Annotated in this window: 51 protein-coding genes and 1 pseudogene (1 of these 52 running past the window's edge); 33 read left to right on the top strand and 19 right to left on the bottom strand. The window is 57.9% G+C overall.

Translation table 11 applies throughout. The annotated features are described in order from the left end of the window. A protein-coding gene (locus D8U18_RS04890; RefSeq protein WP_131107154.1) for a carbon starvation CstA family protein crosses the window boundary here: on the top strand, positions 1-1,154 show its 3' portion. Its footprint begins 904 nt before the window's first position; only the last 1,154 of its 2,058 coding nucleotides appear in the window; its start codon lies off the left edge, out of view; its stop codon occupies positions 1,152-1,154. Positions 1,155-1,156: 2 nt separating this feature from the next. After that, positions 1,157-1,354, top strand: a complete 198-nt coding sequence (locus D8U18_RS04885) for a YbdD/YjiX family protein (protein WP_131107153.1) — start codon at positions 1,157-1,159, stop codon at positions 1,352-1,354. Positions 1,355-1,418: 64 nt separating this feature from the next. Here the strand turns inward: D8U18_RS04885 and D8U18_RS04880 are convergent, their stop codons facing one another. Beyond that, positions 1,419-1,619 carry a hypothetical protein gene (locus D8U18_RS04880; protein WP_056856654.1) on the bottom strand — a complete coding sequence of 67 codons (201 nt, stop codon included), beginning with the start codon at positions 1,617-1,619 and terminating at the stop codon, positions 1,419-1,421. A 242-nt stretch (positions 1,620-1,861) separates the two neighbouring features. Between D8U18_RS04880 and D8U18_RS04875 the strand changes: the two genes are divergently transcribed. Next, positions 1,862-2,920 (top strand): diguanylate cyclase, encoded by a 1,059-nt coding sequence (locus D8U18_RS04875; RefSeq protein ID WP_177336607.1) that lies wholly within the window; start codon positions 1,862-1,864, stop codon positions 2,918-2,920. Positions 2,921-2,950: 30 nt separating this feature from the next. Here D8U18_RS04875 and D8U18_RS04870 read toward each other — a convergent pair whose 3' ends face one another. Together D8U18_RS04870 and D8U18_RS04865 are read right to left on the bottom strand one after the other, a co-directional pair. Next, positions 2,951-4,516: an aldehyde dehydrogenase (NADP(+)) gene (locus D8U18_RS04870; protein ID WP_131107152.1), complete on the bottom strand. Its 1,566-nt coding sequence runs from the start codon at positions 4,514-4,516 to the stop codon at positions 2,951-2,953. Positions 4,517-4,523: 7 nt separating this feature from the next. Beyond that, on the bottom strand, positions 4,524-5,147 hold the full coding sequence (locus D8U18_RS04865; RefSeq protein ID WP_056856651.1) for an isochorismatase family cysteine hydrolase: 624 nt from the start codon (positions 5,145-5,147) through the stop codon (positions 4,524-4,526). A gap of 99 nt (positions 5,148-5,246) precedes the next feature. Between D8U18_RS04865 and D8U18_RS04860 the strand changes: the two genes are divergently transcribed. Continuing rightward, positions 5,247-5,774 (top strand): helix-turn-helix domain-containing protein, encoded by a 528-nt coding sequence (locus D8U18_RS04860; protein WP_056856650.1) that lies wholly within the window; start codon positions 5,247-5,249, stop codon positions 5,772-5,774. Positions 5,775-5,910: 136 nt separating this feature from the next. Next, a complete protein-coding gene (locus tag D8U18_RS04855) occupies positions 5,911-6,237 on the top strand; it encodes a hypothetical protein (protein WP_056856908.1) in 327 nt (108 codons plus the stop codon). 32 nt (positions 6,238-6,269) lie between these two features. Here the strand turns inward: D8U18_RS04855 and D8U18_RS04850 are convergent, their stop codons facing one another. Beyond that, the gene (locus D8U18_RS04850; RefSeq protein ID WP_131107151.1) at positions 6,270-7,268 is read right to left on the bottom strand and encodes a LacI family DNA-binding transcriptional regulator; all 999 of its coding nucleotides are present in this window, start codon (positions 7,266-7,268) and stop codon (positions 6,270-6,272) included. 177 nt (positions 7,269-7,445) lie between these two features. On the opposite strand from D8U18_RS04850, the gene D8U18_RS04845 reads away from it, so the two are divergent. The 4 genes from D8U18_RS04845 (at position 7,446) to D8U18_RS04830 (ending at position 13,366) form a co-directional block, all read left to right on the top strand. Then, complete coding sequence (locus tag D8U18_RS04845) at positions 7,446-8,612, top strand: Gfo/Idh/MocA family oxidoreductase (protein ID WP_131107150.1); 1,167 nt, start codon at positions 7,446-7,448, stop codon at positions 8,610-8,612. Between the two features lie 14 nt (positions 8,613-8,626). Next, entirely contained in the window at positions 8,627-9,709 is a 1,083-nt protein-coding gene (locus D8U18_RS04840; protein ID WP_241664289.1) for a sugar phosphate isomerase/epimerase family protein, read from the top strand. A 46-nt stretch (positions 9,710-9,755) separates the two neighbouring features. Beyond that, the gene (locus D8U18_RS04835; RefSeq protein ID WP_131107149.1) at positions 9,756-10,991 is read left to right on the top strand and encodes a nucleoside permease; all 1,236 of its coding nucleotides are present in this window, start codon (positions 9,756-9,758) and stop codon (positions 10,989-10,991) included. Between the two features lie 170 nt (positions 10,992-11,161). Continuing rightward, positions 11,162-13,366, top strand: coding sequence for an OsmC domain/YcaO domain-containing protein (locus tag D8U18_RS04830; protein ID WP_056856645.1), 2,205 nt, complete (start codon positions 11,162-11,164; stop codon positions 13,364-13,366). Between the two features lie 438 nt (positions 13,367-13,804). Here the strand turns inward: D8U18_RS04830 and D8U18_RS04825 are convergent, their stop codons facing one another. Then, positions 13,805-14,734: a LysR family transcriptional regulator gene (locus D8U18_RS04825; RefSeq protein WP_130904568.1), complete on the bottom strand. Its 930-nt coding sequence runs from the start codon at positions 14,732-14,734 to the stop codon at positions 13,805-13,807. 107 nt (positions 14,735-14,841) lie between these two features. Here D8U18_RS04825 and D8U18_RS04820 point away from each other — a divergent pair, with 107 nt between their 5' ends. From D8U18_RS04820 to D8U18_RS04795, 6 genes are all read left to right on the top strand, one after another. Continuing rightward, positions 14,842-15,594, top strand: coding sequence for a 3-oxoacyl-ACP reductase family protein (locus tag D8U18_RS04820; protein WP_130930221.1), 753 nt, complete (start codon positions 14,842-14,844; stop codon positions 15,592-15,594). A gap of 376 nt (positions 15,595-15,970) precedes the next feature. After that, a complete protein-coding gene (locus D8U18_RS04815; protein ID WP_130904566.1) occupies positions 15,971-17,221 on the top strand; it encodes an OprD family outer membrane porin in 1,251 nt (416 codons plus the stop codon). A gap of 160 nt (positions 17,222-17,381) precedes the next feature. Further along, positions 17,382-18,737, top strand: a complete 1,356-nt coding sequence (locus D8U18_RS04810; protein ID WP_131107148.1) for an MFS transporter — start codon at positions 17,382-17,384, stop codon at positions 18,735-18,737. Between the two features lie 85 nt (positions 18,738-18,822). Further along, positions 18,823-19,797, top strand: a complete 975-nt coding sequence (locus D8U18_RS04805) for an AraC family transcriptional regulator (protein WP_131107147.1) — start codon at positions 18,823-18,825, stop codon at positions 19,795-19,797. Between the two features lie 95 nt (positions 19,798-19,892). Continuing rightward, on the top strand, positions 19,893-20,999 hold the full coding sequence (locus D8U18_RS04800; RefSeq protein ID WP_131107146.1) for an NAD/NADP-dependent octopine/nopaline dehydrogenase family protein: 1,107 nt from the start codon (positions 19,893-19,895) through the stop codon (positions 20,997-20,999). Then, the gene (locus D8U18_RS04795; RefSeq protein WP_131107145.1) at positions 20,999-21,997 is read left to right on the top strand and encodes a 3-hydroxybutyryl-CoA dehydrogenase; all 999 of its coding nucleotides are present in this window, start codon (positions 20,999-21,001) and stop codon (positions 21,995-21,997) included. The genes D8U18_RS04800 and D8U18_RS04795 overlap by 1 nt, the downstream gene beginning before the upstream one ends. 29 nt (positions 21,998-22,026) lie before the next feature. Here the strand turns inward: D8U18_RS04795 and D8U18_RS04790 are convergent, their stop codons facing one another. The 5 genes from D8U18_RS04790 to D8U18_RS04770 all read right to left on the bottom strand — a co-directional run bounded on the left by D8U18_RS04790 (position 22,027) and on the right by D8U18_RS04770 (position 29,552). Then, positions 22,027-22,470, bottom strand: a complete 444-nt coding sequence (locus D8U18_RS04790; protein ID WP_056856637.1) for a DUF6130 family protein — start codon at positions 22,468-22,470, stop codon at positions 22,027-22,029. Between the two features lie 30 nt (positions 22,471-22,500). Then, a complete protein-coding gene (locus D8U18_RS04785) occupies positions 22,501-26,943 on the bottom strand; it encodes a response regulator (protein ID WP_131107144.1) in 4,443 nt (1,480 codons plus the stop codon). A 38-nt stretch (positions 26,944-26,981) separates the two neighbouring features. Next, the gene (locus D8U18_RS04780) at positions 26,982-28,136 is read right to left on the bottom strand and encodes a two-component system response regulator (protein WP_130930225.1); all 1,155 of its coding nucleotides are present in this window, start codon (positions 28,134-28,136) and stop codon (positions 26,982-26,984) included. A gap of 114 nt (positions 28,137-28,250) precedes the next feature. Further along, positions 28,251-28,925: a MarC family NAAT transporter gene (locus D8U18_RS04775; RefSeq protein ID WP_130930226.1), complete on the bottom strand. Its 675-nt coding sequence runs from the start codon at positions 28,923-28,925 to the stop codon at positions 28,251-28,253. Positions 28,926-28,973: 48 nt separating this feature from the next. Further along, the gene (locus D8U18_RS04770) at positions 28,974-29,552 is read right to left on the bottom strand and encodes a hypothetical protein (RefSeq protein WP_131107143.1); all 579 of its coding nucleotides are present in this window, start codon (positions 29,550-29,552) and stop codon (positions 28,974-28,976) included. Positions 29,553-29,956: 404 nt separating this feature from the next. Here D8U18_RS04770 and D8U18_RS04765 point away from each other — a divergent pair, with 404 nt between their 5' ends. The 3 genes from D8U18_RS04765 (at position 29,957) to D8U18_RS04755 (ending at position 31,707) form a co-directional block, all read left to right on the top strand. Next, the gene (locus D8U18_RS04765; protein WP_056856632.1) at positions 29,957-30,259 is read left to right on the top strand and encodes a metalloregulator ArsR/SmtB family transcription factor; all 303 of its coding nucleotides are present in this window, start codon (positions 29,957-29,959) and stop codon (positions 30,257-30,259) included. A gap of 62 nt (positions 30,260-30,321) precedes the next feature. Beyond that, on the top strand, positions 30,322-31,296 hold the full coding sequence (locus D8U18_RS04760) for a zinc-dependent alcohol dehydrogenase family protein (protein WP_131107142.1): 975 nt from the start codon (positions 30,322-30,324) through the stop codon (positions 31,294-31,296). A 42-nt stretch (positions 31,297-31,338) separates the two neighbouring features. Beyond that, positions 31,339-31,707 carry an antibiotic biosynthesis monooxygenase gene (locus tag D8U18_RS04755; RefSeq protein WP_131107141.1) on the top strand — a complete coding sequence of 123 codons (369 nt, stop codon included), beginning with the start codon at positions 31,339-31,341 and terminating at the stop codon, positions 31,705-31,707. A 231-nt stretch (positions 31,708-31,938) separates the two neighbouring features. Here the strand turns inward: D8U18_RS04755 and D8U18_RS04750 are convergent, their stop codons facing one another. After that, entirely contained in the window at positions 31,939-33,072 is a 1,134-nt protein-coding gene (locus tag D8U18_RS04750; protein WP_131107140.1) for an aminotransferase class V-fold PLP-dependent enzyme, read from the bottom strand. A 175-nt stretch (positions 33,073-33,247) separates the two neighbouring features. Next, positions 33,248-33,703, bottom strand: coding sequence for a GFA family protein (locus D8U18_RS04745; RefSeq protein ID WP_131107139.1), 456 nt, complete (start codon positions 33,701-33,703; stop codon positions 33,248-33,250). A 104-nt stretch (positions 33,704-33,807) separates the two neighbouring features. Here D8U18_RS04745 and D8U18_RS04740 point away from each other — a divergent pair, with 104 nt between their 5' ends. From D8U18_RS04740 to D8U18_RS04725, 4 genes are all read left to right on the top strand, one after another. Then, positions 33,808-34,695: a LysR family transcriptional regulator gene (locus tag D8U18_RS04740; RefSeq protein ID WP_131107138.1), complete on the top strand. Its 888-nt coding sequence runs from the start codon at positions 33,808-33,810 to the stop codon at positions 34,693-34,695. 426 nt (positions 34,696-35,121) lie between these two features. Next, entirely contained in the window at positions 35,122-36,291 is a 1,170-nt protein-coding gene (locus D8U18_RS04735) for a nucleoid-associated protein (protein WP_241664291.1), read from the top strand. Positions 36,292-36,331: 40 nt separating this feature from the next. Continuing rightward, complete coding sequence (locus tag D8U18_RS04730) at positions 36,332-38,008, top strand: AAA family ATPase (RefSeq protein WP_131107136.1); 1,677 nt, start codon at positions 36,332-36,334, stop codon at positions 38,006-38,008. Next, a complete protein-coding gene (locus tag D8U18_RS04725) occupies positions 38,001-39,161 on the top strand; it encodes a hypothetical protein (RefSeq protein WP_131107135.1) in 1,161 nt (386 codons plus the stop codon). Before D8U18_RS04730 ends, D8U18_RS04725 begins: the two co-directional genes overlap by 8 nt. Positions 39,162-39,675: 514 nt before the next feature. On the opposite strand, the pseudogene D8U18_RS04720 reads toward D8U18_RS04725, so the two are convergent. Next, positions 39,676-41,106 (bottom strand): annotated as a pseudogene (locus D8U18_RS04720) (IS1182 family transposase). 156 nt (positions 41,107-41,262) lie between these two features. Between D8U18_RS04720 and D8U18_RS04715 the strand changes: the two are divergent. Then, complete coding sequence (locus D8U18_RS04715) at positions 41,263-41,817, top strand: GNAT family N-acetyltransferase (RefSeq protein WP_056856626.1); 555 nt, start codon at positions 41,263-41,265, stop codon at positions 41,815-41,817. Positions 41,818-42,113: 296 nt separating this feature from the next. On the opposite strand, the gene D8U18_RS04710 is transcribed toward D8U18_RS04715, so the two are convergent. From D8U18_RS04710 to D8U18_RS04700, 3 genes are all read right to left on the bottom strand, one after another. Beyond that, complete coding sequence (locus D8U18_RS04710; protein ID WP_131107134.1) at positions 42,114-42,524, bottom strand: DUF5329 domain-containing protein; 411 nt, start codon at positions 42,522-42,524, stop codon at positions 42,114-42,116. Between the two features lie 25 nt (positions 42,525-42,549). Further along, positions 42,550-44,124: a phospholipase D family protein gene (locus D8U18_RS04705; protein ID WP_131107133.1), complete on the bottom strand. Its 1,575-nt coding sequence runs from the start codon at positions 44,122-44,124 to the stop codon at positions 42,550-42,552. A 322-nt stretch (positions 44,125-44,446) separates the two neighbouring features. After that, positions 44,447-45,268 carry an AraC family transcriptional regulator gene (locus D8U18_RS04700; protein WP_131107132.1) on the bottom strand — a complete coding sequence of 274 codons (822 nt, stop codon included), beginning with the start codon at positions 45,266-45,268 and terminating at the stop codon, positions 44,447-44,449. A 95-nt stretch (positions 45,269-45,363) separates the two neighbouring features. On the opposite strand from D8U18_RS04700, the gene D8U18_RS04695 reads away from it, so the two are divergent. After that, positions 45,364-46,320 (top strand): threonine dehydratase, encoded by a 957-nt coding sequence (locus D8U18_RS04695; RefSeq protein ID WP_131107131.1) that lies wholly within the window; start codon positions 45,364-45,366, stop codon positions 46,318-46,320. 214 nt (positions 46,321-46,534) lie between these two features. Beyond that, a complete protein-coding gene (locus tag D8U18_RS04690; RefSeq protein WP_130930233.1) occupies positions 46,535-46,996 on the top strand; it encodes a hypothetical protein in 462 nt (153 codons plus the stop codon). A 77-nt stretch (positions 46,997-47,073) separates the two neighbouring features. On the opposite strand, the gene D8U18_RS04685 is transcribed toward D8U18_RS04690, so the two are convergent. Further along, complete coding sequence (locus D8U18_RS04685; protein WP_131107130.1) at positions 47,074-48,102, bottom strand: D-cysteine desulfhydrase family protein; 1,029 nt, start codon at positions 48,100-48,102, stop codon at positions 47,074-47,076. A 226-nt stretch (positions 48,103-48,328) separates the two neighbouring features. Between D8U18_RS04685 and D8U18_RS04680 the strand changes: the two genes are divergently transcribed. Continuing rightward, positions 48,329-49,549, top strand: coding sequence for a YbfB/YjiJ family MFS transporter (locus tag D8U18_RS04680; RefSeq protein ID WP_130907079.1), 1,221 nt, complete (start codon positions 48,329-48,331; stop codon positions 49,547-49,549). Beyond that, complete coding sequence (locus tag D8U18_RS04675) at positions 49,546-50,781, top strand: MFS transporter (RefSeq protein WP_177434988.1); 1,236 nt, start codon at positions 49,546-49,548, stop codon at positions 50,779-50,781. Before D8U18_RS04680 ends, D8U18_RS04675 begins: the two co-directional genes overlap by 4 nt. On the opposite strand, the gene D8U18_RS04670 is transcribed toward D8U18_RS04675, so the two are convergent. After that, entirely contained in the window at positions 50,765-51,646 is an 882-nt protein-coding gene (locus tag D8U18_RS04670) for a LysR family transcriptional regulator (RefSeq protein WP_131107128.1), read from the bottom strand. The genes D8U18_RS04675 and D8U18_RS04670 overlap by 17 nt on opposite strands. A gap of 260 nt (positions 51,647-51,906) precedes the next feature. On the opposite strand from D8U18_RS04670, the gene D8U18_RS04665 reads away from it, so the two are divergent. Genes D8U18_RS04665 through D8U18_RS04650 form a run of 4 tightly spaced genes read left to right on the top strand, consistent with a single transcriptional unit; the run spans position 51,907 to position 55,526 of the window. Further along, entirely contained in the window at positions 51,907-52,221 is a 315-nt protein-coding gene (locus D8U18_RS04665; protein ID WP_056856618.1) for a DUF485 domain-containing protein, read from the top strand. Beyond that, positions 52,218-53,891 (top strand): cation acetate symporter, encoded by a 1,674-nt coding sequence (locus tag D8U18_RS04660; RefSeq protein WP_131107127.1) that lies wholly within the window; start codon positions 52,218-52,220, stop codon positions 53,889-53,891. Before D8U18_RS04665 ends, D8U18_RS04660 begins: the two co-directional genes overlap by 4 nt. 57 nt (positions 53,892-53,948) lie before the next feature. Beyond that, positions 53,949-54,503: a cytochrome b/b6 domain-containing protein gene (locus D8U18_RS04655; RefSeq protein WP_130904539.1), complete on the top strand. Its 555-nt coding sequence runs from the start codon at positions 53,949-53,951 to the stop codon at positions 54,501-54,503. A 3-nt stretch (positions 54,504-54,506) separates the two neighbouring features. Beyond that, positions 54,507-55,526 carry a nitronate monooxygenase gene (locus D8U18_RS04650; protein WP_131107126.1) on the top strand — a complete coding sequence of 340 codons (1,020 nt, stop codon included), beginning with the start codon at positions 54,507-54,509 and terminating at the stop codon, positions 55,524-55,526. Between the two features lie 202 nt (positions 55,527-55,728). On the opposite strand, the gene D8U18_RS04645 is transcribed toward D8U18_RS04650, so the two are convergent. Next, the gene (locus tag D8U18_RS04645) at positions 55,729-56,616 is read right to left on the bottom strand and encodes a LysR family transcriptional regulator (RefSeq protein ID WP_056856614.1); all 888 of its coding nucleotides are present in this window, start codon (positions 56,614-56,616) and stop codon (positions 55,729-55,731) included. A 115-nt stretch (positions 56,617-56,731) separates the two neighbouring features. Here D8U18_RS04645 and D8U18_RS04640 point away from each other — a divergent pair, with 115 nt between their 5' ends. Beyond that, a complete protein-coding gene (locus D8U18_RS04640) occupies positions 56,732-57,400 on the top strand; it encodes an MOSC domain-containing protein (RefSeq protein ID WP_131107125.1) in 669 nt (222 codons plus the stop codon). After that, complete coding sequence (locus D8U18_RS28695) at positions 57,400-57,558, top strand: hypothetical protein (RefSeq protein ID WP_177434987.1); 159 nt, start codon at positions 57,400-57,402, stop codon at positions 57,556-57,558. The genes D8U18_RS04640 and D8U18_RS28695 overlap by 1 nt, the downstream gene beginning before the upstream one ends. Positions 57,559-57,671 lie beyond the last annotated feature (113 nt).

The following is a 57,671-nucleotide window of genomic DNA, read 5'->3' as shown; positions in this document are numbered from 1 at the left end:
TGCCGGAGCTGAGAATGCCGGCGCTGACCCAGTTCGTCGACGGTACCGGTCCAGTGTGGAAGGGCGGTCTGTTCCCGTTCCTGTTCATCACCATTGCCTGCGGTGCGGTATCCGGCTTCCACTCGTTGATTGCTTCCGGCACCACGCCGAAGCTGCTGGCCAGTGAAGGTCATGCCCGCTACATCGGCTACGGCGGCATGCTGATGGAGTCCTTCGTGGCAATCATGGCCATGGTCGCCGCTTCGGTGATCGATCCGGGTGTGTACTTCGCGATGAACAGCCCGGCCGCCGTCGTCGGCGCCGATGCTGTAACCGTCGCGCAAACCATCAGCAGTTGGGGCTTTGCAATCACCCCGGAAGCGCTGCAAGCGGTTGCCCATGACATCGGTGAAACCACCATCCTGGCCCGTGCCGGCGGTGCACCAACCCTGGCCGTCGGTATCGCGCAGATCCTGCACAGCGTGCTGCCGGGCGAAAACACCATGGCGTTCTGGTACCACTTCGCGATCCTGTTCGAGGCGCTGTTCATCCTCACGGCGGTAGACGCCGGTACCCGTGCCGGTCGTTTCATGCTGCAAGACTTGCTCGGCTCGTTCGTTCCGGCCCTCAAACGTACCGAATCCTGGACCGCCAACCTGATCGCCACTGCCGGTTGCGTGGCGATGTGGGGTTATCTGCTGTATCAAGGCGTGATCGACCCGCTGGGTGGCATCAACACATTGTGGCCGTTGTTCGGTATTTCCAACCAGATGCTGGCCGGTATTGCGCTGATGCTCGGCACCGTGGTGCTGATCAAGATGAAGCGCCAGCGTTACGTCTGGGTCACGTTGCTGCCAGCCGTTTGGCTGCTGATCTGCACCACGACGGCGGGCTTCATCAAGTTGTTCGACGCTAACCCGGCAGTCGGCTTCCTGGCCTTGGCCAAGAAGTACAGCGATGCCTTGGCCAACGGTCAGGTATTGGCGCCAGCGAAAAGCATCGACCAGATGCAGCACGTGATCTTCAACGCCTACACCAATGCAACGCTGACCGCGCTGTTCCTGTTCGTGGTGTTCAGCATCCTGTTCTTTGCGCTCAAGGTCGGCGTTGCCGCCTGGGGTACCAAAGAGCGCACGGATAAAGAAGCGCCGTATCAAGCGCTGCCGGATGCCTGATCATGTTCAATGACCTGAGTCGTCTCGGCAAATACCTCGGTCAGGCCGCGCGCCTGATGGTGGGCATGCCCGACTACGATAACTACGTCGAGCACATGCAAACCAAACACCCGGACCTGCCGTTGATGGACTACGAGGCGTTCTTCCGCGAACGCCAGGAGGCCCGTTACGGGAGCAAGGCTGGACCGAAGTGTTGTTGAGTGAATAAAAAAACCGGCCTGAACAGGCCGGTTTTTTTATGCGCAATTCTGTAACGCCAGCGGATCACGCCGCCAGGCGAGCCGAGGCATGGTCACTGTGTGTAACCTGAACCTCGGTATTTCGTTCGCGGGGCGCCAAGTCCCGCCGTTGTTGTGCCTGCATTGCCCGATCAGCCAGTTTGGCCTTGTGGATCAGGCGACAGAATACGAAGGCGGTGGCGATTGACAGCAATGGCCAGTAGATGAACAGCGCTTTCATGGACATGGCGTTTCCTCATGCTGCCGATGTTTTTGGTGACTACCGAGTGTGTATGGCAGTGGTGTAATGTCATTGTGACATCTTTTCATGAAAAAGACTGTTCATTTCTTGTGTATCGGCATGAATAGTCGCTAGGAATGGCCATTTCAAAGTCACTTCCAAACCAAAGCGGGATAGCCGTTTGCCAGGGGTATCGGTATGCTCTGCGCGTCGTCTGAATGCCATCGATTAATAACTACAGTGATGCCATGAGCCAATCAGAATCGCGTGCGAATGTTCTAGCGCTTTATCCGGAAGACTCCCGCGAGGCCGCTGCGTTGCTCAAGCAAGCCGTGCCCCTGATGGTTCGCCACAACATTCCGCCCAATCCTGTGCATTACGCGCTCTGGTACACCTATAGCAAGGGGCTGGATCCGGAGCTCAACCGGCACCTGGACCGGGTTGTGCGGGACTTCGACGGTTGCCCGCCAGAATCCGCCACCCGGCTGTTTCGCGAATACATCATTCGTGACGAGCTGGAAGACGCCCGCGCCGAGCAGCACCAGGTCATCAGTCTGGTCGACGGGATGGAGCGCGACATTTCGCGTAGCGTGCAGGGCAGTCAGAACTTCCAGAACCGCTTGGGGCAGTGCCTTGAAATGCTCGACGAACCGGTCAGCGATCGCTTGCCGGGCATTCTCAATGAGCTGCAGCAGAGCACCCGCGTGATGCAAAGCCAGCAGGAGCACTTCCTCGGCCAGTTGCAATCTGCGCAAAACGAAATCAAGACCCTGCGCGACAAACTGGAGCGCGCCCAACGGGCCGCCACCGTCGATGGCCTGACCGAACTGCTCAATCGCACGGCGTTTACCCGTTTGCTGCAGCAGGCACTGGGCAAGGCCTCCCGGGCGGTGGCGCTGGTCATGCTCGACATCGACCATTTCAAGCAATTCAACGATCAGTACGGTCACCCATTGGGCGACCGCGTGTTGCAGCATGTCGGGCAAGTGTTGCGCGGCGCGCTGCCCGCCAATGCATTCGCAGGACGTTACGGCGGCGAGGAGTTCTGTGTCGTGCTCGAGGGCTGCGCCGATCTGGCCGCCGCTCATGCCTTCGCCGAACACCTGCGCCTGAAAGTGCAATCCCTGCGGATCAAGGCGCGTGGCACCGATACTGTGCTGGACACGATCACCGCGTCTTTCGGTGTCGCCTTCGCACAGCCCGACGACAATCTTGAAAGCCTGGTGACCCGCGCTGATGACGGACTGTATGAAGCCAAGCGCAACGGTCGCAATCAGGTGCATGCCTTGCAGAAAAGCCCGGCATAGTCTTGCGGTTGCGTCGCGCCGGATTTCTGTTTACTGACCGTCCACGCTGCGCGGCACGCCGAAGGGGTTGCTGTCACGCAAGACCTCGGGCAGTAGCGCGTCAGGGAAGCCCTGATAGGACAACGGACGCAAAAAACGCTCGATCGAGGTCATGCCCACCGAGGTGAAGCGGCTGTCTGACGATGCCGGAAACGGTCCGCCGTGAATGGTGGCGTACGACACCTCCTGCGGATGGGCGAAAGCGTTGACCACGATTCGCCCGGTACGACGCTCGAGGATCGGCAGCAATCGGCGGGCCAGTTCAAAGTCTTCTTCCTCCAAATGCATTGCCGCGCTGAGTTGGCCGCGCAGTGCACGCGCTACCGCGAGCATTTGCGCCTGATCCTTGACCTTCACCAACAGCGCTGCCGGACCGAACACTTCGTGTGCCAGGGCCGATTCGCTGAGGAAGCGATCGCCGTCCACTTCAAGCAAGGCCGACTGGCCATCCAGGTCTGCCACCGCCGCCGTGCCTTCAGCGACAGGTTGAGCGCCAGCGTTTTGCAGGTGGTCCAGACCGCGGAGGTAGGACGCGTGAATGCCCGGCGTCAGCATCGGACGCGCTGGTGCGTCAGCCACACGTTTGATCATGGCGGCACGCATGGCTTCGAACCCGGCGCCTTCGATGGCAATCAGGATCGCCGGCTTGAGGCAGGCTTGCCCGACGTTGACCAGCATGCGCTCGACAAATCCGTCACCGATCTGCGCGCCGCGCACGGCCAAGGCCTGGGGCAGGATGAACGTCGGGTTGACGCTGGTCATCTCGGTGAACACCGGGATGGGCTCGGCGCGAAGCTGTGCGCGGCGGTACAGCGCCATGCCACCCTGTTCCGAACCGGTGAAGGTCACGGCCTTGATCAATGGATGGTCGACCAGCGCCTCGCCGATGGCATTGCCGCCGCCACGCACCATGGAGAACACGCCTTCGGGCAAACCGCTGTCCTGCACGGCTTTGCGAATGGCCAACGCTTGAATCTCCGAGGCACCAGGATGCGCGTTGTGCGCCTTGACGATCACCGTCGCGCCGGCCGCCAGCGCTGAAGCAGTATCGCCACCGGCTACCGAGTAGCTGATGGGAAAGTTGCTCGCACCAAAAATGGCCACGGGGCCGATGGCGATTTTCTGCAGGCGATGATCCATGCGCGGCCGTGGCTGGCGATCAGGCTGCGCCGGATCGATGGCCAGTTGCAGGAAGCGACCTTTGCGCACCACTTCGGCGAACTGACGGAACTGGGTGGCAGCCTTCGCCGCTTCGCCCCGGAGTTGCGCCTCGGGCAGGCCGGTTTCCAGTGCGGCCCGCGCCGCCAAGGGCTGGGCGAGCGCATCGAGGTTAGCGGCGATGCGCTCGAGGAACGCCGCGCGTTCAGTCAGTGAAGTATGGCTGTAGTGGTCGAACGCTTCGTCGGCAAGATTGGCCGCCATGTCCACTTCGTTGACGCCACCGAAGGCGAAGTCCGGCTCGATGAGCAGATTGGTCGCTGGGTTGAGCGCTTTCATGGTCCCGGCACTGGCGGGGACTTCGCTGGCGCCGATCAACAGGTTTCCGGTCAGTTTCATGTTTGGCTCACGGCTTGAGGGTGGCGATCAGTTGCTCGGTCGTCACAATCGAATGGGCATACGTCGGGCCATTCAGTTCATGGGCGGCGTGCATCATTTCCGGTTTGAACGCGGCGGTGGCGTCGCGTACCAGGGTGACGTGATAGCCGAGTTCCTGGGCGTAACGGGCAGTGGCCTCAATGCAGGTGTTGGCGAGGAGGCCGACGATGATCACGTGAGTGATGCCTTTCTGTTTGAGCCGAAAATCCAGGTCGGTATTGGCAAAACCGCTGGAACCCCAATGCTCCTGGACGATGATGTCGCCTTCCTGCGGCGCGAAATCGGGATGCCATTCGCCACCCCATTCGCCACGTGCGAAGTGATGCATGTGCTGGATCTTGCATTGAGTGGGGCTGGGGTGATCCCAGTTTTCGTAGTCGCCGTGTTCCCAGCGACGGTGCGGTACGATGACCACCGGAATGTCGAGGGCGCGGACGGTGCGGTCGAGGCTGCGCAGGTTATCGAGCAAGCCGACCTGCTTGGCGATGGGCTCGAGCAAGGGGAAGATCTTGCCGCCTTCGGACAGGAAATCATTGTAGGGGTCGACCAGCAGGTAAGCGGTCCGATCAAGCGGGTAGGCTGCGTTGGACATGACGGATACTCCAGGAATTTAGACTGACCCATGCCATGGGATTGCCTTGGCATGTTGTTAGTATGATAATCATAGTAACTAGGAAAGAGGCAAGCCCGTATGGCGGTAAAGAAGAATAGTCCTGAAACGTTGTGCCCGATTGCACGGGCCGAGGACATCGTCGGCGATCGCTGGACCGTGCTGGTTTTGCGCGAGTTGTTCATGCGCAATCATCGTTATGACGAGATTCAAGTGCAGACGGGCGGCACGCCGCAGATGGTCGCGGCGCGTCTTAAAAGCCTGGAGGCAGACGGGATGGTTGAGCGCCGCGCCTACAGCGAGCGGCCGCCGCGCTACGAGTACCACCTCACTGCCAAGGGCGAGGCGTTTTACTCGGTGGTCCTGGCGTTGCGTGCCTGGGGCGAGACCTGGTGCAAATCCCCGGACGAGGGGCTGGCCGTGCGTCATATCCACCGGGTCTGCGGCCAGCCTGCGGGACTCGGGCCGTTGTGTGCCCATTGCGGCGAGTTGCTGAGTCGTGAAACGCTGATCAGCGAGCCCGCGCCAGCCTACATCGAAGAACGCGCTGCACGGCGCGACGCTTTCAAGGGCAAGCGCGGGACGGTGGTCGATAAACTCGAACAGTGAGGCGCAGGTGGCATGAGGCCGCTAACGCCGACTATTCGTTCGAGTAATAGTGACCATCATTGATCACAAGTTCTGTTGCCTGCAGCAAACAGTGAAAATTGCGCCCAACTCAAACGCTTTTAACGGAACCGGCGCGATGAAGATTTTAACTCCACTGGCCCTTGTCGCATTTGTGCTGTTGTCGGGTTGTGCCTCCACGCCAAACGACCCGACGCTGACATTGCAGACGAAAAAAGCACCTGAAGAATACGCAGAGTGCGTTCTGCCAAAACTGCATGAAGGTGCACTGCACACCACCGTCTCGGAAACTCAGCGCAGTTACCGGATCGTGGTCTCGAGCAAGGTGGCTGCCGACGACGTTCTCGAGGCCTACAAAGGCAAAGTGTTCCTGTACGAGCGCGCTTTGCTGGCGTCGACGTTCGGTCCTTCCCGGCTTGAACGCGCTGCCCAGGAATGTCTGTGAGGCACCGCTAGCAGGTACGCTCCCGCCGGGGATCAGGTTCGCGCCGCTGTGCTGCTGCGCAACGTCAACTCAAATGGCAACACCACATGCCGCTGTGCCAGCGGTTTTTTCTCGATCAGCGCGATCAACATTTCGACAGCTGTCTGGCCGAACATTTCCGCCGGTTGGGCGATGGTCGTCAGCGGCGGGTCGCAGTAAGCCGCGAAAGGGATATCGTCGAACCCCACCAACGAAACATCCTCTGGCACGCGCAGGCCTTGTTGCTTGATGTGCTTGAGCGCACCGATGGCCATCTCGTCGTTTTCGCAAAACAACGCCGTGGGACGTTCGGCCAGTTTCAACATCGTTGCCGCGCCGTCATAGCCGGCTTTGAGGCTGAAATCACCGTGGCAGATCAAGGCAGGATCGGAGGCAATGCCCGCCTGATCCAAGGCAGCCTGATAACCCGCCACGCGATCGCGGGTCAGCGGGCTGCTTTTCGGGCCTTTGATCAGGCCGATGCGGCGGTGGCCGAGTGCGATCAAATGTTCAGTCATGGCTTTGGCGGCGGCGCGGTTGTCGAGGCTGATCGTTGGATGGCGACCGCCCTGGATGACTTCGCAGGCGTTGACGATGGGCGGCAGTTCGGCGTTGGGGAAGGGCGCCTCGAACGGGTCGTAGGCACGCAGCTGGATCACGCCATCGGCCTGGTGGTTGTACACCAGTTCGGCGAATTCCCGTTCGATTTCCTCCCGCCCCTGGGTGTCGCACAGCAGCAAACGATAGTTTGCGGCCTGAGCAGCCTGTTGCGCACCGCTGATGACCCGGGCGAAGAATGTGTTGGCGATGGCCGGCACCAGAATCACCAGATTGCCGGTCTTGCGCGAACGAAACTGCACCGCCATCAGGTTCGGACGGTAACCGGCCTGTTCCACGGCGGCATTGACCTTGTCGCGGGTTTCGGGGAGCACGCGCTCGGGCGACTTCAGTGTGCGGGACACGGTGGCCACCGAGACACCGGCCAACCGGGCTACTTCGCGGATATTGGACAAGACCACCTCGTTTTCAAACAGCGCGGCCGGCGAGCTTACCGCAGGTCGGTCATGGGCTGAAATGTTCGTCAAGTTTTAACCGGGGTTTGACAGGTCACTGAACTGAGCCTAAATTTCCGCCACGATGTAACCGGTTACATCATGGCCGGTTTCCAGTCCAGATAGAGAAAAAATGCAATGAACGCTGTGGTGCCAAAAATAAGAATGGGATTTGTCGGCGGTGGCGAAGGTGCCTTCATCGCCAAGGCCCACCGTCAGGCCGCCGGGCTCGATGGGCGCTTTGAACTGGTGTGTGGCGCGTTCAGCCGCGACGCCGAAAACAATCAAGGCACCGGCGCAGCGCTGGGCTTGGCGGCGTCACGCTGCTACAGCGACTGGCGCCAAATGCTCGAAGCCGAACGTGCCTTGCCAATGGAACAACGCATGGAACTGGTGGTGATCGTCACCCCCAATCATCTGCACGCGCCGGTTGCCAGCGAGGCGCTGAGCGCGGGGTTTCATGTATTCAGTGAAAAACCCGCAGCGTTGAATCTGGCCGAACTGCTCACCCTCAAAACGGTGGTCGAGCGCAGCGATCGTTTGTACGGCCTGGCCCACACTTATCTGGGTTATCCCATGGTCTGGCAAGCGCGGGACATGGTGCGCAGTGGTGTGATCGGCGCCGTGCGGAAAGTGATTGTCGAGTATCCCCAAGGCTGGCTGAGCCAGGACGTCGCCGGGCAGGGCAACAAGCAGGCCGCCTGGCGTGATCTGCCTGAGCAGTCCGGTTTGGGTGGATGCATCGGTGATATCGGCACCCACGCGTTTTCCCTGGCCGAATTTGTCGCGGATCAACCCATTGAGCAGCTGTGCGCAATGCTGGGTATCCATATTGACGGCCGACAGCTGGACGATGATGCCTCGATGCTGTTCAAGATGGCCGATGGCGCCAGTGGCGTGCTGATTGCCAGCCAGGTCTGCGCGGGCGAAGAGAACCCGTTGAAGATCCGTGTCTACGGCGACAAGGGCGGGTTGGAGTGGCGGCAGGAGGAACCGGCCAGCCTGATCCACCGAGCACTCGATCAGCCGTTGCGCATCCTGCGTTCCGGGGTCGGCCAGGCGTGGTTGTGCGAAGCCGCCAGCCAGCGCATGCGCCTGCCCGCTGGCCATCCCGAAGGCTATCTCGAAGCCATGGCCAATCTGTACAGCGATTTTGCCAATGCGATTCGAGGTGAGGTTGCCGGGCATGACGCGCCGGGCGTGCCCGGTATCGACGTCGGCCTGCGTGGCATGGCGTTCATTGAAACCGTCATCGCCAACCATCGCGGCGATGCCAAGTGGACCGAACTGGTCTGTACCCCATGACGCTGGAGACCTCCATGACCGACTTTTCTCAATCTTCATCCGGCATGCGCGGCCCGGGGATTTTCCTTGCGCAGTTCATGTCCGCCGAGGCCCCGTTCGATACCTTGGCCAACATCGCCCGATGGGCGGCCTCCCAGGGTTACAAAGGTATTCAGTTGCCGACGCTGGGGACGCAGTTCATCGACCTCGCACGCGCTGCCGAAAGCCAGAGCTACTGCGACGAATTGAAAGCCGTGTGCGCCGACGCGGGTGTCGAAATCAGCGAGCTGTCGACCCATCTGCAGGGGCAACTGGTGGCAGTGCATCCGGCGTTCGATACGCTGTTCGATGATTTCGCGCCACAGCATTTGCGTGGGCAGCCCGAGGCGCGCACTGCATGGGCCATCGACCAGTTGAAACTGGCCGCGCGCGCCAGTCAACGTCTGGGCTTGAAGGCTCACGCGACGTTTTCCGGTGCGTTGCTGTGGCCATACATGTACCCGTGGCCACAGCGTCCGGCCGGTTTGGTCGAGCAAGGTTTCGCCGAACTGGCCAAGCGCTGGCTGCCGATCCTCGACTGCTTCGAAGCCGCCGGGGTCGACCTGTGCTACGAAATCCACCCCGGCGAAGACCTGCATGACGGCGCTTCGTTCGAGCGTTTTCTCGAGGCGGTCGATCACCATCCCCGCGCCGCCATCCTCTACGACCCGAGCCATCTGTTGCTGCAGCAAATGGATTACCTGGGGTTCATCGACCGCTACCACGAGCGCATCCGCATGTTCCACGTCAAGGACGCCGAGTTCCGCCCCGATGCCCGTTCGGGTGTCTATGGCGGTTATCAAGGCTGGGTCGAGCGGCCGGGGCGCTTCCGCTCGTTGGGCGACGGCCAGATCGATTTCAGATCGATCTTCAGCAAATTGACCCAATACGACTTCGACGGTTGGGCCGTGCTGGAGTGGGAATGCTGCCTGAAGGATTCCGCGCAGGGTGCCGCTGAAGGTGCAGCGTTCATCGAGCGACACATGATCACCAGGACGCGCAAAGCCTTCGACGACTTCGCCGGGGTGTCTGCTGATGAGCGTTTCAATCGGCGTTTGCTGGGGTTGCCCGACGCCTGATGCAGGTCCCTTGCTGGTAAAAAACAACAATAAGACGGTGACTGTTATGACGTTGATGACCGCGCGACTGAGCGCAATGATGTTCCTGCAGTTCTTTATCTGGGGTGGCTGGTTCGTCACCCTCGGTACATTCCTTGCCAGCAATCTGGGCGCCAGTGGCGGGCAGATCGGCATGGCGTTTTCGACCCAGTCCTGGGGCGCGATCATCGCGCCTTTTGTGATCGGCCTGATTGCCGACCGGTTCTTCAATGCCGAGCGCATCCTCGCGGTGTTGCACCTGGTCGGCGCGGTATTGCTCTATCAGCTGTATCAAGCGCCTGACTTCAGCACGTTCTACCCGTTTGTGCTGGCCTACATGATGATTTACATGCCGACCCTGGCGCTGGTGAACTCGGTGGCTTTCCGCCAGATGAGCGACCCGGCCCTGGAGTTTTCGCGCATTCGCGTGTGGGGCACGATCGGCTGGATCGTCGCCGGTGTGGTGATCAGTTTTGTGTTCGCCTGGGACTCGCAAGCGGCGATTTCTTCTGGCGGGTTGCGCAATACGTTTCTGATGTCGGCCATCGCTTCGCTGCTGTTGGGGCTCTACAGCTTCTCCTTGCCGCGTACCGCGCCATTGCAGCCAGAAGCGGGGCGTGTCGGCCTCAAGCAAATGCTCGGGCTGGACGCGCTGGGTTTGCTCAAGGATCGCAGCTACCTGGTATTTTTCATCGCCTCGATCCTGATCTGCATTCCACTGGCGTTTTACTACCAGAACGCCAACCCGTTCCTGGCGGAAATCGGCGTGACCAATCCCACGGCGAAAATGGCCATCGGGCAAGTCTCCGAAGTGCTGTTCATGCTGCTTCTGCCGCTGTTCATCCATCGCTTCGGGATCAAGCTCGCGCTGTTGGTGGGCATGCTGGCGTGGGCCTTGCGCTATCTGCTGTTTGCCTACGGCAATAACGGCGACCTGGCCTTCATGCTGTTCACCGGCATCGCTTTGCACGGCATCTGTTACGACTTCTTCTTCGTTTCGGGGCAGATCTACACCGACGCCAAGGCCTCGGAACGTTTCAGGAGTTCGGCCCAAGGCTTGATTACGTTGGCGACTTACGGTCTGGGCATGCTGATCGGTTTCTGGGTGGCGGGGCAGGTGACCGATCACTACGCCACGACAGCGGGCGGCCATGACTGGAAGCACATCTGGTTGTTCCCGGCAGGTTTTGCATTGGTGATCTTTTTCTTCTTCTCCCTGGCGTTCAAAGGCCGGGAGGCTGTGGAGGTGCAAACTTCGGTTTGATGATCACCTGCCAGCGCACATTCGCCGTCCGCCTGCGCGCGGGCGGTGTCGGCAACGAATTCGCCAGCGGTCTCTCCCGCTCAGCGGCCATGACTGAAAAGCACAAGACTTGCAGCTGAAAAGCCGGATAATGGCCGCCATTCGTTTAGCTCGTATTCTGGTAATCCCGCATGGAAATCAAGGTCAACTTTCTCGACAACCTTCGACTTGAAGCCAAGTTCGATGACTTCACCGTGGTTGCCGACCAACCCATCCGCTACAAGGGCGATGGTTCGGCACCGGGCCCATTCGATTACTTCCTGGCTTCATCGGCGTTGTGTGCGGCTTACTTCGTAAAGTTGTACTGCCAGACCCGCAACATTCCCACCGACAATATCCGTCTGTCCCAGAACAATATTGTCGACCCGGAAAACCGCTACAACCAGATCTTCAAGATTCAAGTCGAGTTGCCGGCAGATATCTCCGACAAGGACCGCCAGGGCATTTTGCGCTCCATCGACCGCTGCACGGTGAAGAAGGTGGTGCAAGCCGGGCCTGAGTTCGTGATTGAAGAAGTGGAGAACCTGGACGCCGATGCCCAGGCGTTGTTGATGCCTGCTTCCATGTCGGAGGCGGGCACCTACATCGTCGGCAAGGACCTGCCGCTGGAACAAACCATCGCCAACATGTCGGGCATCCTGGCCGGCCTGGGGATGAAGATCGAAATCGCTTCGTGGCGCAATATCGTGCCCAATGTTTGGTCGCTGCACATCCGCGATGCGCACTCACCGATGTGCTTTACCAACGGCAAGGGCGCGACCAAGGAAGGCGCATTGGCGTCGGCGTTGGGCGAATTCATCGAGCGCTTGAACTGCAATTTTTTCTACAACGACCAGTTCTGGGGAGAAGAACTCGCCAACGCGGCGTTTGTGCATTACCCGGACGAGCGCTGGTTTCAGCCTGGCCCTAAAGATGAACTGCCGAGCGAAATCCTCGATGATTATTGCCTGAAGATTTACAACCGCGATGGCGAGTTGCGTGGTTCGCACCTGTACGACACCAACTCGGGCAATGAAGAACGTGGCATCGTTTCGCTGCCGTTTGTACGTCAGTCGGATGGCGAGGTGGTGTATTTCCCGTCCAACCTGATTGAAAACCTGTACCTGAGCAACGGCATGAGTGCCGGCAATACCCTGGCCGAAGCGCAGGTGCAGTGCCTGTCGGAAATCTTCGAGCGCGCGGTGAAACGCGAAATCATCGAAGGCGAATTTGCTCTGCCCGATGTACCGGCCGAGGTGTTGGCGAAGTACCCGGGGATCCTCGCTGGCATTCAGGCGCTGGAAGAGCAGGGCTTCCCTGTGCTGGTGAAGGATGCGTCACTGGGTGGCGAATTCCCGGTGATGTGCGTCACCCTGATGAACCCGCGCACCGGCGGCGTGTTCGCTTCGTTCGGCGCGCACCCGAGCCTGGAAGTGGCGCTGGAACGCAGCCTGACGGAACTGCTGCAGGGCCGCAGCTTCGAAGGCCTGAACGATTTGCCCCAGCCGACGTTTGAAGGCCATGCGGTGACGGAGCCGAACAACTTTGTCGAGCACTTCATCGATTCCAGCGGTGTGGTGTCGTGGCGCTTCTTCAGTGCCCAATCGGACTACGAATTCGTAGAGTGGGACTTCTCGGGCCAAGGTGAAAACTCCAATGCCGAGGAGGCCGCAACACTGTTCGGCATTCTCGAAAACATGGGCAAGCAAGCGTATATGGCGGTGTATGAGCACATCGGTGCAACTGCCTGCCGCATTCTGGTACCGGACTACTCGGAAATTTATCCGCTCGACGATCTGATTTGGGACAACACCAACAAAGCCCTGTTCTTCCGTGCCGACATTCTGAACCTGCACAGCCTCGACAAGGCCGGCCTGAAATCACTGGTCAAACGTCTGGAAGACAGCGAACTGGATGACTACACCGACATCACCACGTTGATCGGTATCGAGTTCGACGACAACACCGCTTGGGGCCAGCTGACGATCCTGGAGTTGAAGCTGCTGATTTATCTCGCTCTGCAGAAATACGAAGAAGCGAAAGAAGCGGTGGAAATGTTCCTGCAATACAACGACAACACGGTCGAGCGCGGCTTGTTCTACCAGGCCGTGAACGTGGTGCTGGAGATGAAGCTGGACGAAGACCTGGAACTGGAAGACTACGAAGCCAACTTCCGCCGCATGTTCGGCAACGAGCGGATGGACGCAGCCATCGGTTCGGTGGAGAGCACCGTGCGCTTCTATGGCTTGACGCCGACGAGCATGAAACTCGAAGGCCTCGACCGGCACCAGCGGCTGATCGACAGCTATAAAAAACTGCACGCGGCGCGGGCCAATATGACGGCTTTGTCCAACTGACAAAAAGCAGGACTGCTGCGCCAATCCTTGTAGGAGCCAGCCTGCTGGCGATGGGCCTGAAGACAGCGCGTTCATTCAGGCAGAGCGCGTCATCGTTGACGACCATCGCGGGCAAGCCCGCTCCCACAGGGGATCCACTGTGGGAGCTGGCTTGCCAGCGATGGCGCCGGCACATTCAGCACTTCTGTGACTGATACCCTGCTTTCGTCGGAACGCCGCCAGGAGCGAGCCCGCTCTCACAAGGCTTGGGAGCCGATCACAAAATCTTCCGCCAGCCCCAAAACCTGTAGGAGCATGGCTTGCCCGCGATGGCTGCCTGGCTGCCAGCCCATCTCTGCCAGATGTTCCCAAATCCTCGCGATCTTCCAAACGAGGCGCGTCTTCGTTGATGCCCATCGCGAGCAGGCTCGCTCCTACAGCAGCATCGGCTTTTTACATTCAGCCCTCGCTTGCTGAAAACATTCGCGCCAGCTGTCGCTGTTCGAACACCTCACTGACGAAGTCGATGAACACTCTTGTCTTGGCTGGCATCAGGGCGCGAGTGGCGAAGTACATCGAAATGGTTCCCGCGTCGGCGTACCAATCCGGTAGCAGTCGCACCAGGTCGCCGCGCTCGATCCAGCTCAGCACATCCGGGACTGCGAGGAAGCAGACGCCCAACCCCAGCAATGCGGCCTCGCGCATCGCCGCCGGGTCGTTGACGACAATGGTCTCCTTGAGACGGGCGGTCATTTCTGCGCCTTGCTTGTCGCGCAGGGTCCAATGCCTGACACGACCGGTGCGGCCGGAGCGCATTACGATTCCATTCAAGTCTTCGAGTGCGCCTGGATGGGGGGGTGAGGTTTTTCCACGCATGTATTGCGGTGATGCAACCGCGATGACATGAGCCGCAGAAAGTCGGCGCGAGATGACGCCTTGAGCCAGTTCAAAGCCTGCACCAATGGCCACGTCAAACCCCTCGGCGATCAGGTCTACCTGCCTGTTCTCGAAATGCCATTCCGGGCGAACCAACGGATACCGGGCCAAAAACTCTGGTAGCAGTGGCAGAACGTGGCTGATGCCAAAGGTGGGGGGCATGCTCACTTTCAACAGCCCGGCGGGCTCACCGTGGTCCGCGGCAATCGAGCTGATGGCGTTTTGCAACGCGTCCAGGTTGCCGCCAATGCTTGTCAGAAAATGCTCTCCGGCTTCGGTCAGCGTCAGCTTGCGTGTCGAACGATGAAACAATCTCACGCCGATGTTTCGCTCGAGCATCGCCACATTGCGACTGACGGCGGCGGGGGTCAGCGCGAGTTGGCGCGCGGTAGCGGAGAAGCTGCCGGACTCTGCACTACGGACGAAACATTCGAGATTGGCCAGGGTTTCCATGGGTCACCTGATACTAATACTTGAAAATGATGCTAATCATTGCACGCTAATCAATTCATTTTCAGCAAGCCATGATGATTTCACCCTAACTCAAGAGTGAAATGTTCATGACGACCCAAACACTCCCGCTTGCTGGAAAAGTCGCCTTGGTGACCGGTGGTTCCCGTTCGATTGGCGCTGCGATTGCCAAGCGTCTTGCCGCTGACGGCGCACGGGTTGCGCTAACCTACAGTGCCTCGCCTGCCAAGGCTGAAGAAGTCGTAAAGGCCATTAACGCTGATGGTGGACGCGCCATTGCCATTTTCGCTGATGCCGGCGAGCCCGCTGCCGTGCGTGCAGCCGTTGCGCAAACCGTAGAAGCATTGGGTGGTATCGACATTCTGGTGAACAACGCCGGCCTTGCGCTCGGTGGTCCGATCGAGGACATCGAGTTTGAAACCTACCAGCGCATGATCGCCGTCAATGTCACTGGCGTTTTTATCGCCACTCAGGAAGCAGTTCGCTACATGAAAGACGGCGGCCGGATTATCCACATCGGCTCATCCATGACCCGTTATGCCGCGTTCCCTACGGCGTCCCTCTACACCCTGACCAAAGGCGCCATCACCGGTTTCAATCGCAGCCTGGTGCGTGACCTGGGACCTAAAGGCATCACGGTCAACACCGTTCACCCCGGCCCGACCGATACCGACATGAACCCGGATGGCGGCCCGGTGAGCGACATCGTGAAACCTGGTATCGCGGTGGGCCGTTACGGTCAGTCCCACGAAATTGCCAGTGTTGTCGCATTTCTCGCGGGGCCTGAAGCCTCCTTCGTCACTGGCGCAGACATCGTCGCGGACGGTGGTTTCACGGCCTGATCCAGCTCTTCATTGAACAGCCGCAATCCAATCGTGCGCAGGATCTGCGGCTGCTTTTGTAAGGGAAATCTTTACCCGGGTTGGAGATTTCCCCCCTTCGGATGCTGTTCGTCTTAATACCGCTGCGGTGACGACTGACTTACCTTGCACAGACAAGAGGCGTGTCGTCGCAGCGGACCTTTCCATGAGTCCGCCTGGCGTTTTACCCATAACAACAAGAGGCCTGGCAATGCTCGATTCAAACGTCCCGTACATCTCCCCTGCAATCCGCCGGTATGTGACAGGCATCTGCCGGTAACTGCTTCTGGCGACTTTTAGTTTGACACTGCTCCTATAAATACAGTGCCCCGAGCACATACAGATGTGGAGATGTTAGATGCATCAGGTAAAGCAATCTTGCCGCGGGCTCGGTATGGCCGGCGTGCTGGGGATGATCTGTGCGCCTTTGGCGGCACAGGCCGATGTCATTGATGACAGTCATTTCAAAGTGGATACCCGTAACTTCTACTTGCACCGTAACTACACCAATCACAATGCCGCGGATTCCGAAGTGCACAGTTGGTCGCAGGGCTTCGATGCGCAATTCACTTCCGGTTACACCGACACGGCGCTGGCCATCGGCCTCGATGTGGATGCGCAATACGCCCTGCGCCTGGATTCGTCTGGCAACGACGGTTCGCTGCCCTACAGTGTGAGCGACCAGCAGACGGCCGATGACTACAGTCGCGCCGGTGCAACCTTGAAAATGCGCTACAGCAAGACCGAGTTGAAGGTGGGGGATCTTCGCCCGCAATTGCCGGTGGCGTTCGATGACCCCAGTCGGCAGTTGGACACCATCTATCAAGGGGCCGTGGTTGAGTCCAGGGAAATCGACAAGTTGACGCTGACCGGAGGCCGTTTCTGGTCTGCGGTGACACGTGAGTCATCCAACCACGAGAAACTGTACAAGTACGGCTCCACCGATAACCTCGACAGTGACGGCCTGGATTTCGGCGGCGCCACTTACGACATCAGCAAAAACCTGCAAGCCAGTTACTTCTATGGCGTGTTGCACGATATTTATCAGCAACACTACTTCGGCCTGATGCATATGGCTGATCTGGGCAACGGCTACAAACTGAAAACCGACTTGCGCTACTTCAATAACAATGAAGATGGCAGTGCGCTGAACGGTGAAATCGACAACCGTTCCTATGGTGCACTGTTCAGTTTGCTCAAGGGCGCGCACATGTTTGGCGTCAGTTACCAGCGCATGCTCGGTGACAGCGTGTTCCCGACGATGAACGGCTATATCCCGCAACCCTACCTCGTGCACTGGTCGTCGCTGGGCTTTGTGCGTCCGGACGAAAAGTCCTGGTCGGCGCGCTACAGCTATGACTTTGCCGGGATGGGCATGCCGGGCTTGAAGTTCTTCACCCGCTACACCAAAGGCACCAACTGGGACCGTGGTGGCAACCTCAGCGACAACGAAGAAAGCGAGCGTTTCCTGGGACTCAACTATGTGGTGCAGAGCGGCGCGCTGCAAGGCCTGGCACTGGACTTGCGTAACATCGATGTGAAGCAGAAATACGGCTACGACTACAACGAATTCCGAGTCGCCACGACCTACACCTGGAAGTTCTGGTAAACCCGGTTCACCCAGAGATTGACCCTATAACAATAAGAGGACTGACCATGATCGAACCCCTCATCCTTTACATCTGCCCCGCAACTTCCCAGTCGCTGCGCCGTGCAGCGTCACCCGGTGCGCTGCGCGCATGAGCGGATTCCAAAAGGAGCAAACACTAGTGAATATCCAGGTCGATAACGCGGTCCTGCAGCAGAAGAAGACTTACCTTTACGAGTGGTACGTGGTCGGCTTGTGCATGATCGCCTACATCTTTTCATTTGTGGATCGGCAGATCCTGGCGTTGATGATCGAACCGATCAAAGCCGATCTGCAAATCAGCGACACCCAGTTCAGTTTGTTGCACGGGCTGGCGTTTTCATTGTTCTACGCGTTCATGGGCATGCCCATTGCTTATCTGGCTGACCGCTTCTCCCGGCCGAAAATTATCGCCATTGGCGTGGTGTTCTGGAGCCTGGCGACGGCCGCCTGCGGCCTGAGCAAGAATTTTCTGCACATGTTTCTCGCGCGTATCGGCGTGGGTGTCGGCGAAGCTGCGCTATCGCCTTCGGCATACTCGATGTTCAGCGACATGTTCCCCAAGGAGAAGCTCGGCCGCGCAGTGGGTATCTACTCGATCGGCTCGTTCGTTGGTGGCGGCCTGGCCTTCCTGGTCGGCGGCTATGTGATCGCGATGCTCAAGGACATGAACACCATCGAAGTGGCCTTTCTCGGCGCGATGAAAGCCTGGCAGTTGGCGTTCTTCATTGTCGGTCTGCCCGGCATCCTGGTCGGCCTGCTGATCTGGCTCACCGTGCGCGACCCGGCGCGCAAAGGCCTGCAGGTCGATGCGCAGGGGCGGGCAAAGAAGGTCGCGCTGAGCGATGGCTTGCGTTTCCTCGGGCGCCACCGTGCAACGTTCACCTGCCATTACCTGGGCTTTTCGTTCTACGCCATGGTGCTGTTCTGCATGATGAGCTGGAGCCCGGCGTTGTACATCCGCAAGTTCGGTCTGTCGCCCATGGAGGCGGGCTACATGCTCGGCACCGTACTGTTGCTGGCCAACACCGCCGGCGTGCTGTTCGGTGGATGGCTCACCGACTATCTGGCCAAGAAGGGGCACCAGGACGCCGCCATGCGCACCGGCGTCATCGGCGCCCTCGGCATGGCGGTACCGGCCGTGCTGTTCCCGCAAGTCGATCAACTATGGCTGTCGGTCGCGCTGTTGGTGCCGGCGATGTTCTTCGCCTCGTTCCCGATGCCGGCGTCCACGGCGGCCATGCAGATCCTCGCGCCGAATCAGGTGCGGGCACAGGTCTCGGCGGTTTTCCTGCTGATCAGCAATCTGTTGGGGTTGGGTTTGGGCACTACGCTGGTGGCCCTGTTGACCGACCGCTACTTCGGTTCGCCGGCGGCGGTGGGTTCGTCGATGTCCTTGGTGATCGCCGGCGCGTCGGCGTTGACCGCGCTTCTGCTGTGGCGTGGTTGCCGTCGATTTCGTGAAAGCTATGCCCGGGAATATCCGGCTCACGCGTGATCGGTCATAGTCCATGATCGGCGCCTCGGCCTCGCTCCTTTCGACGGGAGCGGGGCCTTGGCGCTCCAGGTCAGGAGGATCCTCGATGTTGAATGACGTACACCTGCTGGAACGGCACAGCCTGCTCAGCTCGGCCGATTATCGTGAGATCAAGGACAAGGTCAGCCACTACCTGTGCCCGCACAGTTTCAACGTGCTGCGTGACGCGCCGATCCAGACCCGGCTCAACGGCGTGTTCTTCGGTGATTCGGCGCTGCTCGACTTGCGCTATGGCGCGCCGGTGGAAATCACCATCGGCGACATTGCCGATCAATACCTGTTTCGCATTACCTTGCAGGGCCATTGCGAAGTGGCCCACGGCCGGCGCAGCGCGGCGATGCAGTCGGGCTACCTGAGCGTGTCCTCGCCGTTCGCGCAAAGCCGCATCGTCACCGATGGGCAATGCCGCAACCTGATCCTGCGCATCGACCGGGATGCCCTGGAGACCCAACTGCAACGCTTGCTTGGCCGCAGCCTGCGGCAGTCGGTGATCTTCGATGTCAGTGTCGACCCGCTGGGCGCCGGCGTTGTCAGTCTCTACCACACGCTGGATTACATCTGCCGGCTCTACGGCGATGGCGTGGACGGTTCGCGCCTCGCCAGCGGGCTGTCCGAATACCTGATGCAATTGCTGCTGACACAGTTACCGCACAACTACTCCGCGGACCTTTTGCTCGACCAGCGTGCGCCGCTGCCGCATCACGTGAAGAAGGCCCGGGACTACATCGAGGCGCACCTCGATGCACCGATCAGCCTGGCCACCCTGAGCGAGCTGTGTGGCGTTTCGGTGCGCACCTTGCAGAACGGCTTCAAGCAGTTTCTGCAGCAAGCGCCGGTGGAGTACATCCGTGACCGGCGCCTGGCGGTGATCCATGAATCGCTGAAGCAGGGCCGGGACGGTGAAACCGTCACCGATATCCTGTTGCGCCACGGCATCAACAGTTTCGGGCACTTTTCCACGGCCTATCGGCATCGCTACGGCTGCTTGCCGTCGGACACCCTGCGGCGATGCAAGCATTGAGACTTCTGCGCAATCCGTAACGCGGCTGCGCAATCGGGTAAGTGCGCGGCAGCCCGGCTCGATAGCATCGAGTCACTGACAAGAGGAGTGACTCGATGAATATTACGGTGCTGGGTGGTGGACATGGCTGTTACGCCGCTGCTGTTGAAATGGCTGAAAAGGGACATCAAACCCGCCTGTGGCGTCGTGACAGCGCCGCGCTCAAGGATTTGCAGGGCATTGGCAGCCTGACCATCAAGGACTATCGGGGCACTCGACAGTTATCCGTCGGCAAGCAGGGCGACAAGCTGTCGTTGACCGACGACCTGGCCGAAGCCTTGGGCGATGCGCAACTGGTCATCATCCCGTTGCCGTCGACCTCCCACGAAGACCTCGCCAGACACGTGGCCCCGCACCTGCACGACGGTCAAGTGGTGTTCCTGCCGCCGGGCACGTTCGGCAGCTACGTGTTCGCCAAGGCCATGGCCGAAGCGGGCAACCAAAGCAAAGTCGCCTTCGCCGAAACCGGTACGCTGCCGTACCTGGTGCGCAAGCATGGCGCCAGTGACCTGGTGATCAGTGGCTACGCCACGCGCCTGCCGACCGGCGTGTTCCCCAGCAATCTGTCCGAGCACGCTTTCGCGGTATTGCGTGAGGCCTACCCGAGCGTGGAGCCGATCGAAGACGCCCTCAGCGGCGCGTTGATGAACGCCGGTCCCATCATCCACCCGCCGTTGATCATGATGAACGCCGGTCCTCTTGAGCACTTCGAAGCCTGGGACATTCACAACGAAGGCACCCAACCGTCGATTCGCCGTGTGACCAACCAGCTCGACGCCGAACGCATGGCCGTACGCGAAGCCCTGACTTATGGCGCGCCGCATTTCCCCTTGGCCGACCACTACAACACCCACGAAGGCGACGAGTGGATGTACGGTCGCGGCGCCCACGGCAAGCTGACCGACAGCGGCGACTGGCGCGAAGACATCGACCTGCAGAAACACCGCTACATGCTGGAGGACACTCGCCTGGGCCTGTCTTTCCTGGTGTCCGTGGGGCGCTGGGCCGGTGTGCCGACCCCGGTGGCGCAGGGCTTGCTGAGCATTGCCTCGGTGGTTGCCGAGCGTGATCTCTACGCCGAGGGCCGCACCCTGGAAAATCTCGGTCTGGTCAAGCTTGACCGGGTGCAAATGACCGAACTGCTGACCAAGGGTTTTAACTGATGAACGCCCCGTTGCCGAACGTCAGCGTGGTCGGTGCCGGGCGGATGGGCGAGGGCATTGCCCTGGCGTTCATTCATGCGGGCCTGCCGGTCACCCTCATCGATATCAAGGATCGCGCCGAGGCAGAGCGTCACGATTACTTCGAGCGTGTACGCAACAATATCCGCGGGGAACTGCAAACGCTGGTACGCCTGGGCGTGCTCCAACCGGAGCAGGCGGACATCGCGCTTTGCCGATTGAAGTTGCAATGCCGGTCCGGGGCCGCAGCGACATTGCGCCTGTGCGACCTGGTGTTCGAAGCCGTGCCGGAGGTCATCGCGGTCAAGCAGCAGACCTTCGCCTGGGTCAGCGAGCATGTTCCGGCGTCGACCATCATCGCGTCTACGACCTCGACCTTTCTGGTCACCGAGTTGAGCGAAATGGTCAGTCAGCCACAACGCTTTGTGAACGCGCACTGGTTGAACCCGGCCTACTTGATGCCGCTGGTGGAAGTCAGCCGCAGTGCAACGACTTGCCCGCAGGTGGTCGAACGCCTGCTGCAATTGCTCAAGCGCATTGGCAAGGTGCCCGTGGTGTGCAATCCGGTGGCCGGCTACATCGTGCCGCGCATCCAGGCACTGGCGATGAACGAAGCCGCGCGGATGGTGGAAGAGGGCGTGGCCAGTGCAGAGGATATCGACACCGCAGTGCGCGTCGGTTTCGGTTTGCGCTTCTCGGTACTCGGGCTGTTGGAGTTCATCGACTGGGGCGGCGGCGATATTCTCTACTATGCCTCGCGTTATCTGAGCGGGGCGCTGGCACCGCGTTTCGAGTCGCCACAGGTGATCGCCGACAACATGCAAAACGGCCGCAATGGCTTGCGCGATGGTCAGGGTTTCTATGATTACCGAGACCTCGACGTGGACGCCTACAAGCAACAGCGACTCGGCGATTTCGTTCGCAAGCTGGCGTTGTCGGGGTTGACGCCGGCATTCGACGGCGCCTTGAAGCAGGGTTGAGCATCAGGGCCGGCAACCGGCCCTGACCGCTACGGTTTCTTCGGCGGGACGGTAAAATTCACCGTCGTGCTGGTCAGGACCCTGTGCGTCGGATCGGCGACTTCGAGCAGAACCTTGTGAGGCCCGGGCGTCAGCCCAACCAGGATGATCGGGTCTTCACTGGTGTGCGCCCATGTACCTTTCCAGTCGTCGACGGTCACGTGCAGATGACTCAGCCGAGGCGATACATCAGCCGCCGCTTTACCAAAGACCGGCATGATCCTGGCGTGCGCCGCTCGATACTGGATGATCACAACACCACGTGCGAGCGGCTCGGCAAGCGGGGGGTAGGCAATCAGTTCGGGTGCTGTTTCGGATTCCAGGGGCAGAATCGCCGGCGGCGGGTTGGTATCTGCTGGCGTTTGCGCGCACGCGGCTGTGCAAAAGAACCCGGCAAAAGCCAGGGCTATCAGGTTTTCTTGAGCGAGGAACATGGTGGTTACTCCCGCGAGATGTCTTCCAAATTAAAGTTGGCTTCCCCCAAAACTCCCCAGCTGACTGTCATCGATGGATAGTTTGACTTCGCTTTGCAACAACGCCAAGGCCCGGTCAAAGTCAAAGCGTTCAAGCTCATGCGCCACCCGGCTCAGGCGCTTGGCCAGTGCGACATCGAGCGCCAACCGACGGATCTCCTCGAGCGCTTCAAAGGCGGCGGTGTCGCTCTCAGCCAATAATTGCCCGAGCCGAGTGAGCTGCTGCTTGAGCTCCGTTGAGGGTTGAGACGCCTGCTGCGCAATCGGTGGACTGGCTGCGCCAAGACGAGCAAGCGCGTTCAACACCGGCATCAAGCATTGTTGCACCTCAGCCAAATGGCTCTGCACGACACTACTCGTTTCGCCAGCCCGGCAGGCTTGCTCCAACTGCGCAGCGGTCTGCGCTAAAGCCTTGGCCCCAATGTTGCCGGCGCAACCGCGCAGGGTATGAGCCGCGCGCATGGCCGCGGTCGGATCGGTGTCGGCGAGGGCTGCCTGGAACTGCTCGACAAAGCTGATCTGGGCTGCATGGAATGTGCGCAACAGCCGCAGGTAAAGGTCGCGCTTGCCTGAACAGGCGGCTAATCCTGCGACCTGATCGATACCTTCAAGCTCAGCGGGCAACTGTTCGGATGTTTCGGGATCGTTCACCTCCTGCTCCCGGCCTCGACGACCGCGCCTTGGTTTGATCCAGCCGGCCAACGTGGCGAACATGGCCTCGACGTCCAATGGCTTGGTCAGGTGGTCATTCATGCCGCAGGCGAGGGCGCGTTCGCGGTCTCCGGTCATGGCGTCGGCGGTCATGGCGATGATCGGTAGTGCGGCCAGGTGCGACTGCTGACGAATCCGGCGGGTCGCGGTATAGCCGTCCATTACCGGCATCTGGCAGTCCATCAGCACACCGTCGAAATCGCTGTCGCGTGCCAGCAGATCAAGTGCCTGTTGACCATCAAAAGCCAGTTCCAGCGTTATGCCGGCCTCTTGCAACAAGTCGCACGCCAGCTCACGGTTCAGCTCATTGTCCTCCACCAACAGCAGCCGCGCGCCTTTCAAGCGTGCGATATTGTCAGCGCTCTGCTCGCTGCGTTCACTGGCGCGTGTGCCGGTTTGCGGCAGTTTGCCGAACACGCTGCCTATGGCTTCGAGCAAGGTGGAGGGAGTGACCGGTTTGGTCAGTACCACCGGCAGTTGCACGTGCTCGCGCCTGGCCTGTTCAAGCAACTCCTCGCGGTCGAGTGCCGTGACCATGATGACTGACGGTGTACGCGCCAGATTGGCCGAACGCATCTGGCGGACCGTCTCGACGCCATCCATGCCCGGCATCCGCCAGTCCATCAGAACGACGTCGAAGGGCAACGAATTCTTCTCGGCCTGCGCCAGCATGCGCAGGGCCATGCGACCACTTTCGGCGACGTCCACTTCGACACCGAAGCTGTGCGCCATGCCCGAAAGAATCTCCCGGGCACTGGCGTTGTCATCGACCACCAACACGCGGATACCCAGCAATTCATCGGCGGTGAACATCCGTCGCGCAGGGGCATTTGCCTGTACGCCCAGACGTACGCAAAAGTGAAACGTCGAACCGCTGCCCAGTGCGCTCTCGACCCAGATACGTCCCTCCATCATTTCCACCAGACGCTTGGAAATCGCCAGGCCCAGGCCTGTGCCGCCGTACTTGCGCGTTGTAGAACTGTCGGCCTGCATGAACGACTGAAAAATTCGCTGGCATTGCTCTTCGCTCATGCCGATACCGGTGTCGCGCACCCAGAAGTGCAGTTCGACCTTGCCCTCGGCAGTTCCCAGGCGCTCGATGCCCAACACAATTTCACCCTGTTCAGTGAACTTCGTCGCGTTGTTGCCCAGGTTGGCCAGGATTTGGCCGAGGCGCAACGGGTCGCCAATCAGCGCGGTCGGCAAATCGGCGACCGTGCTGTAGAGCAGCTCCAGGCCTTTGTCCTCGGCCTTCAGGCCCACCACGTTAGTGAAGTTCTCCAGCACGTCTTCGAGGCGGAATGGAATGAGTTCCAGGTCCATCCTGCCAGCCTCGATCTTGGAGAAATCGAGGATGTCGTTGATGATCCCCAGCAGGCTTTCCGCCGAGCGATGCACCTTCACAATGTAGTTGCGTTGCCGGTTGTCCAGATTGGTGCGCAGCGCCAGATGACTCATGCCGATAATGGCGTTCATCGGTGTGCGGATCTCATGGCTCATGTTGGCGAGGAATTCACTCTTGGCCCGTGTCGCCTCTTCGGCGATTTCCCGGGCGTGCTGCACGTGTGCCTCGGCGGCCTTGCGATCGGTGATGTCGTAATACCAACTGGCGCTGATGCGGCGCTCACCCAGCGTCAAAGGAACAGCCGAGAGCAAGACCTCGAAACGTTCTCCTCCATCGCGCTGCAGACTGGCCTCGAAGTTCAAAACCGCGCCCCTGGCGGCGGCGTCCAGGAAGCGCCCGCGTGCTTGCGCATCGCACCAGAACTGGCTTTCATCCATCTCGCCCAATTGCTCGCGGTCGACGCCAAACAGGCCCTCCAGCTCCGGATTGCAGTAACTCAGGCGCCCCTCATCGTCACGGATCAGCATGGCCACCGGGCTGCTGTCCAATACCGCACGCAACTGCGTTTCGCTGGACTTGAGCGCCGCTTGCATTTGCCGACGCTCGCTGACATCGCGAACCGAAGCGCATATGCACGTGCCACGACCTTCCAGCAGCGGCAAGTGCGACAGGCCGATCTCTACGGAAAACAGGTTGCCGTCCTTGCGAAGGCCCTTGAGATCCTCCAGCTTGGCGCCCATCTGCCGGGTGCTGCCATGGGCAATGAAGCCATCGCGCAAACTCACATGCCGCCCGCGTGCGGCTTCAGGCACCAGGCGCTCGATGGACTCGCCCACCAACTCGCCCGGGGCATAACCGAACAGCGTGTCCAATTGCGGATTGGTCATCAGGATTGCGCCTTCGGCATTGATGACGATCATGCCGTCCGGCGCGGCCTCGAGGATCGCCCGATACCAGGCCTTGGTGGCACGCAAGGCGCTCTGTTGCTTTTCCAGTTCCTGCGATTGCAGCTCCAGGCGCAAGGCCTGCTCACCCATTTCATCAGCCTGGCGACGAGTTTCGATCAACAAGGATTGCACCGCCAAATTACGTTCCATCACCGCCATGGCACCGGCGAGGCGCGGCATGGCCTCCTGTAATAACGCCTGTTCACGAGGCCCCAGCGGTTGATGACCCGCCAGTTCGAGCACGCCGAGCAAACGTTCACCGCGTAATACCGGCTGAACCAGCAGATAGCTGGCCGGCACTTCACCCAACTGCGAATGCAAGCGTCCCAGCGACTGGCCAAGTCCCTGCAATTCACGCGGCGCCCGATCCAGCGCGCATTGCCCCAACAGGCCGGCTCCCATCATCACCGTCGGCGCCGGCGGGTAATCAGGATCGGTCGCGTAGCTGCCAATCAGTTGCAGGCTTTCATCCTGCTCTTGCACGCTATAGAGCACGCCCCGGCATACACCCAACATGCTCGCCATATGCCGCAAAAAGACCTGTGTCAGCTCGCGTGGCGTTTCCGCTTGCGGCAAATCGGCCTGCAGCTGCTCGGTTTGCGCCTTGACCCAGCGTTGGCGCTCCAATTGTTGCGACTCGGTTTGCAGCGTCGCGATGGCACGCGCCAGATCCCCCGTTTCATTTTGCAGATCGGTGTGGGGGATCGTCCCATCCAGATGGCCGGCGGTCAGTTCGTCTACGGCGGCGCGAACCTGGTAGAGGGGCAGGCGAATCGAGCGGCTGATCAACCAACCCATCAACCACGCCAGTGCCAGGCCACCGAACAGCAACACATAAGTGAGCCGGGTACTGCGCCCGGCGGATTCGGCGATCTGTTTGGCCGTGTCATGAATGGAGGCCTGTTTGACGCTCGCCACTTGTTTGAGCAAGTCGTCTGCGCGCTCATCCAGGCTTTGGAACACGACACTATTGATCAGCCGATTGGCTTGCACTTGATCCCCGGCACTCGCCAGTTCCAGTGCGGTCTCACCGTCGTGCAGTAAACGCTTCAGCAAAATCTCGAATGTGGCGAACCGCTCCTGGTTCTCCTGGCGCCAGAGGGTCGGTTGGATTTGCAGCAGCGCTTCTTGCAGATGTTGCCGAGACTCGCGAAATTGCGTGACGCCCTTGCTACGAACAACTTCATTGCCGCCATCGACGGCATGCTGCAATCCCTGTACGAGATGCGGCATCAGCACTCTCGCTTCCTGCAGCGGTTCGATGCCCGCCAACTCTTGCCGGTACAGCCTCTGCATATCGGCTTTCAACAAGTCTTGGGCACGCAGGCTTTGCACGCCGAGTATCAGAACCAGCGCCCCTAATGTCCCGAAGCCGAGGATCAATTTGATGCGAAGCGGCAGACGTTCCAGCAGCGCGAGCACTCTGGTCATGGCAATTCCCGTTAATGAAAAACCGACGTGTTCACCGCTCAGGGCTTTTGCGAAAGGCGTTGCAGGTCGGCCAGCCTCGTCATGTCCTGATCGCTGTCCGTAAACCGCTCGGCAATGGCATGGAATTGCTCGGCATTGGCAAGGAAGGCATCGCACACGTCAGGATCGAAGTGGCTCGCGCGCCCCTGACGAATGATCTCCACGGCCTGTTCGTGCGGCATTCCGGCCTTGTACACACGACGACTGATCAACGCGTCATAAACGTCCGCAACCGCCATCAATCGGGCACTGACTGGAATTTCTTCGCCGACCAATCCCTGCGGATAGCCGCTGCCGTCCCACTTTTCCTGGTGGCTGTAGGCGATTTCCTTGGCCACGCGCAGAAAGTCCACTGAAAGCCCCAACTGGTCCTCGGCACGCTGAATGGCGTCGCGGCCCAACGTGGTGTGGGTCTTCATGATTTCAAATTCATCCGCAGTGAACCGCCCCGGTTTGAGCAGGATGTGATCCGGAATGCCGATCTTGCCGATATCGTGCAGCGGCGCCGACCTGAACAACTGGCGGATGCTGTCATCGTTGAGCACTGGATTGAAACGCGGGTGATCGCGCAGCAATTCAGCCAGCAGCCTGACGTAGTGTTGGGTGCGGCGGATATGGTTACCCGTCTCGTTGTCGCGGGTCTCGGCCAGAGAAGCCATGGCGTGGATAGTGACATCCTGAATAGCCACCACCTCGCGAGTGCGGCGCTGGACCTCCTGTTCAAGGAACTCATTCTGATCGCGAAGGAAGTCAGCCGCGGCCTTGATCTTCAGTTGGGTCTGCACCCGAGCCAGGACCAATGACGGACTGATGGGTTTGGTGATGTAGTCGACAGCGCCCAACTCCAGGCCCTGGATTTCGTTTTCCAATGACGCCAGTGCCGTAAGAAAAATGATCGGGATGTCGCGGGTGCGTGCGTCTTGCTGCAGCTTGCGTGCAACCTCATGACCGGACAGCCCCGGCATCATGATGTCGAGCAGGATCAGATCCGGCAGTGGATTGTTTTGCAGTATGCGCAACGCCGTTTCGCCGCTGTTGGCGGCCTTGACCCGATATTTGTCCTTGAGCAGATCGGCCATCAGCATCAAGTTGTCTGGCGTGTCATCGACCACCAGAACGGTGGTCGCAGGATAAACATCCTGTTCAATACCCATGTCTTTTGGCTCCGCTGCCCTTTGAAGGATTGCCCAAAGTCCTTCCATTGCAGAGAAGCGTAGCTCTATTCATCGCGTTTGCTGCTGGAGTAACCGTTGTACTTGAGTTGTCCGTTACGAATGCCGGAACAGGTGAGCATTGCTGTCGATGATGGTCTGGATGATTTCCACTGAACCATTAATGGCGAATTGCGCGCCCATGCACACCAGAAGAAAACCCATCAGCCGTGATATGGCATCAATGCCTGACTGTCCCATGATTTTCATGATGATTCCCGAACCCCGCAGGCATACCCAAAGAATGAGTGCGGTGAACAGGAAAATCAGCGGTGGGGCGACCAACAAGACCCAGGCAGGAAACAAGGTACTGTTTTTGATCGTGGCGGCGGAGCTGATGATCATCGCAATGGTGCCAGGCCCGGCGGTACTCGGCATGGCCAGCGGGATGAAGGCAAAGTTCGGTTGTTCCTGTGGGCCGTTGCTCAAGGAAGAGGGGGCAACAGTTGGCGGAAACAACATCTTCAAGCCCATGATGATAAGAATACCGCCACCGGCCATTCGCAAGCCCGGGATGGAGATGTTAAACGCGTCCATGACAAACGCGCCTACGTAGTAGGTCACTGCCATGATCAGAAAAACATAGAACGACGTCAGAAAAGCCTGGGTGTTTTTTTCCTTGTGACTCAACCCTTTACTCAAGGCGAGAAACAGCGCAACTGTCGTAGGCGGGTTCGTCAGTGGCAGCAGAGCCAATAGCCCAAGGCCGATTGCGTTGAACAGATCTGTCATATCGAACTCAAGTCCTGTTGTTCGAGGCCACGTTATCGGCAAACGCAATCAGCGTGAGGTTTTGACCGTCATGACTTCGGTATAGATGGCATCGATTGTCTGCCCCACCTGAAGCTTCTTCATTCTTTCCTGAAGCTTCGGATCTTCGACTTTCAGGACAGTCGCTTCGCCCTCTGGCGGAAGCAAGGTCACCTCATGCTGTTTCAAGTTAATGCGGGTGATCTTGGACGTGACCTTGACCTCGCGAACCGCTTCACCACCGGGATTGGGATTGTCCTTGGTGGCGCGGATGGTCATCGATTCCTTGCTAACGCCGGGTGTGCCGCCCACATCGGTATCCAGCACATAAGCCACTGAGCGAACCACATGGATGTCGACCGTGTCGCCGACTTTCAGATTGCGCAAGTTTTTGGCCTGGTCAGTGAGTTGGATGGGCACCGGACTCTTGTCACGTCCTTCGATGGTGACCTGGTGGTTGGCGGGATCAACGGCCAGTACACGGGAAACAATATGGCCCTGCATGGAATTGCTGCCCAACGGTATATCGTCGGCATGGGCCGTCAGGCAAAGCGTCGAGAAGAGTGAGGCGAGGGCAATGGCGCAGGGAAGGGAGCGGATTGATTTCATGGGCTGCTTTTCCGTGGAGGTTGGAAAGGGCGAATCCGTGCGCAGCAAGTTGGTCACTCGGTTACACGTCGATGCCTCTAGTTAAGCGGCCATTCCTGGCTTTAGCCAACATCTGGGCTGAGTAAGCGCCGAGATGGCACGTCCCGTCACTGGCAGTGAGTTCAACATTGACGGCGGACTGCTGGTCCGGTCGGCCGTGACACCATTGGTTGTGGAAGACACTTCGAAGGCCACAGAACAGGAAAGCCTGCCGCGTTCTGGGGGGAACTTCCTCTAGCCAAAGGGGGGAGGTCCCACGCACACCAGCCTCCGAAGCCTGCTTTTTGGGACGGTTGCAATTAAAAGCACAGAATTGTCTGAATTCTCATATTGACATATCGATAAATCTCGATATCCTCGGGTTTATGGAATTGATCGAAATATTCAAAGCCCTCTCAAACCCTACGCGTCTTGAAATCTTGAAAGGTTTGAAAGATCCCGTAAAGAACTTCCCTCCACAGGATGAAGGTGACGTTCTCACGGTCGGAGTGTGCGTCAGCAGTATTCAAGAAGGCATCGGACTGTCGCAGTCAACGGTGTCCGGTTACCTTGCCACGTTGCAGCGTGTTGGCCTGGTCGAAGTCAGGCGAATAGGTCAGTGGACCTATTACAAACGAAATGAAGCAACCATCAATGCGCTTGCCGAGATCATAGGGAAAGATCTGTAATTTTTTTACCGCAGCATATCGAGATATCTCGATATCCCATTTTGTCGATACGAGGATTCATTATGAAAGCGATGATACTTAAAGCATTTGGCGGTCCTGAAGCGTTTGAACTCTGCGAGGTGCCCAAGCCTTTGCCGCGCGCGGGGCAAGTCCTGGTGCGGGTACACGCAACCTCCATCAATCCGTTGGATTATCAGGTTCGACGTGGCGACTATCCCGACCTGGTGCAACTGCCGGCCATTACCGGACACGACGTATCTGGCGTTGTCGAAGACGTTGGTCCGGGCGTGACGACCTTCGTTCCAGGAGACGAAGTCTGGTACACCCCGCAGATATTTGATGGGGCAGGAAGCTATGCCGAGTACCACGTCGCTGCCGAAAGCATTGTCGCGAAGAAGCCATCCACGCTGAGCCATCTTGAGGCCGCAAGCCTGACCTTGGTTGGCGGGACGGTGTGGGAAGCGCTGGTCGTGCGTGCGGCGCTCAGAGTCGGTGAAAGCATTCTTGTACACGGCGGCGCCGGAGGCGTCGGTTATATCGCGATCCAGCTGGCGAAAGCCATGGGAGCAAGAGTGTTCACAACCGTACGCGCAGCAAACGCTGAGTTCGCCCGCAGCTTGGGTGCCGATGTGATCATCGACTACGAAAAAGAAGATTATGTTGACGCCGTCATGCGGGAAACAGGTGGGCAGGGCGTTGATGTTGTTTTCGACACCATCGGCGGCAACACATTGTCCCGCAGCCCCGACGTGCTCGCTCAACTTGGCCGTGTCGTCTCGATCGTGGACATAGCACAGCCACAAAATCTCGTTCAGGCGTGGGGCAAGAATGCGAGTTATCACTTCGTTTTTACCCGGCAAAACCGCGGCAAGCTGGATGAGTTGAGCGCATTGATTGCGCGCGGCCAGCTGCGGCCACACGTTGGCGCTGTCTATTCGCTTGCGGACATTGCGCTCGCCCATGCTCGGCTGGAAAGTCCGAACAACGGTATTCGAGGAAAAATTGCGATTGCAGTCGAGCCATCGCTTATCGCGTAAACGCATGTTTTTTAATCGTTCAAGTCAATTGAGAGGAACACCATGATCTATGAGATCGCTCTGCTCCCCGTTCACAAGGAACGCATTGAAATGTTCCGACGTGCATTTGCCGACGTCGCACCTTTGCTCCGCCGCGCCAAAGGTTACGGCGGCCACTTGCTCGCGCAGGGAATCGAAAGCCCTGAGCGGTTCAACCTGATCGTGAGATGGCAATCACTTGAAGATCACACGCCGGGCTTCGAAGCGAGCGAAGACCATCGGCTGTTCATGATGGGCTTGGAGGAATATTTTTCGGCAGAACCGACGGTCTACCACATTGAGGGGGCAGCCTTTACGACTGACGAACATGATGGTTTAGACAATACCGATGGCATGGGTGCTGCCAGCGCATCTAGAGATTTGTGGCCTTGAAGCCAGTTTCGTTTTCTCAACCTGCTTAGCGGTAATGCTGTTCACTTAAGGACGAACACCCGTGGCGAGGGAGCTTGTCGGATCGCCGCACCGTCCCGCTGGGGCGCGAAGCGGCCCTAAAAGGGACTGCTGCGCAGCCCAGCGGGAGCGAGCTCCCTCGCCACAGGATGCTAATGTTCGCTTAAGTGAACGGCATTACGACCCTCGGCGGGGGCAATTGAAGATAAGGGCTTAGTGAGCCATCACCTCGTCCAGCGCCTGCTCAAGGGTGCTGATCGTGCGATCGATATTGTGCAGCTTTTCGAGGCCGAACAGACCGATGCGGAAGGTCTGGAAGTCGGCCGGCTCGTCGCATTGCAACGGCACGCCGGCGGCAATCTGCAGACCGTGGGCGGCAAATTTCTTGCCGCTCTTGATGTCGGCATCTTCGGTGTAGCTCACCACCACACCAGGGGCCTGAAAGCCGGCTGCGGCCACGCTCTTGATGCCTTTGCCAGTCAACATGGCGCGCACCCGATCACCCAGCGCCTGTTGTTCGTCGCGGACTTTGTCGAATCCGTAGGCTTGCATCTCTTTCATCACTTCGTTGAACCGCGCCAGGGAATCGCTGGGCATGGTTGCATGGTAGGCATGTCCGCCTTGTTCGTAGGCCTGCATGATCTGCAGCCACTTTTTCAGGTCGCAGGCGAAGCTGCTGCTCTGCGTCTGCTCGATGCGCTCGAGAGCCAAAGAACTGAGCATCACCAGCGCGCAGCAAGGGGAGGCGCTCCAGCCTTTCTGCGGTGCGCTGATCAGCAAGTCGACTGCGCATTTGTGCATGTCCACCCAAATCGTGCCTGAGGCGATGCAGTCAAGCACCAAAAGGCCACCTACCGCATGCACGGCGTCGCCAACAGCGCGAATGTATTCGTCGGGCAGGATCATCCCGGATGAGGTTTCAACGTGGGGGGCGAAGACCACCTGTGGCTTCTGCGCCGCGATGGCCGCCAGCACTTCGTCCAGAGGGGGCGGGGCGTAGGCTGCCTGGGGACCCGCCTCGACCGGTCGGGCTTTGAGCACCGTGGTGGCCGCCGGAATGTTGCCCATCTCGAGAATCTGGCTCCAGCGATAACTGAACCAGCCGTTGCGTATCACCAGGCATTGCTGGCCAGTGGCAAACTGTCGCGCTACCGCTTCCATGCCGAATGTGCCGCTACCCGGGACCACCGCAACCGCCTCGGCGTTGTAGACCTGTTTCAGGGTCGTGGAGATGTTCTTCATCACGCCTTGAAACGACTGCGACATGTGGTTGAGCGAGCGGTCGGTGTAGACCACTGAGTACTCGACCAGCCCTTCGGGATCGATACTGGGATATAGCTTTGACATGGAGTGACTCCTTTGGCAGAGATATCAGTGGTATCGACCCTGCCCTAAGCCTTGGCAAATGACAAGATTGCTCGATTGAAAGGCGACCTCTGTGCTCGCAGGTGGCTGCTGGGTCGGAGGAGGGTGGGCCTTAAAGATGCCTGCCCCCCCTTACGTTCGGTCGTTAACCCGTTACTTAAAGTGCAGCAATTGGTGCCTGTTCGCTGATGGCCACTGCAAATTCTTCGGCAGTTGGGCTTTCCGGCCACTGCGCTACGCCTTCCGGCAGCGAAATCCACGGCTGCTTACGCTTGACCCAAATGTGCGCCAAGGGCGTCAAACGGTCTGCGCCGTGGAGTACGCCGGCACGCAGGACACGCATGCCCGGGGCGGCGTCAGTCTCATTGAACAGGCGGGTGAAACACGTACTGCAGGCGTACTGCGTAGAGGTATGTCCTTGTGCAGTATGGATGTACGTCGTGGTGCTTCCCGAGATCTCAATAGCCTGAGCGGCACAGAGCATATGCAAGGCAAAAGCACTGCCGCTCCAGCGCTGGCAGTCAAGGCAATGGCATGCGTACAACGGTGCAAGTGCTTCAATCTGCAGTTGAAGATGGACTTGTCCGCATCGGCATTGACCGGTGAAACCCATGGTATTGCTCCTTATACTGCTGCGTTACGAAAGAGACGTGCATCATCCACGTTCCTCAAACCCGGCAGAAGACAATAAACGGAGCAACCGTTGGTACGAAATAGATGAGCGGCCTTGAATGGGAAAGTCAGCGAGTGTTCCTGGCAGTGTTGCGCAGTGGCAGCCTGTCAGGCGCCTCCAGATTGCTGGGCATTGCGCAGGCAACGGCTCGTCGACGCCTGGAAAGCCTTGAAACGGGTCTGGGGGTGAAGCTGTTCACCCGAACCTGCGCTGGCCTGGTGCCTACTGCATCGGCACGTGGGCTTGTTCACCATGTCGAATCCATGGCGATGGCTGCCGAGGCGTTCAATCGCATGGCCAGTGCTGAAACGGACGTATCGTGCGGCACTGTCAGGCTCACCAGCAGCGCCTTTTTGGGCGTTGAGGTACTCCCCGGTTTGCTGCGCGAGTTTCATTACAGGCACTCAACGTTGAAGCTTGAAATCAGCATCAACGATTCGCTGGAGAACATTGCCCGACAGGAGTCAGACATCGCTGTGCGGCTCGTGCGGCCCAGAGAAGCCGAAGTCGTCGTGCGACGTGCTGGTGCTCTGCGAGTCGGCCTCTACGCAAGTGCGCTATGCCTTGAACGCTATGGCGAACCTGCAAGTCTTGAGGCCCTGCGTCGTGCGCCGCTGATTGGCCCCGACCGACGATCCGCCGACAGGCGTCGGCTGATCGAGGCGGGACTGTGTGAGGACCAGCCATTTTCTATTGCCACCGATAACCACCTGGCTCAACTCGCTGCGCTGAGAAACGGCCTTGGGTTTGGCTTATGTCCAGCCACCGTCGCAGCGACCTATGGACTGATCCGGGTTTTGCCTGACAGCTTCGGCTTCGACGTTGATGTTTGGATTGCCATGCACAATGACCTGCGCAACGTCGGGCGGATTGCCAAAACATTTGAAGCCCTGAGTGAGGCGCTGTCGCTTTACCTGGACGAAAGCGCTTAGCCGAGAACGGCCAGGACACGTCATTCGAAGCGGGCGGCTTTCGGCCAGAAGCGGCCCTTCGATCAACGCGCCTTCTACCCTTTCGAGTACCTGACGCGTGATCGTCGAGCACCTAAAAAAACGCGCTCCTACCGATTGACGCACTACCATCGCGTTAGAGAGTCTGCACATTGACAGATGAGCTGAGTGGTACTGCACGCTGGAATGCGGAGCCAACCCATAACGGTTCCGAATTTCCGGCGGGCTGTCAGTTGCTGCATGAAGAACCTCGTAAGGCCGTCAAGAAGGGATTGGCGCAATGAAGGCAAAAGGCTATTCTCGCTTCGACACGACTATCATGGAGCGTGCGCCTGATTCCGCTCACTCACCCCTTTCCGGCGTCTAGCCCTCATTTTGAAGCTGTTTTAAAAGGAATTTATCTTGAATATGCCTGAAGAAAAGATGGTTTCAACAAGCTCTACTCAGTCATCTCTTCACCAGATGATCGTCTTGAATGCAATTACGGCAGATCTATTCAAAATTCAGAACGGAGCATTGACATATTACGATGCGAAGATAGGAAAAAACTGGGATCTCAGAAAAGATACGGCGCTAGATTTTGTTAACGTAATTGAGCGAAAGTTTGCGAAAAACAATAAATTTCATGGTTATTTTTCTCCTAAAAATCAACACATTGCTCCAGTAGTTTTGCAGAAATTCGTAGATGGAAAGATTCACTTCGATCAGCTTGTTAAGGCGTTTGTTGATAATGCTTGCGACGAAGCTAACTTGCCCAGTCGTGGAACTTTGACCTTGGGTCACTTGGTGATGATCCATTACAAGACTCAGAATGACGCCGATGATGTCGGCAGATTTCTAGCTGTACTTGTTGGTAAGCAAGATGGATTCGACTTCGATTCTGATCTCCAACCAGTAGATCTAACAAGCATTAATACTAGCGAGCTTCGCCACGCGGCAATGTTTGACTTGACGCTATTCAAAGAGACCTTTCCCAGAAATGATGGAGATGCATACCTAAAGTTCATTACCGGAAAATCAAAGAGTGCATTTCTGAAAGACGCTTTTGGGTGTGCTGATCACGTCCCCAATCGAGATAGTGTGGAGCAAGTGCGTGCCGCTGTATTAGACTTCTTGAATGACCCCTCTATCCCAGAAGTACGGCGCTTAAAGATCGTAGATGGTGTGACTATGCATCTTGTGGTTGCCGCAAAAAGAAATATTTCCGTCTCTATTCAGGATATTCAGAAAGTAATAAATGACTCTCTACCTTTGGGGTCAAACAAGATAGATAGTTTTAGTGGCTTTGTAAACGATGGTGGTTATGCGATTAGTGAAAGATTTCAGCCTACCCGCATAAGTGCACAACTTTTGCAGAGCGTAGAGATCACTGATCCTCAAGTTGGCTTTAAGTGCAGCGTTAATCTTCAGGCCATTAGCTACGCTGACGCTGAAAACAAAAAAGTTATAACGGTAGATGAAGACCTTACAAGCATAAATATACCATTAACTCCCCAAGCGCGAGAGGTCATCAAGAAGATACTCGGTAGAGGATCACAACTAGATCCGCAACTAACAAATGCCGTCGACAACTACTGATACCGATAAAGGAAAATAAATTGTCGAGATAGACCTTCCTATGAGATTGGTTCATATTTATATAAATGAGCACAAGGGTGTTCGGGATCTAAATGTTTCCCTAGGTGGGGAAACTGTGTTTGATGTTGACGGATATAATCTTAGTATAGAGTATAGGGTTGACACATCCAGCTATTACAATGGGTATCAATGTTCTGCGATCATCGGAGCCAATGGCGTTGGGAAAAGTACGATTCTGGACTTTCTAGAGTCTGTTTACTTCCCAATAGACTCCAGCGGAATTCTTATTTTCCTAGATGAAAATTCAAAAATTCACGTTTGCCAAATTAACTACCCAGTACTCCATTGTCCGGAGCCACTCGACAGATATGATGACTACGAGGCGTTTGCAAAATTATTTAGTACCGTCCTAGTTAAAATAAATAACGTATCAGCAGCTCAATCTAGATTAGGGTACGAAAGGAAACAAAAGCACTCTCTGATCCAAGAAAGATCATTGGAGCACTATACTACGGGTGCTAGCCGAAAGAAAATGTACTTTGATAACTTGCTTGATTACCTGAGATGGAATCAATCGAGCAGCAATATTGTTCAGGATGTAGGTTTTGAGTTCAGATTTCAAGACTCATTTAGGCGCATGAAATCTTTGGTTCGACCTGACATGTACTCTCCTAGTCGCCGGGTGGAGTTGGAGAATGCCTACAATACTATCCAGAAGAAGAGGGAAATACTGAACCCAACTGGTGGAGAGGATATTTTTGAGTTTCTAGTGGCAGCGCTATCGACGTCGATTATCGTCGAGCTCGCAGCAAGCTCAGGCACTTCGCGCCCAGTAGTCTTGGCTGTCCTGCATGTGCACTTCATCAACGCTCTTGCCGTCGGCGATTTAGATTTCCGTCGCAGTATTTTTCAGTCACTAGAAGCTCTAAGGTACGACGAAAACTGGGACGTATTTATCAAAGACAAGCAAGAAGGGGGCATCAAGTCCATTAGCTCAGTTGACGTTGATATCAATAGAATGCAAGCGATTTATTCTGAATGCTTAGAGACTCTTCGTGATATTTCCGAAGTCTTAGTTTCATGTCGCCGCATATCCGTCGATGAGAGCGGATCTTTGATTGTTTTATTAGACGAATTTTCCTTTGCAAGCAAAGCGGTGTATTTGTCAGCAAGGCTTCCGAGAAATATACTTTCCAATATACATTGGGGGTGGAGGGGTATCAGCACGGGGGAAATGGCTTACATTCACCTTTTCTCTGAGACTTACAATTGCGCGAAAAAATCAAAAAATGCAAGTTATATAATAGTCATTGATGAGGCAGACCTTTACCTTCACCCTGAGTGGCAACGAGGATTTCTTGACTCCTATCTTGAGTTGCTAGAGAGGTTGGGTTGGAAAGGCGCGCGACCACAGATAATAATTACCACGCATTCTCCTATTATTATAAGCGATTTTTTACCTCAAGATATTGTTTCGTTAGTAAAAGATGCCAGCGGCATGGTTGAGATTAAAAAATCACTTGGTTTTGGAACCAATATTACAAACTTATTTATTGATGGAATGCATCTCACTGCCACGGTCGGCGAGCACTCGAGAAAAGTCATCGTCTCGCTTGTAGAAAAATCAGAATCTCAGAATTTAAGTTCCTTAGATAAGGAGTTAATCAAAGGGATGGGCAACAAATTTGTCAGAGAGTACCTTCTGCAGAATGATTAAATTCGACTTCTTGCCTAGCGCCGACCTTAAGGCCAAGTATGATTTTCGCGTTACTGCGAGAGCTCAGCAGAAAATGAATGCGTATATTCTTACGCTTCCAATTAAGTATCAAGCTAGATTTACGTATTTTGATGAAGCTAAAATAAATGAGCTTTTGAACTGCCTTCCAGGCGAAATTCTTGGCCATATATATGATGTTTATGGAAGGTTTCCAGAACTAGCAGATAGATATTGGCCAGCATATTTTATAAAAGATGCACCTATCCCTCTTGGTGTAGATAAATATGGCGCCCAAACGCGTGAAGAGAAGGCTATTTTAGATGGGCTGTCGGCGCAGGCAATCGCTTATTTAGAGCCAATTGCTGGGCCGCAGCTGACCTACATTAGTCACTTACTGATGTCGTTGAAAGAGGCTACAACCTATTCTGCTAAAAGAGATATCTTGGCGGATATAGCTAAAGCCGCGCAGGGAGAGAATTTAGCGACAGAAAAATTTAAGAGTTTATTTGATGATTGGATCAATGATTTCGAGAAGATTTTTAGCTACTCGGCACTCTCCTCGGATATCGGTCATGACATAACTGACGAGTGGAAGATACACATTTGTTTGTATTGCAATGATGAACCTATACAAACAAAAGGGAATCGCGTGAAGTTTAGAACGGATCTTGATCATTTCTATCCGAAAACTAAATTTCCGTTCCTGGCTGTGACACTATCCAACTTGATTCCGGCGGGCAAGACTTGCAATCAGTCCTACAAAGGAAATAAGGATATGACTGAATATGAGCATCCTTTTGTCAGAGGTGTCGGCCAGTCGCGTGTATTTCATTTAAGTATTCCATTTGGCGAGATAGTTACGGAGGAGAATTTCTCAGTAAGTGTTTTGGAGCAGGGTGGAAAACTAGATTTAAATTTATCCAGATTCGAGATTGGCCATAATTATGAGAATAGTGATGAAGTTAAGACTTGGGTGGCTGATGCGGCGGGGACGGTCGAGCTCATTGTGGGATGCAATAATCCGAAGGTGAAAGCTGCATTGATGAAAGGCTTAATAAAGGCTGACAAGCCAGCCCATCGTGAGCGGCATAAGAAATTCAAGGCTGATTCAATTAATCAGTTTGCTGGCAAAGATATTGTGTCATTCCCCTAAGAGTGGGGCGTTAGGGGGCTCTGACCCAACAGAGTGGAAACTCTTATATAGATCGATACTCCCTATCTTGAGGCAGGTACTTTTCTCGCTTGTGCATGTCGGCAAATGCTTTTCGAAATAAACAAAATCTCAATAGCAACGAGCAACTTCTACCTCTGCCCAACCCTCTGGAGCACCTAGCCTAGTTTTGTACATGCGGTTCTTGAATGTCAAATTCTCACAACTGCTCAAAGGTTCTATGTATAGCCTCCGTCTAAAAAATCTATGCTACATGTAAGGCAGGGTCCACTCCTTCGCAAATGACATCTTCGGACGTCTTCTGCCCGTTGCCACCGGCAGCTTTTGGCCCAGAGTGTGTAAAAACGCAATGGCTGTGGTGCAGTAATCGGTAGCTCTTCACTGCACTGAAGACTTGTAGGGGCCTCAACCAAGCCAAATTGGTGTTACTGGTTTTGCTTGGGGTTTTAGCCCCCGGAGCACATGCCAGATGCACTATCAGGCCGCTAAAAAGGCCTCAGGCCTTTATCGCCTCCATCAAGGCATCGCTGCCCAACAGCCGCAACACGCGTTTGAGGTTATAGGCGAGCACATGCAGGCTCATCTCGGTACTCACTCGGCCTAGGGTTCTGGTAAGGAAATGCGTGGAGCCCATTCAGGACTTCAATGTGCCGAAGGGATGCTCAACCGTTTGGCGCCGGATGCGCATCATTTCTGGCGCTTGATCAAGGCGACTTTGCATCGCCTCGAGTACTGATTCATGCTCCCAGCGGCTAACTCGCCGCTCAGAACTGGGCGTGCACTGCTGCTTCAACGTGCAACTATTACAGTGTGAGCTCCAGTAACGATGGAACTTCAGCCCTTTCTCAACGTGTGAAAAACGCCAGATCAAGCTTTGCCAAGCAGGGCATCGATACTCGTTTGTTGATGCGTCATAGATGAAATCATCTTTGCCGAAACGGCCAGCCGCTGTCGCTCCCGAGGTCACCGTCTTGGGTACGAAAACGGTGACGCCAGCCTCATGGCACGCGAGAATTTCTTCACCCTTGAAATACCCTCTGTCTGCGACTGCCGACAGTTCTTCGACACCCATGGCCGCTCGGGCATGCATGGCCATAGAACTCAGTTGGTCTCGATCAACACCATCATTCGTTACTTCGTGCGCCACGATCAGGTGGTGCTTCGCATCGACCGCCGTTTGAACGTTGTAGCCGACCATTCCGGTTCCGCGCGTTTTCATTGATCGAGCATCAGGATCGGTTAGCGAGATCTGTTTATCCGGTGTTTGGTTTAGCTGTACCTCGATTTCCTTGAGCTCCTGCATCTTGGCTTTTAAGGCCGCGATCTTGTCATGGAGCCGTTCGGCTTAGACCTGGGCAACGGAAGGCTCGCGACGGTCTGCGGTATCGAGTGCTGTCAGATAGCGATTGATACTGGACTCAATTTCCTCCATTCGCCGCTTAAGCTTGGCGCTGGTGAAGTTCCGATCCCGATTGTTGACCGCCTTGAACTTGCTGCCGTCGATGGCAACGAGCGCTTCCGAGAACAATCCCAGTTGCTGGCACAGCACCACAAATTGACGGCAGACTCCGCGGATTGCCTTGCCATTGTCTTTGCGGAAATTGGCGATGGTTTTGAAGTCGGGCATCAAGCGACCAGTTAGCCACATCAATTCGATGTTGCGCTGGGCTTCTCGTTCCAGGCGCCGGCTTGATTGAATGCGGTTGAGGTAGCCGTAAATGTAGATTTTCAGCAGGATCTCAGGGTGGTAAGCAGGCCGACCAGTATCGGCTGGAGTGACACCTTCAAAACCCAGCTTGGCTAGGTCAAGTTCGTCGACAAAGACGTCGACTACACGCACCGGATTGGTATCGCTGACGTAGTCGTCGAGGCTCTCGGGAAGTAAGGTGCCTTGGCCTCGATGTTCACCTTGGATAAAGCGCTTCATGGGCGATCCCTGCGATGAAATCCTCAGAAATCATAGCAAGGGTTCACGAAGGCGTTTTTCACACTCTGGGCCAGAAGCGGACACTCGACACTCCAGCTAATGGTCTGAGAAAGTACCGATCACACCCGCCACAGTGCTCGCGAAGGATTTCATGCCATGGATTGCCCCCCCACACTTTACACCAGCCGCCTGATCCTCACGCCGCTTCAACTGACTGATGCGGCGGCGGTGCAGCAGTTGTTCCCCCAATGGGAGGTCGTCCGATATCTGGACAGCCGCGTCCCATGGCCATATCCGCAGGATGGCGGGCTGGTTTACGTGCGCGATATGGCTCTACCCGCCATGGCCGCGGGACGAGAGTGGCACTGGATGATTCGCACGCTCGCTCAACCTGAGCGCAGCATCGGTAGCATCAGCCTGTATGACCAGCCTGGCAACCACAGAGGCTTCTGGCTCGCCCCGCAGTATCAGGGGAACGGCTACATGCGCGAAGCCTGCAAGGTCATCAACGCCTACTGGTTCGAAACATTATTGCGCCCGGTCATGCAGGTGCCCAAGGCCGTCGCCAACCACGCTTCGCGCAAGGTGTCCCAACATGAAGGCATGCGCATGATCGAGACACGGGAAGGACGTTTTGTCTCCGGGGCCATGCAGGTTGAAGTATGGGAGATGACGCGAAGCGAGTGGCTCGCCGCAAGGACTGAATCTTGACCTGGTTTTATGTCAATGCGAGCTATAGGCCCCTATCGGCCCAGACTGTGTAAAAACTCTCACGGGGGCTCGACTGGTTAAAAACGACCAAAAAATTTCGAGCCTATGTAAATTTCAGGTCTGTTGACCCCACGCGCTTTTCTAGATTGACATAGGAGCGCGCACTTCGATTTTTGGTCGGCGTTTTTACACACTCTGGGCCGATTGCAGCCCCTCACGACAGGCAGCAATCGGCCAAAAGCGGACGGTCAAGCGTCTCTTTGAAGCAGGCGAAGAGATGTAGCACCGTGAGAAAATCAGTTGCTGCCCTTCTTGAGTTGCCGCTGCCTCTGCAGCTCTCTCTTCAACCAGGTGCTGGCCGGTTCCACGACATCTGAACATCGCACCTCATAGGCGCGGCCACTCATACTGCTTTTAGTGGCAGCAAGCTCGATGAAGTCTTCTGCGCTGTGCACCTTGTTCTTGTCTTCGAGATAATCCAGCTTCTTCTGCAGATGCGCTCGAGCCCGGGGACCTGGGTATTGGTTTCCATTGCGCACAAACTGACACTCACTGTGTTCGACAAAGTCCAGCAAGCCTTTTATCTCTTGATTGACTTGAGGTGTGGGCAGAACTTGCCCTTCAGTGACGATGGCGAAAAGGCTGATACCCGCGGCCATTATCAAGCGGCTGATCAGCAGAGCCGTGCGCCTCATCCACATCTGCATGATTAACTCCAGTGCTCAACGTTGGCTATAACATCTTCTCCAGCCCAATCGTGCTGCTCAGCCACGAATTGAAGCGTCGCCACCAACTCCCTGGCTCCGTGGTCAATGTATGCGGTTTGCCGTTGTCCTCGGTAACCCAGACCAACTGGTTCTTTTCCAGCAGGACATGGTAGCTGAGGGGCGGTGACATACCTTCCAGGGCCAGTTCGCGCACCCGTCCGGCAAGTTGCGGATTATCCACCAACACCCCGACTTCGGTGTTCCACAGTATTGAGCGCGAGTCAAAATTGAACGAGCCGATGAACGCTTTCTGCTGGTCGAAAATCATCGCCTTGGTATGCAGGCTGGAGTCGGAACTATTGGAGGATCCGCTGTGAAACAGGCGCGGTCCGCTGTCGCTGTTGCCATTGTCGCCGGACTGGCGGCGCAATTCGAACAACTGCACACCATGCTTGAGCAAGGTTTTGCGATAAGGCGCGTAACCACCGTGTGCAGCGGGTACATCGGTGGCTTCCAGTGAGTTGGTCAGCAAGCTGATCGACACGCCGGCGTCGGCACGACTGGTCAAGTACACCACGCCGGGTTGGCCAGGCACCATGTAGGCTGAAACCATGATCAGTTCCTTGGTGACCCCGTTCAGCTCGGGTGCCAACTGAGTAGTCAAAAGCAAGTACGGGGGTGGTTCGCCTTCCGACAAGACCTTACTCGGTGCATCCCACATCGCAATGTTCCAGGCCCAGATCAGTTCTCCGCGCCAGACATGCAGGCGAGGATGAGTGGTGTAGCTCATCAATTGTTGGTAGAGCGCGTGATTCTGGATGCGCGTTTCCTCCAGGGATTCGTCCAGTCGGGTCCGCGTATTCTTCAGGTCCTTGGTTGTCGGCATGGTCCAGAGGAACTGCTCGATCGGCTTGCTCAGGGCACTGTTCCAGTACTGGTCAAAACTATGTCCCAGTTGTTCTGCAACCGGGCCGACACTGAGCATGTCGATGTCGGTGAAATTCTTGTTGGGTTCGGCATCGAAATACTCGTCCCCCAGGTTGCGCCCCCCGACGATGGCCACGCTGTTGTCCACCACCCACAATTTGTTGTGCATGCGCCGGTGTTGTTGCGACAGGTTGAACAGCCGGCCCATCGTTCGCGTCACAACGGTGCTGCGGCCCAGGTGCAGCGGATTGAATACCCGGATCTGAATCTTGGGGTGCGCAGCCAGCGACGCGATAATTCGGTCCAGGTCATCGCTGGTGGTGTCATCGAGCAGTATCCGCACACGGACTCCGCGGTCGGCGGCGTCGAGCAGTTCGCTCACCAGTATCCGCGTACTGATACCGTCGTGAACGATGTAGTACTGCAAGTCGAGGCTGCGTTGAGCGTTGCGAATCAGTTCGGCGCGGGCGGTGAAAGCTTCAGCGCTATCGGATAGCAAACGAAAGCCCGACTGGCCTTGATGCGGGGCTGCCTGGGCCTGGATAGAACGTCCGAACGCCGAATCGCTCGCAGGCAAGGCTTGACTGGGTTTGTTAGGGACATTGGGAGTTGTACAGCCACCAAACAGCAAGGTAAGCAACAGCAGAGCAAGCAGGGACTGTTTGGTTCTCACGGAGCGTACTCCGGGTGATGCGATCAGGGATGCCGGGTCCCGAAGAATGGTCGGTTGGTGCCACCAGCACTGCGGTGGTTTCGACCTTGCGCACTGTTTCTTCGATCTGCGGATTTGTTTTTGGAGAGTAGTTCATCCCGGTGGCAATTGCGGTGTTTGCATGACGCGCAAAAGAGGGTGTCGCCAGCAATCGACAAGAAAAAAATCAACTGCCAAAGCTTATGAAAATGACACCGCGACGCATTTTCATGGCAGCGCAGACACGTGCGTGCGCCACGCAGGCTTGGAGAGTAGAGCGGTTGAGCAGCGTGAAGATCAGGTGCTAACCCGATTGCGAATTCCTGCGCAACTGCGCCGGACTCACACCCAGGCGTTGCCTGAACAGGGTCGCCATGTGCGCCTGGGAGTTGAAACCGCAACGGTAGGCGATTTCCGTCAGCGTGGCGGTCGAGTCGCGCATCAGGGCGCGGGCTTTGGCGAGACGTCGGTCGATCAGGTAACTGTGCGGGCTCTTGCCGGTGGCACGTTTGAATGCCCGCATGAAGTAGCCTTCGGACAAGCCCAGCAATTGCGCCATTGCCTGAACTCCCAGCGGGCCATCGAGGCCAGCGTCAATGAACTCATCGAGCAAACGCAGGCGATTGCCGGTTATCGCGTCAGCGGTCGGGGTTGCGCATGCGGTGTTAGCCGTCGTCCTTTGCGCCAAGGCGAGCGCCCAGGCCTCCCAGTCATCCTCCACGGATGCCCGCAACAAGGCGCTGCGCAGTCGCAGGGCGAGGTTCGTGGCTTGCGGGTCGATGCGGTTGTTGAAGGCACGGTCGCCCGCCAGCGCGATACCGTCAGTGCGCAGCACTCGCAGGTACTCGCCGCCCCTTGGGGATTCGGATAAAACGTCACACCCGGCAGGTACAAACGCCAGGCCGTTAGGCACGGCATTGAAGGGCAGCACCCGGTCGCTGCCGATCGCGTGCACGCCTCGCTGGCTGTCGTAGGCAAAGCCAATCGCCGATTGAGGCGCGACATAGCGGGTCGCGTAGGCGCAGCCGGGGAGCAATTCGATCAGCCACGGCCCGACTTCGACACGGCGGACCGGTTCAGGCGGTGGGGGTGACGGTTGGCGGTTTCGATGGCTCATGAAGACCATACTAATCAACCGCGGGTAGAAAAGTCAGGTCAGTTTTCTGAAAGCCGGTAGAGGGCGGCGTATCTACACTGGGCAAAACCTCAGGGGAACAACTCATGCACAGACTGACTCGCGACGACATCGAACAAGCGGCCCAACGTGTTTATCAGGTCATGCCTGCCACTGCCCAATACCCCTGGCCCTTGCTGGCGCAACGGTTGGGTTGCACGGTGTGGGTCAAGCATGAAAACCACACGCCGACCGGTGCGTTCAAGGTGCGCGGTGGCATTACCTTCATGCATTGGCTTAAACGCGAGCATCCCGATGTGCAGGGCATCGTCAGCGCCACCCGAGGCAATCATGGACAAAGCCTGGCACTGGCGGCAGGTGCGGTGGGCTTGCGCGCCTTGATCGTCGTGCCGCAAGGCAATTCCCTGGAAAAGAACAACGCCATGCGCGGCTTCGGCGGCGAAGTGGTGGAGTATGGCCGCGATTTCGATGAGGCCCGCGAAGAGGCTGCACGCCTGGCACAGGCCCAAGGCCTGTACCTGGTGCCGCCGTTCCATCCTGAGCTGGTCAAAGGCGTGGCCACCTATGCGCTGGAGCTGTTCAAGGCTGCGCCGGATCTGGATAGCGTCTACGTGCCGATCGGCTGTGGTTCGGGGATTTGCGCAGTGATCGCCGCCCGTGATGCGCTGGGTTTGAAGACTGAAGTGGTGGGCGTGGTTTCCAGCGAAGCTGCCGCCGCGAAGTTATCGTTCGACACGGGAGCAATATGCGAAACCGCCTCGGCCGATACCTTTGCCGACGGCCTGGCGGTGCGCAAACCGATTGCTGAAGCCTTTGCTGTGTACGCCCACGGTGCGGCGCGAATCGTATCGGTCAATGATCAGCAGATTGCCGAGGCCATGCGGGTGTATTACACCGACACCCACAACCTCGCCGAAGGGGCGGGCGCAGCGGCCCTGGCGGCGCTCATGCAGGAGCGTGAAGCGATGCAGGGAAAACGGGTTGGCGTGATTCTGTCCGGCGCCAACGTCGACCAATCGGTGTTTGCGAACGTGATTGGGTAAAGCAGTGCCTGGGCAAGTGTATCGCTGTGTATCCGCAGCCCTTGTTCGGAGACTGGCTTACAAATGCCCTGCAAGCCGATACATCCTGGATACACGGTTGCAGTCAAATAGCCCTGCCTTAGCGAGAAAGCAGATGCGCCTCGCACCACGGCTTATCGCCCTTAGTGGCAATGACCTTAGCGGCCTGGCCGCACACAGTATCCGGAGAATCACCATGTCCCGTATGTCGAACAAATCCCGTATTGGCCTGATCGCTGTTGCACTGGCCGGCAGCATGAATCTGGCATCGACCGCATTCGCTGCCGACGCTCTGCCTCAGGGCTATCAGCTGGCCTCGGCGGAAAAAACCAGTGAAGGCAAATGTGGTGAAGGCAAATGCGGTGCCGACGAAGCCGGCGCGAAAGCGACCAAGGCTGGCGAAGGCAAGTGCGGTGAAGGCAAATGCGGCGACGCTTCGTTCGCCCGTACCGACACCGACCACGATGGCCGCGTTTCGCTCAAGGAACTGCTGACCGTAGCCCCGCAGGGTGGTGAAGAATTCAAGGCGATGGACACCAACAACGACGGTTTCCTCTCCGAAGGCGAGGTCTACAAGTTCCGCACCAATCAATACACCTCCAACGGCAAGAAAGTACCGACCGAACTGTTCACCAAGATGAGCAAGGCCCAAGGCTGATCACTCGACACAGCTGTAAAAAAACCTCCCCGGATTTGTGCCCGGGGAGGTTTTTTTATGTCTGGTGAAGTGCCAAGTCAGACGAACGCGCTTCGATAGGCAAACAGCCCGGGCAAGCCGCCAGTCATGACAAACAACAGGTTACTGCCCTGCGGGAATTCACCTCGGCCAATAGCGGCCAGCAGTCCGGCAAACGCCTTGCCACCGTAAACGGGATCGGTGAGCAAGCCTTCTTTTGAAGCCAGCAGGCGCACGGCTTCCAGCATCGCGTCGGTGGGCGCACCGTAGGCGTCGCCGCGTTGGCTGCCGTCGACGTTGATTGTGCTTTCAACCAGTGTTGCGGTGGGATCGAGCAGGTGCAAGGTCTGCCGGGTTTTTTCAAGCGTCGTGGCCAGCGCTTGTTGTTCGTCTGCCAATACCGAGTAACCGGTAATCTGCGTTGCCGAGCGGGCGAGCGTCATGCCAGCCAGCAAGCCCGAGTGGGTTCCGGCACTGCCATTGGGCACGATGATCCGTTCGAACTGCAGGTTCAATGCGTCAGCCTGATGCAGGATTTCTGCTGCGCAGGCAGCGTAACCCAGGGCGCCCCGGGGACTGGACCCGCCCAATGGCATGACAAAGGGCTTTTTCCCCAATTCACTGAGCTTTGCCACCAACTCGGCGGCGTAGGCATCCGCGGTCACGCCCCGCGCCAGTCGGTGCACGCTGGCGCCAAACAGATCGTCCAGCAGAACATTGCCGTTGTGGCAGAAATCGTTATCGGTGCGCACGGCTGACGGCGTCAGAATCAGTTCGCATGCCAAGCCATGGCGTGCGGCGACCGCGGCGGTCAGCCGCGCATGATTGGATTGAAAACCACCCCAGGTCACCAGCGTATCGGCGTTTTCGGCCAGGGCTTGCCCCAGTAGAAACTCCAGTTTGCGCAACTTGTTGCCGCCACCGCCGAGGCCGGTGAGGTCATCGCGTTTGACGTAGACGTTGCACCCATTGAGTTCGGGCAACTGGCTCAGGCGGGTCAGTTTCTGGATCGGTGTCGGGCCTTCGAGCAAAGTCACCCGTGGGTAGGCAGCCAGCGCGGCATCAAGATGATTCAAGTCGTGGGGCATGGAGTTTCGCTCGTGGAGGGAAAGAACGCAGTGCATCGGCCACTGTAAAAAAGCCCGGGGGTGAAGATATAGGGTGGTTGCGGAATTACTGTTGATACACGGTGTAACTAACGGAGCGTGTGTCCACCTTATCTGTAAGAAAGATAACCGATACCTGTTTAATTCGTTTATTGAGATATCTTGCGCGCGCGTACAGTCGGCCCAACTGAAGAAAGAGGGCCAGACGATGAACACTGTGAAGTCAATCACGACCGGTATCGCGTCACCACCCGCCAGCGTCTGGCGCGGAACGGTGGCCGGTTTTTCGGCCAGCCTCGTGGGGATCGGCCTGGCGCGATTTGCCTACACGCCGTTGCTGCCAGCGCTGGTCGGGGCGCATTGGTTCGACGCTTCCCGGGCGGCCTACCTGGGGGCGGCGAACCTTGCCGGCTACCTGGCGGGAGCGATTTTCGGCCGCTCACTGGCGGCGAAAACCTCAACCCGATTTACCCTGCGGGCGATGATGCTACTGGCAAGCATCGCGTTTTTTGCCTGCGCCTGGCCGGTGTCTTTCGCCTGGTTTTTTGCCTGGCGTTTTCTTTCGGGCGTTGCCGGCGGGGCCTTGATGGTCCTCGCCGCGCCAACGGTCCTGGCCCACGTTCCGCCATCCCGCCGAGGCCTGGCCGGTGGCCTGATCTTCATGGGCGTGGGCGTCGGAATCGCGGCTTCGGGGACGCTGGTGCCATTGTTGTTGCAGCAGGGTCTTGAACAGACCTGGCTCGGCCTCGGCCTGATCTCCCTGTTGCTGACAGTGCTGGCCTGGTGGGGATGGCCGACCGCGGATGCCCCGGTCAGCGGCACCTCACATCCGCGTCACTTTGCCGCTAACCGCACACTCAAGGCGCTGTATGCCGAATACGCACTCAACGCTGCCGGTTGGGTGCCACACATGATTTTCCTGGTGGATTTCGTCGCTCGCGGCCTGGGCCAGGGTTTGCAAACCGGTGCGCAATATTGGGTGCTGTTCGGCATCGGCGCGACCGTCGGGCCGTTGTTGGCCGGGCTGCTGGCGGATCGGGTCGGCTTCGGTCGCGCATTGCGAGTGTCGTTCATCATCGAGGCCGTTTGCGTCGCAGTTCCGGCTTTCGGAGTTGGCAGCGTCTGGCTGATGGCTTCCAGTGTCATCGTCGGCGCCTTTGTCACCGGAACCGTGCCGTTGGTACTGGGCCGCGTGCATGAAATTCTCGCCCATCATCCGGCTCGACAGACGTCAGCCTGGCAAACCGCCACGGTCGGATTTGCGCTGTTCCAGGCCGTCGCCGCTTATGGCCTGTCGTTCCTGTTTTCCTCCAGTGGCGGCAATTACAGTCTGCTGTTTCTCATCGGCACGCTGGCCATGTTGCTGGCCTTCGTCATCGATGTGCTGGCGGCTTTCCAGCGTCCGACAGCGGAGCCTCTGGTGAAATGAATTATGCCGAGCGCAATCGACTTTACTGGCGTCGCAACCTTGCCGTTTGTGTGTTCGGTTCGTTCACCACGCTGGTGAGCCTGAGCATGCTGTTGCCGTTCCTGCCGCTCTATGTGCAACAACTGGGCGTGACCAGCCAGGCCGATGTGGTGCAGTGGTCCGCCGTGGCGTTCGGCGCAACGTTTTTCGGCACGGCGATTACCGCGCCGCTGTGGGGTCGGCTGGCTGATCGTTTCGGGCGCAAGCCGATGCTGGTGCGTGCGGCCATCGGCATGGCCATCGTTATGTCGCTGATCGGCCTGGCGCGGGACGTCACCGATCTGGTGGTACTGCGACTGGTCGCCGGGCTGATCGGCGGCTATGCGTCAGCCTCTATTGTCATGATCGGTTCCCAGGTGCCGAGGGAAAAGGCCGGTTGGGCCTTGGGCGTGCTGTCGACAGGGGCGTTGTCCGGTAATTTGATCGGGCCGCTGGTGGGCGGATTCCTGCCGCAATGGGTAGGCATTCGCGGCACGTTTTTCGTCGGTGGCGCGATGATTGCGCTGGCGGCAGTCACCACCATCGCGCTCATCCGCGAGGACTTCAATCGGGCTCGGGATGGTGCTCGACGAGTCGACAACAATCAGGCACCGGATGAACGTTCCCGATGGCCTGTCATCGGCGCACTGTTGCTGACCGCGATGATGGTGTTGCTGGCCAACATGTCGATCGAGCCGATCATCACCGTTTACATTGGCCACCTTGGCGTCGCCCTGGATGAGCAGGCGCGGATCGCTGGTGTGGTGATGGCCTGTTCGGCGCTAGGCAGTATCTTGACCGCCGCCAGGTTGGGGGCACTGGCCGATCGGGTCGGCAGCTGGAATGTGATCATCGGCTGTCTGCTACTGACTGGCCTGCTGATGGTCCCTCAAGCCTACGTCACGCAATGGTGGCAACTGGCGGTGTTACGGGGGCTCATGGGCATGAGCATTGCCGGGCTGCTGCCGGCCATTGCCAAGTTGATCCGCCATTCGGTGGCAGAACACAACACCGGCAAAATTCTCGGTTACCTGCAATCGGCGCAGTTTTCAGGGCAGGTGATCGGGCCATTGATCGGTGGCCAGATCGGCGCGCATTTTGGCTTGCACCAGGTGTTTTTGCTGACCGCCGCGCTGCTGGTGTTCTGCGCTGCAGTCAACGGCTGGGTGAAAACCCGTTTGACTGCGATGCCCGGCTTTACAGCGCGGCAGTGACGCCCTCTACACGCACGCTTTGCAGAAAGGTCGCCAGCGCACTGGAAAAATAGCCGTCGATGCGCCGCACGAACACTGTCTCCACGTGAGCCAGTTCCGCGGGCAGTTCATGCACCGTCACCAAACCCGCGCGCGCCGCGTCGGCGATGACGCCTCTGGGCAAGAGCGTGATGCCGACGCCGGCGGAAACGCAGGCAATGATGGCTTCGATCGAGCCGAATTCCAGCGGCTCGGGCGCCAGCACGCCGAGCTGGGTCAGCAGCGTGTCCAGGCGTTGCCGATAGGAGCAGCCAAGGCGAAATACCACGGTCTTGAGGTTCTCGACCAAGGCGACATCGTCCATGCGCAGCATCGTTGGTGAAGTGATCAGCACCAGTTCTTCGCGAAAGGCGACTTCAGTGTGCAGTTCCGGGTGATTGACTGGCCCGACCACGAACGCCCCCTCCAGCTTACAGTCGAGGACGTCCTGGATCAGGCTGCACGTGGTGCCGGTGCGCACCACCGGGCGGACCTCGGGATAGGCCTTGGCGAACCGGGCGATCAGCTGTGGCAAACGTAACGCGAGGGTGGTTTCCAGCGTGCCGATTTCCATCACGCCTTTGGGATGGCCGTCATCGCGGGCAGCGCTGGAGGCGTCGGTCAGCAATTTCGATAAGCGCGCGGCAAAAGGCAGGATGCGGCGGCCGGCGGGCGTCACCTGCACGCCTTTGGCGCTGCGCTGGAACAACGCAACCCCGAGCTCGTCTTCCAGCGAGCGAATCCTCGAAGAAACATTCGACTGCACGGTGTTCAGTTCGGAGGCGGCCTTGTTCATGCTGCCGTGGCGCGCCACCGCGTCCACCACCTTGAGATCCGCTACATCCATCGACATCACCTATCTCAAAAAGTAATAGCCATTGCTATGGCTAACGCTACAAGGAGATTAGAGACGAGGTCCATTGAAGACAAGTGAAACGACGCTTTAGATTCACCAAAAACGATCAACGGAATCATTAATGATCATTTTACATGATCACCTGCCAGGCATAGGTTGAAGGGGCACAGATACCGCAGCCAGTGGCGGATCGAGTCTGAATCTGAGGCTGTGGAACAACAATAACGCAACCACTGCTACACGGAGTCAACGTGAATCATGCAACCGAGTCAGCCAGAATTCGCAACCACCCCCGGTACAAGGATTTGGTCTCACGGCAGCGACGGTTCGTCACCTGCCTGACCGCCGCAACCCTTGTCCCGTACTTCACGTTCATCCTCGTCGCCGCTTTCGCTCCCCAACTATTAGCGACGAAGGTTTCCGCCACCAGCATCATCAGCATCGGTTGGCCTTTGGGCGCGGTGTTCATCGTTGGGGCCTGGTTGTTTACCGGGCTCTATATTCATCGTGCCAACGGTGAATTCGATGACCTGACTGCAGAAATCCGCGCGGGGGCCATCGTATGAAACGCCTGCTTGTGAACCTCATCCTTCCGGTTCTGTTGTGCGTATTCGCCGCGCGCGCCATGGCCGGCGACGTCATCCAGAACGTCGAAAAACAACCGATCAACATCACGGCGATCAGCATGTTCCTGGTCTTCGTCGTGACGACCCTGGGCATCACCTATTGGGCCGCGTCCAAGACCAAATCCATGGACGATTTCTACACCGCCGGCGGTGGTATCAGCGGTTTCCAGAATGGCCTGGCACTGGCCGGTGACTACATGTCGGCGGCGGCGTTGCTGGGGGTCACCAGCATGATCTTCTTCAACGGCTTCGACGGTGTGCTGTATTCGATCAGCTTCTTTGTCGCCTGGCCACTGTTGTTGTTTCTGTTCGCCGAGCGCATCCGCAATCTGGGGCGTATCACCATTTCCGACATCGCCTCGTTTCGTCTCGACCAAAACCGCATCCGCACCCTGACCGCTTTCGGCTCGCTGACGGTGGTGTGCTTTTATCTGGTGGTGCAGATGGTGGGGGCAGGGCAGCTGATTCAGCTGTTGTTCGGCCTGCCTTACAACTATGCAGTGATTGCCGTCGGCCTGTTGATGGCGGTGTACGTGACGTTTGGTGGCATGGTTGCGACGACGTGGGTGCAGATCATCAAGGCCGGGTTGTTGCTGGTAGGCGGCACGCTGTTGGCCTTTCTGGCGCTGAGCAAGTTCGGCTTTTCCTTCGATCTGCTGTTCGAAAAAGCCGTGGCCGCGCACCACGATGGCGAACGGATTCTGCTGCCGAGCAAACTGGTGGCCGATCCGCTGTCGTTGATTTCGCTGGCATTGGGATTGGTGTTCGGCACGGCCGGGCTGCCGCACATCCTCATGCGCTTCTTTACCGTGCCGGACGCCAAGCAGGCGCGCAAATCGGTGTTCGTCGCCACGGGGTTCATTGGCTTTTTCTACCTGATTGTCGCGGTGCTGGGGTTGGCTGCCATTGTCATCGTCGGACAGGATCCGGCCTTCTACGAAGGCGGCAATCTGGCGGGTAAATTGATCGGCGGCGGCAACATGCCGGTGATGCACCTGGCCAAAGCCGTGGGTGGCGATCTGTTGCTTGGCTTCATTTCCGCCGTGGCATTCGCGACGATTCTGGCGGTGGTGTCCGGGCTGACCATGGCGGGCACATCGGCGATTTCCCATGACCTGTATGTGATGGTGGTCCGCAAGGGCAAAGCCGATGCCAGCGACGAGCGTCGCGTGTCGCGTATCGCTTCGGTGGGCATTGGTATCGTCGCGGTGGTGCTGGGGATTCTGTTCAAGGATCAGAACATCGCGTTCCTCGTGGCGCTGACGTTTGGCGTGGCCGCGTCGGTCAACTTCCCGATTCTGGTGCTCTCGATGTACTGGAAAGGGCTGACAACCCGCGGTGCGCTGATCGGCGGGGTCGCTGGTTTGGTGAGCGCGGTCGGGCTGGTCGTGCTCTCGCCGGCGGTGTGGGTCAAGGTGCTGGGCAATGCCGAAGCGATCTTTCCCTACGACTACCCGGCGATCATCTCGATGAACGTGGCGTTCCTGTTCACCTGGCTGGGCTCCATTACCGACCGCAGTCACGGTGCAGTGCTTGAGCGCGAGCGTTTCGACGACCAGTTGATCCGTGCCCAGACCGGGCTCGGGGCCGCCCAGGCGGTCAATCACTGAGATCGTCGCGGCGACTTTTCCCTTCCTGATTTGCGACCTCTGCAAAAGGAGTCAGCCATGCAACTTAGAGACAATGGCTTGAGATTTTCACCCATCACCGTGGCCTTGCACTGGGTCGTGGCGTTTTCCCTGCTGGCGATCTTCGGCCTGCAACTGTTGATCAATATCGCCGCCAGCGAAGCCCTGCAACTGCAACTCGGCAGGCTGCAAAACCTGGTGGGCCTGGTGCTGTTCCTCGTCTCGATCTATCGATTCTGGGCGCGGATCACTTCGTACCATCCACTGCCGGTGGGCACGCCGAATCCTATCGAAGTGATCATCAGCCGCTCGGTGGCGGTGTCGCTCGCCCTGGCGATGGTGCTGCTGCCGATTGCGGTCTGGGCTTCACGATGCGCAGCCGGTGAAGTGGTGGAATTGCCGGGTGGGTGGTGGATTCCGAGCATCCTGCCGGTCAATGAGTCACTCAAGCATGTGGTCGATGTGCTGTTCAACATCGGCGCCTCGGCGTTTCTCGCCGGGCTGGCGCTGCACATCTTCGGCGCGGTCAAAAATCACTTTCTCCTGAAGAACAACACGCTCAAGCGGATGCTGGGCAAACATGTGGAGCTGTGAGTCATGAACCAGGACAGACTTGATTTTGCCGGTAACGCCATTACCCGGCTCTGCGGCGTTCAGTACCCGATCTTCCTCGGCGGCATGGCGGCCATTTCCGGGCCGCAACTGGTGGCTGCCGTGGCCAATGCGGGGGGGATGGGGGTCCTTGGCGGCTTGCGTCTGCCGCCACTGACCTTGCGTCGCTGGATACAGGAAACCCGTGCCCTGACTGACCGACCTTTCGGCGTGAACCTGGTGCCGCAATTCGGTGGCCCGGATGTGTTCGAAGCGCAGTTCCAGGTGATCCTCCAGGAAAAGCCCAAACTGTTGTCGCTGTTTTATGCCGAGAAGTATGCCGCCGACATGATCCCCCGGGCCAAGGACGCCGGGCTGATCGTGATGGTGCAAGCGGGGTCGGTGGAACTGGCCAACATCGCCATTGCCCAGGGTGCGGACATCATCATCGCCCAGGGCAGTGAGAGTGGCGGGCATCTCAATCGCGGCACGATCGGCATCATGCCGTTGTTGACCTCGATCCTTGCGGTTTGCGAAGGCCGGCCGGTTCTGGCGGCGGGCGGCATCGCCCAGGGTGACGACGTCCGGGCGCTGATGTCGCTGGGTGCAAGCGGGGTGGTGGTGGGCACCGCGTTCATCGCCACCGATGAATCCAATGCCCATCCGCTGTACAAACAGAAAATCGTCGAGGCGACCACGGACGACACCGAGTACCGTACCGGTTACTCATTTGGCTGGACCTACGGCACACCCCATCGAGTGATTCCCAATCGGGATAAATGGAACCTGTTGCGTTTCATCGGCGGCGGCGCCCGGGCCATCGACAAGCCAAGGATGGCCGAGAAACTGTCGCTGTATGCGGGGCAGGGCGTGGGCAAGATCCACAGCGTTGTGCCGGCGGCGGAGCGCGTGGCGGAGTTGGCGCGGGGTTTGGAGCGGCTACCGGTCGCCGAGCTTGCCGTCACCGACCATGCCGCCACCGGGCGGTTCTTGCAGGAGCCGAGAAGGACGCTCGGCTGGCAGTAGCAGATTCAACATCACCGCTGACTGACGCAAAGCCTTCGCGAGCAGGCTCGCTCCTACACTGGATTTTTGCCAGGCACAAAATTTGTGTGCAGCGCAGATCCCCTGTGGGAGCCAGCCTGCTGGCGATGACGATGGCAAATCCAACATCACCGTTGACTGACCCCGCGCTATCGCGAGCAGGCTCGCTCCTACAGGTTTTGATTCACGCCACCGCCGGCCGGGCGATCTGTTGTTGCGCCAAGCCGATGAAGGCACTCATCGCCGAGGTGATCATCGTGTCATTACGGCGAATGAACACCGTGGAGACATTGGCGAATTCCGCTGGCAGTGTGTGACAGCGGATCGCATGGCGCACGCTGCAATTTTCTGCGATGGACTTGGGCAACAGGGTTACGCCCATTCCCGCGGCGACGCACGACAGGATGCCGTCGAGCGTACCCAGTTCCATGATCTGGTTCGGCACCAGGCCGACCTGATAAAACCAGTTCTCCAGCGTCGAGCGATAGAAGCACCCGGTGCGAAACACCAGCACGGTTTGCTGAGGCATTTTTTCGATGAGGGCGGGCAGGGTTTCAAACTGGTTGCTGCTGACCAGCACCAGTTCTTCGGTGAACACCTCTTCCTGGGCCAGCGCCGAATTCTGATGAAAGCCGCCGACAAACGCGCCATCGAGCCGATGCGCTTCAATCGCCTTGATCAACTCCACCGTGGTGCCCGTCAGCAGCGATAACTGCACGTCGGGAAACTGTTCGCGGTACTTGGTCAACACTTGCGGCAAGCGGATGGCGGCGGTGGTCTCCATCGAGCCCAATCGCAACAAGCCCGTCGGGCTGCCGGTGTCCATCAATGCGCTGCGGCTTTCCTCGGTCAGTTGCAGAATGCGCCGGGCGTAACCCAGGAAAGTTTCGCCCGCCGAGGTCAGTACCACGCCGGACTTCTTGCGGATGAACAGCTCGCGATTGAGCTCCGCTTCCAGCTCTTTGACGCGCATGGTGACGTTGGATTGCACCGTATTCACCTGCACAGCCGCGGCGGTGAAACTCCCCAGTTCAGCCACGGCGCAGAAAATCTTCAGCTGGCGCATTTCCATGATCGTTACCACCCATCATATAAAGTGATTGTGGACATATTTAATGATCACTTTACGAGCATTTCAGCGAATTAGTAAAGTGCTCGAAACGTTATGAAACGAGCGCAGTCCGCCGATGAAACTGACTTCAAACATTGATCATGTCTTCGCAGGAGGCTTGGCTGTCTTGCAGCCCGAAGGCCAGCAAACCGGCATCTACAAGCAACGCCGTGAAGGGCCGGTGCGTGTAGAGAGACAAGGGATTGTCGGCGATCAGCATGGTGACAGCCGCGTGCACGGCGGTCCGGAAAAAGCCGTTCATCAGTATGCGGCGCAACACTATGCGCGCTTGGCTGAAGCTTTCCCTGGCAGTGCCTCTGAGTTGAAGGCGGGAAGCCTCGGGGAAAACATCTCGGCACTCGGGCTGTGTGAGGTCAGCGTGCACATCGGTGATGTGTTCCAGGTCGGCAGCGCGGTGTTGCAGGTGTCGCAACCGCGCAGCCCTTGTTGGAAGATCAATCACCGGTTTGATGCTGAGCACATGTCGATGTTTGTCGCCAGGGAGCGCATCACTGGGTGGTATTACCGGGTCATTCAGCCGGGTGGGTTTGAGGCGGGGGACCGGATCGAGTTGCTTGAGCGGCACTCGGCGCGGTTTTCCATTGATGAGTTCTGGCAGGTGCAGTTGTCGCATCGGCCGGTGATTGATGATTTGCTGGCGTTGGCGGCTGCGCCGGGGCTGGCTGAGGATTGGCAGCGGCGTTTGTCGGAGCGGGCGAAGTATTTGCACAAACGTGCGGGTTGATGATTGATCTGACCGTTGCGGGCGTCGTCGATCCCTGTGGGCGCTGGCTTGCCAGCGATGGCGGTCTGTCTGCCGATGTGATTTTGCGGGTGTGCGCGGTTTACTGTGGGAGCCAGCCTGCTGGCGATTGCTTTGTTTTGGGCGACGGGGATTTTTGATTGAGTGCATATCCGTTGCTGCGGTAATGGCCATCTAGGATCTCCCGTGCGGGCACGGCCCCTGTGGGAGCTGGCTTGCCAGCGATGGCGGTCTGCCTGTCGATGTGATTTTG

This window comes from Pseudomonas sp. Sample_10, from assembly GCF_004321495.1.
Classification (GTDB): domain Bacteria; phylum Pseudomonadota; class Gammaproteobacteria; order Pseudomonadales; family Pseudomonadaceae; genus Aquipseudomonas.
The sequence above is the reverse complement of the archived record's forward strand: the minus strand, read 5'-3'. Positions and strand labels throughout refer to the sequence as shown.

Coding starts and splice junctions, on each gene's coding strand:
- D8U18_RS04885 (WP_131107153.1), top strand. CDS start 1,157: ATGTTCAATGACCTGAGTCGTCTCGGCAAATACCTCGGTCAGGCCGCG.
- D8U18_RS04880 (WP_056856654.1), bottom strand. CDS start 1,619: ATGTCCATGAAAGCGCTGTTCATCTACTGGCCATTGCTGTCAATCGCC.
- D8U18_RS04875 (WP_177336607.1), top strand. CDS start 1,862: ATGAGCCAATCAGAATCGCGTGCGAATGTTCTAGCGCTTTATCCGGAA.
- D8U18_RS04870 (WP_131107152.1), bottom strand. CDS start 4,516: ATGAAACTGACCGGAAACCTGTTGATCGGCGCCAGCGAAGTCCCCGCC.
- D8U18_RS04865 (WP_056856651.1), bottom strand. CDS start 5,147: ATGTCCAACGCAGCCTACCCGCTTGATCGGACCGCTTACCTGCTGGTC.
- D8U18_RS04860 (WP_056856650.1), top strand. CDS start 5,247: ATGGCGGTAAAGAAGAATAGTCCTGAAACGTTGTGCCCGATTGCACGG.
- D8U18_RS04855 (WP_056856908.1), top strand. CDS start 5,911: ATGAAGATTTTAACTCCACTGGCCCTTGTCGCATTTGTGCTGTTGTCG.
- D8U18_RS04845 (WP_131107150.1), top strand. CDS start 7,446: ATGAACGCTGTGGTGCCAAAAATAAGAATGGGATTTGTCGGCGGTGGC.
- D8U18_RS04840 (WP_241664289.1), top strand. CDS start 8,627: ATGACCGACTTTTCTCAATCTTCATCCGGCATGCGCGGCCCGGGGATT.
- D8U18_RS04835 (WP_131107149.1), top strand. CDS start 9,756: ATGACGTTGATGACCGCGCGACTGAGCGCAATGATGTTCCTGCAGTTC.
- D8U18_RS04830 (WP_056856645.1), top strand. CDS start 11,162: ATGGAAATCAAGGTCAACTTTCTCGACAACCTTCGACTTGAAGCCAAG.
- D8U18_RS04825 (WP_130904568.1), bottom strand. CDS start 14,734: ATGGAAACCCTGGCCAATCTCGAATGTTTCGTCCGTAGTGCAGAGTCC.
- D8U18_RS04820 (WP_130930221.1), top strand. CDS start 14,842: ATGACGACCCAAACACTCCCGCTTGCTGGAAAAGTCGCCTTGGTGACC.
- D8U18_RS04815 (WP_130904566.1), top strand. CDS start 15,971: ATGCATCAGGTAAAGCAATCTTGCCGCGGGCTCGGTATGGCCGGCGTG.
- D8U18_RS04805 (WP_131107147.1), top strand. CDS start 18,823: ATGTTGAATGACGTACACCTGCTGGAACGGCACAGCCTGCTCAGCTCG.
- D8U18_RS04800 (WP_131107146.1), top strand. CDS start 19,893: ATGAATATTACGGTGCTGGGTGGTGGACATGGCTGTTACGCCGCTGCT.
- D8U18_RS04795 (WP_131107145.1), top strand. CDS start 20,999: ATGAACGCCCCGTTGCCGAACGTCAGCGTGGTCGGTGCCGGGCGGATG.
- D8U18_RS04790 (WP_056856637.1), bottom strand. CDS start 22,470: ATGTTCCTCGCTCAAGAAAACCTGATAGCCCTGGCTTTTGCCGGGTTC.
- D8U18_RS04785 (WP_131107144.1), bottom strand. CDS start 26,943: ATGACCAGAGTGCTCGCGCTGCTGGAACGTCTGCCGCTTCGCATCAAA.
- D8U18_RS04780 (WP_130930225.1), bottom strand. CDS start 28,136: ATGGGTATTGAACAGGATGTTTATCCTGCGACCACCGTTCTGGTGGTC.
- D8U18_RS04775 (WP_130930226.1), bottom strand. CDS start 28,925: ATGACAGATCTGTTCAACGCAATCGGCCTTGGGCTATTGGCTCTGCTG.
- D8U18_RS04770 (WP_131107143.1), bottom strand. CDS start 29,552: ATGAAATCAATCCGCTCCCTTCCCTGCGCCATTGCCCTCGCCTCACTC.
- D8U18_RS04765 (WP_056856632.1), top strand. CDS start 29,957: ATGGAATTGATCGAAATATTCAAAGCCCTCTCAAACCCTACGCGTCTT.
- D8U18_RS04760 (WP_131107142.1), top strand. CDS start 30,322: ATGAAAGCGATGATACTTAAAGCATTTGGCGGTCCTGAAGCGTTTGAA.
- D8U18_RS04755 (WP_131107141.1), top strand. CDS start 31,339: ATGATCTATGAGATCGCTCTGCTCCCCGTTCACAAGGAACGCATTGAA.
- D8U18_RS04750 (WP_131107140.1), bottom strand. CDS start 33,072: ATGTCAAAGCTATATCCCAGTATCGATCCCGAAGGGCTGGTCGAGTAC.
- D8U18_RS04745 (WP_131107139.1), bottom strand. CDS start 33,703: ATGGGTTTCACCGGTCAATGCCGATGCGGACAAGTCCATCTTCAACTG.
- D8U18_RS04740 (WP_131107138.1), top strand. CDS start 33,808: ATGAGCGGCCTTGAATGGGAAAGTCAGCGAGTGTTCCTGGCAGTGTTG.
- D8U18_RS04735 (WP_241664291.1), top strand. CDS start 35,122: ATGCCTGAAGAAAAGATGGTTTCAACAAGCTCTACTCAGTCATCTCTT.
- D8U18_RS04730 (WP_131107136.1), top strand. CDS start 36,332: ATGAGATTGGTTCATATTTATATAAATGAGCACAAGGGTGTTCGGGAT.
- D8U18_RS04725 (WP_131107135.1), top strand. CDS start 38,001: ATGATTAAATTCGACTTCTTGCCTAGCGCCGACCTTAAGGCCAAGTAT.
- D8U18_RS04715 (WP_056856626.1), top strand. CDS start 41,263: ATGGATTGCCCCCCCACACTTTACACCAGCCGCCTGATCCTCACGCCG.
- D8U18_RS04710 (WP_131107134.1), bottom strand. CDS start 42,524: ATGCAGATGTGGATGAGGCGCACGGCTCTGCTGATCAGCCGCTTGATA.
- D8U18_RS04700 (WP_131107132.1), bottom strand. CDS start 45,268: ATGGTCTTCATGAGCCATCGAAACCGCCAACCGTCACCCCCACCGCCT.
- D8U18_RS04695 (WP_131107131.1), top strand. CDS start 45,364: ATGCACAGACTGACTCGCGACGACATCGAACAAGCGGCCCAACGTGTT.
- D8U18_RS04690 (WP_130930233.1), top strand. CDS start 46,535: ATGTCCCGTATGTCGAACAAATCCCGTATTGGCCTGATCGCTGTTGCA.
- D8U18_RS04685 (WP_131107130.1), bottom strand. CDS start 48,102: ATGCCCCACGACTTGAATCATCTTGATGCCGCGCTGGCTGCCTACCCA.
- D8U18_RS04680 (WP_130907079.1), top strand. CDS start 48,329: ATGAACACTGTGAAGTCAATCACGACCGGTATCGCGTCACCACCCGCC.
- D8U18_RS04675 (WP_177434988.1), top strand. CDS start 49,546: ATGAATTATGCCGAGCGCAATCGACTTTACTGGCGTCGCAACCTTGCC.
- D8U18_RS04670 (WP_131107128.1), bottom strand. CDS start 51,646: ATGGATGTAGCGGATCTCAAGGTGGTGGACGCGGTGGCGCGCCACGGC.
- D8U18_RS04660 (WP_131107127.1), top strand. CDS start 52,218: ATGAAACGCCTGCTTGTGAACCTCATCCTTCCGGTTCTGTTGTGCGTA.
- D8U18_RS04655 (WP_130904539.1), top strand. CDS start 53,949: ATGCAACTTAGAGACAATGGCTTGAGATTTTCACCCATCACCGTGGCC.
- D8U18_RS04650 (WP_131107126.1), top strand. CDS start 54,507: ATGAACCAGGACAGACTTGATTTTGCCGGTAACGCCATTACCCGGCTC.
- D8U18_RS04645 (WP_056856614.1), bottom strand. CDS start 56,616: ATGGAAATGCGCCAGCTGAAGATTTTCTGCGCCGTGGCTGAACTGGGG.
- D8U18_RS04640 (WP_131107125.1), top strand. CDS start 56,732: ATGAAACTGACTTCAAACATTGATCATGTCTTCGCAGGAGGCTTGGCT.
- D8U18_RS28695 (WP_177434987.1), top strand. CDS start 57,400: ATGATTGATCTGACCGTTGCGGGCGTCGTCGATCCCTGTGGGCGCTGG.